This window comes from Aquimarina sp. 433 (genome assembly GCF_054054605.1).
Genome location: NZ_JBSWZK010000008.1, coordinates 1 through 57,671 on the forward strand (window position 1 = coordinate 1; position 57,671 = coordinate 57,671).

Annotated in this window: 53 protein-coding genes (1 of these 53 running past the window's edge); 21 read left to right on the forward strand and 32 right to left on the reverse strand. The window is 30.8% G+C overall.

What is annotated here, in order from left to right:
* Positions 1-202: 202 nt before the first annotated feature.
* The gene (locus tag ACWNT5_RS16095) at positions 203-553 is read right to left on the reverse strand and encodes a hypothetical protein (protein WP_299601596.1); all 351 of its coding nucleotides are present in this window, start codon (positions 551-553) and stop codon (positions 203-205) included.
* Between the two features lie 130 nt (positions 554-683).
* On the opposite strand from ACWNT5_RS16095, the gene ACWNT5_RS16100 reads away from it, so the two are divergent.
* Both ACWNT5_RS16100 and ACWNT5_RS16105 read left to right on the forward strand, forming a co-directional pair.
* Positions 684-878 carry a hypothetical protein gene (locus ACWNT5_RS16100; RefSeq protein WP_299601598.1) on the forward strand — a complete coding sequence of 65 codons (195 nt, stop codon included), beginning with the start codon at positions 684-686 and terminating at the stop codon, positions 876-878.
* Between the two features lie 164 nt (positions 879-1,042).
* Positions 1,043-1,465, forward strand: a complete 423-nt coding sequence (locus ACWNT5_RS16105; RefSeq protein WP_299601600.1) for a DUF2147 domain-containing protein — start codon at positions 1,043-1,045, stop codon at positions 1,463-1,465.
* A gap of 297 nt (positions 1,466-1,762) precedes the next feature.
* Here ACWNT5_RS16105 and ACWNT5_RS16110 read toward each other — a convergent pair whose 3' ends face one another.
* Positions 1,763-2,371 carry a matrixin family metalloprotease gene (locus tag ACWNT5_RS16110; protein WP_299601602.1) on the reverse strand — a complete coding sequence of 203 codons (609 nt, stop codon included), beginning with the start codon at positions 2,369-2,371 and terminating at the stop codon, positions 1,763-1,765.
* Between the two features lie 745 nt (positions 2,372-3,116).
* On the opposite strand from ACWNT5_RS16110, the gene rlmF reads away from it, so the two are divergent.
* Positions 3,117-3,977 carry a 23S rRNA (adenine(1618)-N(6))-methyltransferase RlmF gene (rlmF, locus tag ACWNT5_RS16115; protein ID WP_299601605.1) on the forward strand — a complete coding sequence of 287 codons (861 nt, stop codon included), beginning with the start codon at positions 3,117-3,119 and terminating at the stop codon, positions 3,975-3,977.
* Positions 3,978-3,984: 7 nt separating this feature from the next.
* Here rlmF and ACWNT5_RS16120 read toward each other — a convergent pair whose 3' ends face one another.
* A complete protein-coding gene (locus ACWNT5_RS16120) occupies positions 3,985-5,535 on the reverse strand; it encodes a DEAD/DEAH box helicase (RefSeq protein WP_456517917.1) in 1,551 nt (516 codons plus the stop codon).
* Positions 5,536-5,663: 128 nt separating this feature from the next.
* Positions 5,664-6,656, reverse strand: coding sequence for a YceI family protein (locus ACWNT5_RS16125; RefSeq protein ID WP_456517918.1), 993 nt, complete (start codon positions 6,654-6,656; stop codon positions 5,664-5,666).
* 127 nt (positions 6,657-6,783) lie between these two features.
* Between ACWNT5_RS16125 and ACWNT5_RS16130 the strand changes: the two genes are divergently transcribed.
* Positions 6,784-7,668: a winged helix-turn-helix domain-containing protein gene (locus ACWNT5_RS16130; RefSeq protein WP_456517919.1), complete on the forward strand. Its 885-nt coding sequence runs from the start codon at positions 6,784-6,786 to the stop codon at positions 7,666-7,668.
* Positions 7,669-7,766: 98 nt separating this feature from the next.
* Here the strand turns inward: ACWNT5_RS16130 and ACWNT5_RS16135 are convergent, their stop codons facing one another.
* Positions 7,767-9,944 carry a TonB-dependent receptor gene (locus ACWNT5_RS16135; RefSeq protein WP_299601623.1) on the reverse strand — a complete coding sequence of 726 codons (2,178 nt, stop codon included), beginning with the start codon at positions 9,942-9,944 and terminating at the stop codon, positions 7,767-7,769.
* Between the two features lie 66 nt (positions 9,945-10,010).
* The gene (locus tag ACWNT5_RS16140) at positions 10,011-10,328 is read right to left on the reverse strand and encodes a DUF6660 family protein (protein WP_299601626.1); all 318 of its coding nucleotides are present in this window, start codon (positions 10,326-10,328) and stop codon (positions 10,011-10,013) included.
* Between the two features lie 189 nt (positions 10,329-10,517).
* Between ACWNT5_RS16140 and ACWNT5_RS16145 the strand changes: the two genes are divergently transcribed.
* The 3 genes from ACWNT5_RS16145 (at position 10,518) to ACWNT5_RS16155 (ending at position 12,796) form a co-directional block, all read left to right on the forward strand.
* Positions 10,518-11,900: a glycoside hydrolase family 113 gene (locus ACWNT5_RS16145; RefSeq protein ID WP_299601631.1), complete on the forward strand. Its 1,383-nt coding sequence runs from the start codon at positions 10,518-10,520 to the stop codon at positions 11,898-11,900.
* A gap of 154 nt (positions 11,901-12,054) precedes the next feature.
* Positions 12,055-12,483, forward strand: coding sequence for an SRPBCC family protein (locus tag ACWNT5_RS16150; RefSeq protein WP_299601636.1), 429 nt, complete (start codon positions 12,055-12,057; stop codon positions 12,481-12,483).
* Positions 12,473-12,796 (forward strand): ArsR/SmtB family transcription factor, encoded by a 324-nt coding sequence (locus tag ACWNT5_RS16155; RefSeq protein ID WP_299601640.1) that lies wholly within the window; start codon positions 12,473-12,475, stop codon positions 12,794-12,796. Before ACWNT5_RS16150 ends, ACWNT5_RS16155 begins: the two co-directional genes overlap by 11 nt.
* Positions 12,797-12,807: 11 nt before the next feature.
* Here ACWNT5_RS16155 and ACWNT5_RS16160 read toward each other — a convergent pair whose 3' ends face one another.
* Positions 12,808-13,230 (reverse strand): Dabb family protein, encoded by a 423-nt coding sequence (locus tag ACWNT5_RS16160; protein ID WP_299601644.1) that lies wholly within the window; start codon positions 13,228-13,230, stop codon positions 12,808-12,810.
* Positions 13,231-13,393: 163 nt separating this feature from the next.
* On the opposite strand from ACWNT5_RS16160, the gene ACWNT5_RS16165 reads away from it, so the two are divergent.
* Entirely contained in the window at positions 13,394-13,822 is a 429-nt protein-coding gene (locus tag ACWNT5_RS16165; RefSeq protein WP_299601647.1) for a hypothetical protein, read from the forward strand.
* Between the two features lie 75 nt (positions 13,823-13,897).
* Here the strand turns inward: ACWNT5_RS16165 and ACWNT5_RS16170 are convergent, their stop codons facing one another.
* The 3 genes from ACWNT5_RS16170 to ACWNT5_RS16180 form a co-directional block, all read right to left on the reverse strand.
* Positions 13,898-14,503 (reverse strand): hypothetical protein, encoded by a 606-nt coding sequence (locus ACWNT5_RS16170; RefSeq protein ID WP_456517920.1) that lies wholly within the window; start codon positions 14,501-14,503, stop codon positions 13,898-13,900.
* A 6-nt stretch (positions 14,504-14,509) separates the two neighbouring features.
* Positions 14,510-14,998, reverse strand: coding sequence for an RNA polymerase sigma factor (locus tag ACWNT5_RS16175; protein WP_299601652.1), 489 nt, complete (start codon positions 14,996-14,998; stop codon positions 14,510-14,512).
* A 152-nt stretch (positions 14,999-15,150) separates the two neighbouring features.
* A complete protein-coding gene (locus ACWNT5_RS16180) occupies positions 15,151-15,801 on the reverse strand; it encodes a hypothetical protein (RefSeq protein WP_299601655.1) in 651 nt (216 codons plus the stop codon).
* A gap of 191 nt (positions 15,802-15,992) precedes the next feature.
* Here ACWNT5_RS16180 and ACWNT5_RS16185 point away from each other — a divergent pair, with 191 nt between their 5' ends.
* Positions 15,993-17,228, forward strand: a complete 1,236-nt coding sequence (locus ACWNT5_RS16185; RefSeq protein WP_299601658.1) for a response regulator — start codon at positions 15,993-15,995, stop codon at positions 17,226-17,228.
* Here ACWNT5_RS16185 and ACWNT5_RS16190 read toward each other — a convergent pair.
* Positions 17,225-18,202, reverse strand: coding sequence for a M23 family metallopeptidase (locus ACWNT5_RS16190; RefSeq protein WP_299601660.1), 978 nt, complete (start codon positions 18,200-18,202; stop codon positions 17,225-17,227). The two genes, ACWNT5_RS16185 and ACWNT5_RS16190, sit on opposite strands and share 4 nt — an antisense overlap.
* Before the next feature lie 337 nt (positions 18,203-18,539).
* On the opposite strand from ACWNT5_RS16190, the gene ACWNT5_RS16195 reads away from it, so the two are divergent.
* Positions 18,540-19,373, forward strand: coding sequence for an OmpA/MotB family protein (locus tag ACWNT5_RS16195; RefSeq protein WP_456517921.1), 834 nt, complete (start codon positions 18,540-18,542; stop codon positions 19,371-19,373).
* Between the two features lie 366 nt (positions 19,374-19,739).
* On the opposite strand, the gene ACWNT5_RS16200 is transcribed toward ACWNT5_RS16195, so the two are convergent.
* Both ACWNT5_RS16200 and ACWNT5_RS16205 read right to left on the reverse strand, forming a co-directional pair.
* Complete coding sequence (locus ACWNT5_RS16200) at positions 19,740-20,600, reverse strand: M57 family metalloprotease (RefSeq protein WP_299601666.1); 861 nt, start codon at positions 20,598-20,600, stop codon at positions 19,740-19,742.
* Between the two features lie 625 nt (positions 20,601-21,225).
* On the reverse strand, positions 21,226-21,414 hold the full coding sequence (locus ACWNT5_RS16205) for a hypothetical protein (RefSeq protein WP_299601668.1): 189 nt from the start codon (positions 21,412-21,414) through the stop codon (positions 21,226-21,228).
* 232 nt (positions 21,415-21,646) lie between these two features.
* Here ACWNT5_RS16205 and ACWNT5_RS16210 point away from each other — a divergent pair, with 232 nt between their 5' ends.
* The 3 genes from ACWNT5_RS16210 (at position 21,647) to ACWNT5_RS16220 (ending at position 23,694) form a co-directional block, all read left to right on the forward strand.
* Positions 21,647-22,093, forward strand: coding sequence for a hypothetical protein (locus tag ACWNT5_RS16210; protein ID WP_299601670.1), 447 nt, complete (start codon positions 21,647-21,649; stop codon positions 22,091-22,093).
* A gap of 241 nt (positions 22,094-22,334) precedes the next feature.
* Positions 22,335-23,171, forward strand: coding sequence for a M57 family metalloprotease (locus ACWNT5_RS16215; RefSeq protein ID WP_299601673.1), 837 nt, complete (start codon positions 22,335-22,337; stop codon positions 23,169-23,171).
* Between the two features lie 115 nt (positions 23,172-23,286).
* Entirely contained in the window at positions 23,287-23,694 is a 408-nt protein-coding gene (locus ACWNT5_RS16220; protein WP_456517922.1) for a DUF2541 family protein, read from the forward strand.
* 58 nt (positions 23,695-23,752) lie between these two features.
* Here ACWNT5_RS16220 and ACWNT5_RS16225 read toward each other — a convergent pair whose 3' ends face one another.
* Positions 23,753-24,967, reverse strand: coding sequence for a class I SAM-dependent rRNA methyltransferase (locus tag ACWNT5_RS16225; RefSeq protein ID WP_456517923.1), 1,215 nt, complete (start codon positions 24,965-24,967; stop codon positions 23,753-23,755).
* A 729-nt stretch (positions 24,968-25,696) separates the two neighbouring features.
* Positions 25,697-28,147, reverse strand: coding sequence for an endopeptidase La (gene lon / locus ACWNT5_RS16230; protein ID WP_299896414.1), 2,451 nt, complete (start codon positions 28,145-28,147; stop codon positions 25,697-25,699).
* Positions 28,148-28,367: 220 nt separating this feature from the next.
* Here lon and ACWNT5_RS16235 point away from each other — a divergent pair, with 220 nt between their 5' ends.
* From ACWNT5_RS16235 to ACWNT5_RS16255, 5 genes are all read left to right on the forward strand, one after another.
* Entirely contained in the window at positions 28,368-28,919 is a 552-nt protein-coding gene (locus ACWNT5_RS16235) for an RNA polymerase sigma factor (RefSeq protein ID WP_299601684.1), read from the forward strand.
* Entirely contained in the window at positions 28,916-29,479 is a 564-nt protein-coding gene (locus ACWNT5_RS16240; protein WP_299896408.1) for a hypothetical protein, read from the forward strand. The genes ACWNT5_RS16235 and ACWNT5_RS16240 overlap by 4 nt, the downstream gene beginning before the upstream one ends.
* Positions 29,460-30,554 carry a DUF4097 family beta strand repeat-containing protein gene (locus ACWNT5_RS16245; protein WP_456517924.1) on the forward strand — a complete coding sequence of 365 codons (1,095 nt, stop codon included), beginning with the start codon at positions 29,460-29,462 and terminating at the stop codon, positions 30,552-30,554. The genes ACWNT5_RS16240 and ACWNT5_RS16245 overlap by 20 nt, the downstream gene beginning before the upstream one ends.
* A gap of 22 nt (positions 30,555-30,576) precedes the next feature.
* Positions 30,577-31,311 (forward strand): head GIN domain-containing protein, encoded by a 735-nt coding sequence (locus tag ACWNT5_RS16250; RefSeq protein ID WP_456517925.1) that lies wholly within the window; start codon positions 30,577-30,579, stop codon positions 31,309-31,311.
* A gap of 173 nt (positions 31,312-31,484) precedes the next feature.
* Positions 31,485-32,222: a tyrosine-protein phosphatase gene (locus ACWNT5_RS16255; RefSeq protein ID WP_299601694.1), complete on the forward strand. Its 738-nt coding sequence runs from the start codon at positions 31,485-31,487 to the stop codon at positions 32,220-32,222.
* On the opposite strand, the gene ACWNT5_RS16260 is transcribed toward ACWNT5_RS16255, so the two are convergent.
* From ACWNT5_RS16260 to ACWNT5_RS16275, 4 genes are all read right to left on the reverse strand, one after another.
* Entirely contained in the window at positions 32,219-34,579 is a 2,361-nt protein-coding gene (locus ACWNT5_RS16260) for a GumC family protein (protein WP_456517926.1), read from the reverse strand. The two genes, ACWNT5_RS16255 and ACWNT5_RS16260, sit on opposite strands and share 4 nt — an antisense overlap.
* A 5-nt stretch (positions 34,580-34,584) precedes the next feature.
* Complete coding sequence (locus ACWNT5_RS16265) at positions 34,585-35,373, reverse strand: polysaccharide biosynthesis/export family protein (protein WP_456517927.1); 789 nt, start codon at positions 35,371-35,373, stop codon at positions 34,585-34,587.
* Between the two features lie 87 nt (positions 35,374-35,460).
* Complete coding sequence (locus ACWNT5_RS16270; protein WP_299601703.1) at positions 35,461-37,389, reverse strand: polysaccharide biosynthesis protein; 1,929 nt, start codon at positions 37,387-37,389, stop codon at positions 35,461-35,463.
* Positions 37,386-38,519 (reverse strand): DegT/DnrJ/EryC1/StrS family aminotransferase, encoded by a 1,134-nt coding sequence (locus ACWNT5_RS16275; RefSeq protein ID WP_456517928.1) that lies wholly within the window; start codon positions 38,517-38,519, stop codon positions 37,386-37,388. Before ACWNT5_RS16275 ends, ACWNT5_RS16270 begins: the two co-directional genes overlap by 4 nt.
* An 818-nt stretch (positions 38,520-39,337) precedes the next feature.
* Between ACWNT5_RS16275 and ACWNT5_RS16280 the strand changes: the two genes are divergently transcribed.
* Together ACWNT5_RS16280 and ACWNT5_RS16285 are read left to right on the forward strand one after the other, a co-directional pair.
* The gene (locus ACWNT5_RS16280; protein ID WP_456517929.1) at positions 39,338-40,660 is read left to right on the forward strand and encodes an MBOAT family O-acyltransferase; all 1,323 of its coding nucleotides are present in this window, start codon (positions 39,338-39,340) and stop codon (positions 40,658-40,660) included.
* Between the two features lie 26 nt (positions 40,661-40,686).
* Entirely contained in the window at positions 40,687-41,655 is a 969-nt protein-coding gene (locus ACWNT5_RS16285) for a hypothetical protein (protein WP_456517930.1), read from the forward strand.
* A gap of 1 nt (position 41,656) precedes the next feature.
* On the opposite strand, the gene ACWNT5_RS16290 is transcribed toward ACWNT5_RS16285, so the two are convergent.
* From ACWNT5_RS16290 to ACWNT5_RS16340, 11 genes are all read right to left on the reverse strand, one after another.
* Positions 41,657-42,814, reverse strand: a complete 1,158-nt coding sequence (locus ACWNT5_RS16290; protein WP_456517931.1) for a GNAT family N-acetyltransferase — start codon at positions 42,812-42,814, stop codon at positions 41,657-41,659.
* Positions 42,815-42,840: 26 nt separating this feature from the next.
* Complete coding sequence (locus ACWNT5_RS16295) at positions 42,841-43,929, reverse strand: GNAT family N-acetyltransferase (RefSeq protein WP_456517932.1); 1,089 nt, start codon at positions 43,927-43,929, stop codon at positions 42,841-42,843.
* Between the two features lie 85 nt (positions 43,930-44,014).
* The gene (locus tag ACWNT5_RS16300) at positions 44,015-45,589 is read right to left on the reverse strand and encodes an FAD/NAD(P)-binding protein (RefSeq protein ID WP_456517933.1); all 1,575 of its coding nucleotides are present in this window, start codon (positions 45,587-45,589) and stop codon (positions 44,015-44,017) included.
* 3 nt (positions 45,590-45,592) lie between these two features.
* The gene (locus tag ACWNT5_RS16305) at positions 45,593-46,237 is read right to left on the reverse strand and encodes a NeuD/PglB/VioB family sugar acetyltransferase (protein WP_299601720.1); all 645 of its coding nucleotides are present in this window, start codon (positions 46,235-46,237) and stop codon (positions 45,593-45,595) included.
* Between the two features lie 41 nt (positions 46,238-46,278).
* Positions 46,279-46,884 (reverse strand): sugar transferase, encoded by a 606-nt coding sequence (locus ACWNT5_RS16310; protein ID WP_299601722.1) that lies wholly within the window; start codon positions 46,882-46,884, stop codon positions 46,279-46,281.
* A gap of 5 nt (positions 46,885-46,889) precedes the next feature.
* Positions 46,890-47,135 (reverse strand): acyl carrier protein, encoded by a 246-nt coding sequence (locus ACWNT5_RS16315; protein WP_299601724.1) that lies wholly within the window; start codon positions 47,133-47,135, stop codon positions 46,890-46,892.
* Positions 47,136-47,159: 24 nt separating this feature from the next.
* Complete coding sequence (locus tag ACWNT5_RS16320) at positions 47,160-48,656, reverse strand: AMP-binding protein (RefSeq protein WP_456517934.1); 1,497 nt, start codon at positions 48,654-48,656, stop codon at positions 47,160-47,162.
* A gap of 26 nt (positions 48,657-48,682) precedes the next feature.
* Positions 48,683-49,780, reverse strand: coding sequence for a hypothetical protein (locus ACWNT5_RS16325; RefSeq protein WP_456517935.1), 1,098 nt, complete (start codon positions 49,778-49,780; stop codon positions 48,683-48,685).
* A 24-nt stretch (positions 49,781-49,804) separates the two neighbouring features.
* Positions 49,805-50,410: a sugar transferase gene (locus ACWNT5_RS16330; protein ID WP_299896365.1), complete on the reverse strand. Its 606-nt coding sequence runs from the start codon at positions 50,408-50,410 to the stop codon at positions 49,805-49,807.
* Positions 50,411-50,669: 259 nt separating this feature from the next.
* The gene (locus tag ACWNT5_RS16335) at positions 50,670-51,977 is read right to left on the reverse strand and encodes a CoF synthetase (protein ID WP_456517936.1); all 1,308 of its coding nucleotides are present in this window, start codon (positions 51,975-51,977) and stop codon (positions 50,670-50,672) included.
* Between the two features lie 192 nt (positions 51,978-52,169).
* Positions 52,170-53,324 (reverse strand): glycosyltransferase family 4 protein, encoded by a 1,155-nt coding sequence (locus ACWNT5_RS16340; protein ID WP_456517937.1) that lies wholly within the window; start codon positions 53,322-53,324, stop codon positions 52,170-52,172.
* A gap of 613 nt (positions 53,325-53,937) precedes the next feature.
* Between ACWNT5_RS16340 and ACWNT5_RS16345 the strand changes: the two genes are divergently transcribed.
* A complete protein-coding gene (locus tag ACWNT5_RS16345) occupies positions 53,938-55,923 on the forward strand; it encodes a right-handed parallel beta-helix repeat-containing protein (protein ID WP_299601737.1) in 1,986 nt (661 codons plus the stop codon).
* 131 nt (positions 55,924-56,054) lie between these two features.
* On the opposite strand, the gene ACWNT5_RS16350 is transcribed toward ACWNT5_RS16345, so the two are convergent.
* A complete protein-coding gene (locus ACWNT5_RS16350) occupies positions 56,055-56,924 on the reverse strand; it encodes an SGNH/GDSL hydrolase family protein (protein WP_456517938.1) in 870 nt (289 codons plus the stop codon).
* Between the two features lie 64 nt (positions 56,925-56,988).
* Positions 56,989-57,671, reverse strand: partial view of an MBOAT family O-acyltransferase gene (locus ACWNT5_RS16355; RefSeq protein WP_366141416.1) — the 3' portion only. Its footprint extends 643 nt past the window's final position; the window shows 683 of its 1,326 coding nt (coding positions 644-1,326); its start codon lies beyond the right edge, outside the window — the gene reads right to left on this strand; it ends in the stop codon at positions 56,989-56,991.

The window sequence follows — 57,671 nt, forward strand, 5'->3', positions numbered from 1 at the left end:
ATGATATAACAACAGGGAAACATTGTGACTTTTATGAATATGGATGCTTGAGCTCACGCTCAAGATTACTATTTTTTTTCATGCGAGGCAAGCCTCGGGGTATTAAACCCTCCCAGAATAAAAAAGACAGCTAAAAAAGCTGTCTCTTCATAAGTAGGTAATGTAATCTCCGTAGTAGTTTTGAGGCTACTAATATTGTAATTTATTTTCCTCCTGCTAATAACACGAAGTTATTTTTAGATACTGGTGATACGTTATAACTCTTAACATTTTTCAGTGTCTTCATATATTTCTCAGCTTCCTGAAAAGCATTTTCCAAAGGACTTCTTGATATATCATTATTCAAAGTAATGGTCTTAGAAATTACAGCTCCATTCACATATTCGATGGTAATCTTCCATTTTTTAACAGAGTGAAAGTTCTTAGAACTTACAGACTTTTCTTCTTTTTTAGACTCTTTCCCCTTTTTGTTTTTATCATTTTCATTTATGGGATTCGTTGCAGAATATCCCAAGGAAACAATTAAAAGTGCAGCAATAAATGAGCGTTTCATAGGTGATGATTTTTGGTTTAGCTTGGAGCTAATATACATATATATATTTATTAATCAAATATATTTTTAATAAAATTTTATTTGTATATTAAAAATTCCCTTGTATATTTGAATTATGGTAAATAAGAATTTGAAAAGACTCCTTAAGAAAAGTAAAGGAGCCAAAACGGTATACGGTATTTCTAAGACATTAGGAGTTAGCCCGCAGGCAGGAGATTATGTAGTAAAGCGTAAAAACCTTGCTAAAGATTTTGAAAGACTACAAAAGATAGCTGACTATATGGAGGTAGAAATAAAGGATATTTTAGATTTAGATAAGAAATAATCAAAGACACTTTCATTAAAAGTTTGACGTCCATTCTATATTTTTAATAGGAAAATAAAGTATTTCCTAGATTTTGTTATATACCTATTTCACCTCTTTAAAAATAGGATTCAGGAATTATACTTATATTAGAAAAATAAATTGACTAGTTATATTTTTCTTTAATGAGGTTTTTGTTCTGTTTACTTATTGCTTGTTTACCCACCCAGCCTATCATTACACCTGACGCTTATATCGATATGTGGCAAATAGAAGGGGGCTCAATTATCGAAATTTATAAGGATGGGAACACTTTTTTTGGGAAAATAAAAACAAGAGCAAAAAACCCTATATCTAATTTTAATGGATTAGATAACAAAAATCCTAACCCTTCTTTAAGGAAGCGCCAACTTATTGGAATGGATATTCTAAATAATCTCACATATAATGAAGGCGAATTAACTGGAGGGACCATTTATAATGCTGATAGTGGAAAAACGTATGATGTAAAAGTTTGGATAGACCCCGATAATAAAGACATCTGTTTTATAAGAGCTTATAAGGGTATATTATTCAAGACGTTTGAAGCGAAACGAGTTCGAGATTAGAACTTTTGAAATGGAAATGCCAAAAATAAAAAATACCCATGTAGGGTATTTTTAATAATTGAATAAATATGGTACTTCTACCGGTAAACACAGACTTTTTATAGTATTTAACTTTTTTTACTAAAAAATCAAACGAACTGAATTTTTCATACAATTCGTTTGATTTGCTCTGAACAAACTTACTTGATAATTGTCGTAAAATTGTTCTGAATGGTGCACATTCACTAAAGGGTTAGTTCGAAAGAATTGGGGCCTTGATTGGGGCTTGTTGTTGTTTAAGATTTAATATAAATTCTTTTATTCTGATATTTTATCTAATGTTTCTTTCAAAGTATTCACTTGCGCATTTGTGAAATCCTTTCTCAAATATGGTCTAATTTGACTCATAATATTTCCTTCCTCTGGATAATGATGTAACCCAAGTGCATGTCCTATTTCATGTGGAGCTGTAGATGTGTATAAAAACTCATCTGTTATTAAAGCTCTCTTATCTTTTCCTATACCTGCAATTGCAACTGTATTGGATCTTTTCATAACATATATATTCATTCTATTGGTATTATAAAAGTCCTGAGTTTCTCTTAAAAACACTCTAGATTCCTCACCTCTATTGTCTTTTAAGTCATATAACTCATCGTTATATAGTGTTTTTACTTCTCCCATCTCTAACCCAATTCCATATCTATGAAAAAAGCTTCCATTTAAATTAGTAATAAAATGATTTTCATTTAGACCATAAGAAACTTTACTGGATTTGTTTGATGGTTGTACATATATAATATCTACTTTAATTACTTTATCTAGATTTTCAGAAAACACTTGTTCTATTTCATATGGTACATAATCATCTTCTGTAGCACAAGATGCAAAAATCGATAACACTAATAATACTCTTAAAAATTTCATGGCCTTCGTTGTTGTTGTTGTTGATTGATACTAAATTCATAAGAACAGAAGGAAAAAACCTACTTATTCTTTCTGGTTTTAATTAAGGAATATGATCCCTATTTAAATAAGCCTTCGTTAAGATTATTTCAGTTATTAAAAAGAACTTTTAAAATCTGATATTGATTTGTGTAATAATGATTGTGTCGATCGATCAATCCAAAGGTAGAAAATTATACAAACACAAAATAGGGTATTTTCCCCTATACGAAGTTTTAATAACATTGACTTTCAAACTGTTAATTACTTTTTTAACAAATATCATGTGTTAATGAAAAATGTTAATACTTGCTTAGTATTTTTTGATTAAGCCTTTTAAATATCATAGATCCGATGCTTTAACACTAAAATGTTAAAATTTTACCATTACGGTTAGACCGTAAATAAGCTACAGTTTAAATAAATCGTATTGAAATTGGTTGAAAACACAATTTTAACACAATAAAACAGTAATTTTAACAAAATTAACACGGTATTTCAACGATATTAAATTGTATTTCAACGAATTTTTTATGTTTTTCACCTAACAATTGTATTAAAATTCCTCTAAAAAGTTTAAAACAAACCAAATTATACTTCATAATGATGTTTGGTTTAACGTCTTTCTTTATTCCATCTGTTGATTTAAAAACGATAATAACTTTATTTATCGTTATTATTGTAACGTATATAAATATTTTAGCTTTGAAAAAGCTTTAGTCAAATTATGCACTCAAATAACATTCATAATTCACCTTATAACTTTGATAAACTCTGTATAGCTAATAACGGACTGACAAAATATGTTATTTTTAACCCTAAAGGTTCTCGGACTATCGATTTTTCAGATCCAAAATCTGTAAAAGAATTAAATAGAGCTATATTAATTCATCATTATAATCTGAAAGATTGGGATATCCCAGAAGGGTATCTATGTCCTCCAATACCAGGTCGAGCTGAGTATATTCATCATATTGCTGATTTAATCGAATATAAAAATATCAACACTCCTATTAAAGGTTTAGACATAGGAGTTGGAGCTAACTGTATTTATCCAATTCTGGGATCTCAAATATATAATTGGAAAATGGTAGGTTCAGATATTAATCCTACTGCGATATCAAGTGCTAGAAATAATATTAAACTTACACCTAATCTGGATAAAAAGATTGAAATTAGACATCAAACGAGTAATGCTTTTATTTTTGAAAATATCATAAAAGCAAAGGAGTACTATCATTTTACGATGTGCAATCCCCCATTTCATTCTTCAGAGCAAGAAGCTACCAAAGGCACTCTTAGGAAACTTAAAAATCTAAAGATCAAAGAGCCTAATCTTAATTTCGCCGGACAAGCCAATGAATTATGGTGCAATGGTGGCGAAGCACTCTTTATAAAACGAATGATTAAACAAAGCGTATCCTATAGAAATCAAGTAGGATGGTTCACCTCATTGGTTTCGAAAAAAGAAAACCTAACAAAAGTGTATAAACAACTCGATAAATTAAAGGCAATACACAAAACTGTTGATATGCCTATTGGAAATAAAATAAGTCGGTTTATCGCCTGGAAATTCCCAGAAATTTAAACCATCCTTATTCCGGTGGTCTTCCGTGTATTTCTTCAAATTTTTCATCAAAGTTTTCACGTAAGTAAGCATTCAGTTTTTTTCTATAATCATCTTTTAACCAAGATAAAAAATTATGGGTGCTTCTACTTATACATTTTGCATAACTCTGAATTCTGTGATCTATATCATCACCTAACATTTTTGCAAGTGCAATAGCATCATAGACATCTTCGCTATTCTCTATGCATATTTTGGCATGCTGAGCAATAGATCTTTCCAGTACAACCTTTGATGACTCTCCGTTTCGTACAGAATCTTTATAAGTTTCTTTAATATCAAAATATACTTCCTTAGAGTTTGCAAATTCTGCTCTTAACTCTTCTGGCATTTCATGTTTAAACTTACTCTCAATTTCCTCATCATTAAGAAGTTTATCCATATAATAATCAGGAGAATTAAATATTTTTTGCCAATCTAAATCTGCACCCCAAGGTCCAAACCTATGATAGTTATTTCCTAAATCAATTACATTAAATGTTGATTTATTTTTGAGTATACGTGATCCTCTTCCAATCATTTGATAATACAAGGTCAAGGATTTCGTCGCACGATTTAAAATAATAGTATCTACTGTAGGCTCATCAAAACCTGTAGTAAGAATACTTACTGAGGTAAGAATAGCATCTGGAGTTTCTTTAAACCATTGTAATATTTGTTTACGCTGTTTTTTTGTTGCTGTATTATCTAAATGAGCAATTGCATATCCAGCAGATCTAAACGTATCATATACATGCAATGATGTATTAATACCATTATTGAAGATCAAGGTCTTTTTACCCTTAGAATGTTTTTCATATGCTTGTAATAATTGACCAAGCATAGAACTATTGGTATATAAATCTTCAGAAGACTTCACAGTATAATCTCCATTGGATCCAACCTCTAAAGAGGTAAGCCCCATATTATAAGCAAATACTTCTGCTCTAGCCAAAAATTCATTTTCTATAAGAGATTCTATCGTTTCACCAACAATTAATTCATCATAATTATCTTTCATTGGTAGTTTTACATTAGAACTCAATGGAGTTGCTGTTACTCCTAAGATGAAAGATCTTTCAAAAAACTTAAATAATTTGGTAAATGAATTATAATGTGCCTCATCAATAATCACTAATCCTATATCAGAAATATCTAATTTGTCTTCATTCAACCTATTATTTAAGGTTTCCACCATTGCTACAAAGCAGCTATAATTAGCTTGATCATCTAAATTCGCTTTACTATCAACTACTTTATTCACCACTCCAAAACCAGTAAGCATACTAGAGGTTTGTTTACATAGTTCTATACGGTGTGTCATCACCAATACCTTCTTATTATGATGTTTAAGATATTGCCTAACAATCTCGGAAAAAATAACTGTTTTTCCTCCACCTGTAGGTAATTGGTACAACAAATGATAATCCTCTCTAGCATCTTCAAAACACTTAAAAATTTTATTTATAGCACCTTTTTGATAACTATATAAATCCTTACCAGTCTTTTTTTCCTGTAATTCCGTAGTTGAATCCGACATATTTTCTTATTTCTAGGGCTGCAAAACTAACTCCTTTTATGGATTTATGCAGATTATTTATCATAAAATATGTCAGGATTTTTTTATGGTTTGTCAATTACACAGAATCTATTTGATTTTTGGAGATTTTATTCTGTTAAAATTACGACGTCAAATTGTACTTCATCAGATAAAAGATTATCAGCTACACCACCGAAAATACTTCCTGAAGCATGCGTTATACCCCATTTTGTTCTATCAATTGCAAACTTTGTTTGAAACTTTACTCTACTATCATTTTCATCGATATTGGCATCAAATGATATCGTATTATTGATGTCTTTTATCATTAAATCTGCTTGTATTGTTACTTCAGAATTAGTCTTGTACAGTACTTCTCTAATATAAAGCCTAGCGATTGGATATTTCTCTGTATCAAAGAAGTCTTCATTTTTTAAATGATCTACTAATCCCTCATTATAACCACCATCTATATTTACAATAGTATTCATGTCTACAATAAACTCTCCTCCTACAATTTTATCGTCCTTTTTATAAAATTCGCCACTTGAAAATTTTACAGTACCATAATGACCACCTGTATGTAGTTTATTAAACCCTTCCCATCTTAGTGAGCTACTATCAACTGATATTTTCATTACAGTGATCGAATCTAATAATGATGTTGGATTTTGACCTATAATATCTATTAATTCAATATCATAATGTAATGTAGAGTCTGGATGCGGAAATGTTATATTACCTGTTCTTTTGCTTAAAGATGGAGGAACAATTAATTCTTTAATTTCACCTTTTTGCATTCCAAGCAAACCTTCTTCTACTCCTTTAATCACCTGATTTCCTCCCACTAGAATTTTCAATGGATTTTGTCTATTTCTAGAAGTATATACTAGAGAATCATTCATATATCTTGTTGTCTCGTGGATTAGTACTTCCTGACCAGCAATTACTTTAGGCCCATTACCCGCTTTTATAATTTTATACTTCAATCCTGAGTCTGTTGTTATATAATCATTTGATTCTGAACAAGCATATAGCGATGTAATGGTAATTATGGATAAATAGATTTTAACAAATAAATCACTCCATTTATTAGCTCGAATTCTTACTTTAGTCTTCATAGATATTATTTTTTGATTACTTGAAGCTAAAGTAGTTTTGGTATAGGATTACCTATATAAATGAGTTGTAAAAAAGTGTATCACAATTGTAAATAATATGTAAATAATAGAATAATAAGCCATATTCATGAAAAAAAAGGTAAAAGTAGTCGCTATTCTTATTGTTGTATTAATTGGATATATATCTATTTATAGTTTCTCTGCAAAACCTATATCTTTTTATCCTGAAAAAGTAAAAGTAGCTTTGAGATCAGTAGGAAACCAGTTGTTACTAAAAAATAATGACACTACCTCCTTAGTATTACCTATAAAAAGAATCTCCGATAAAACATATGAAATATCTTTTCAAAAGGAAATTGCCATTAATCCTGAAGAGTTGGTAGAGATTATAGATGTAGAATTGAAAAAAACGAAACTTCCACAAAATTACATTACAGAACTAATAGATTGTACTACTAAAGAAGTGTCTTACAGCTATGAAGTATTAGGCCCCATTGAAGAAAATAGTATTTCTTGTATCGGTAGAAATCTTCCAGAAAGCTGCTATACCATCAAAGTAATGATGCTAGATGATACCGATCACTCTTTATATGGTAGTGTAGGTAATGTATATACTTTTTCTCTATTAGTTTTACTTTTGATTGCAATGTCTAGCTTGACATTTTTCAAAAGAAAAGAACAAAATAACACTACAGAAGTGAACTCTAATCACAGGATTATTGGAGAATTTCTATTTTTTCCGGACCAACAAAAGCTAGTTAAAGATGAAACCGAAATTAGTTTAACAACTAAAGAAAGTGAAATTTTAAACTTACTTGCACGTCAACCGAATCAGATTATAAAAAGAGAACAACTTATCAAAGAAGTTTGGGAAGATAATGGAGTTATCGTTGGTAGAAGTTTAGATATGTTCATTTCCAAATTACGTAAAAAATTAACTAACAATGCTGAAGTTAAGATTGTAAACATTCATGGTGTTGGGTATAAGTTAGAAGTAACTACTAAAAACTAGACTACTTTATCTCATTAGGATTAAAAAAACAAGTGAATACTTAAAAACATAGAACATCTCACTAAACTACAAGTAAGATGTTCTATGTTCTAGATATATTAATGATGATGTTTTTGACCAAAGGGTTTAATAATAATGCCAACACTTAGGATAAAACCATCGGTTGGCGCATAAATTTCTGCAAAAGTTGGATTATCATTTGGTCCTGAAACTAATGGAGAAAATCTACTCTGTCTTCGATCCGTGAAATTTTCAAAATTCACAAAAACGGTGGCCCAATTAAAATTACGCATTCCTAAAAGCCCCATTTTAATAAAATCGGTAGTTTCAGTTCCATCGGATAATAATTGTCTTCCTATATAATACGATTCAAAACCTAATCTCCATTTTTCATTTTCATACATGATAACACTACCCGCATTATGTCTTGCAGTCAAAGGCTTTTGAGGATTACCATCTAGATAATTTAACCTAGTATCAATAAATGCATAGTTAAGAAACCACCTAAAGTCCTTATAACTAAATTTAATATTAGTTTCGGCTCCCCTACTAACAATATTATCATCAGCATTTTCATATTGAAAAAATCCAGTACCTGTATTTGTAAGTAACAATCCCTTCTGAATAGCGGTAATATAGAACAGTTGATTTACCGAAAAATTTATCTCATCAGTTAAATAGGTTTCGTAGTTAAAATCAAGATTTACGCCATAAGATCTTTCAGCCTCTAAATTATCCTTATCAATACCTAGTATGTTATTAAAATTGATAAATTCTGCTTCTTCGGTAAAAATATCAGGGATTTTATACCCTAGTCCTCCACCTATTCTACTAGAGAATGACTGATTAGCCTTGTATAGTAATGAAACTTTTGGTAATGGAAAAAACCCCCAATCCTTAGTATAATCTGCTCTAAAACCTGTTTCTAATATCCAATTATCAGTAAAATCATAGATATTATTTACAAATATTCCTGCAGTAAGATCACTTTGATCACGTTGTAAACCTATTGACTCTTCGTCAAAATCAGTAATATACAAATTAGCTCCAAAAACCCAGTCTGTTCTTTCTCCTATATTCTTATAAACAGCCTCTGTAAATGAGTTTAACTGGTTTCCTTTAAAATTAATGGTAGGTACTGTTAAATCCCTATCGAAATAGGAAAAACTATTTTTGATATAAAATGATTTTTCAGCATCAATGTTACTTTTGTATAAGGTTTGTGTACTTAAACGTCTTGAAATATTTTCTTCAGCATATAGATTATCTGCATTATTTTCTATAGCATCTAAATTACCTCCCAACCTATCATCATAGGTGGCATTAACTCCGAACCAAAAGGTTGTTTTATCCGATGGATAATAAAAAAACTTTGGGTTAATAGCAATTGATTTTGTTTCAGGAAGATTACTAAACTCATCATCATCTGGATCGAAAGCCTTTTGGTAATGACCAGATCCGTATAAAGTGACTCCAAACTTTTCATTCCTTTTACTATAAAACACATTTCCTGTAGTTCCTAAAGCATGAGTCTGTGTTAACATAATATCCATATCTGGCTCTTCTTCTGGTGTTTTAGAAATTAAATTTACTAAACCAGCGATCGCACCACCACCATAAAGTGTAGAAGAACTTCCTTTAATAATCTCAAACTGCTTTAAATCCAAAGGAGGAATATGTAGAATACTTAAACCACTAGAAAAACCAGAATACAAAGGAAAACCATCTCTTAGAAGTTGTGTATATCTTCCATCAAGACCTTGAATTCTTATATTAGCATTTCCACTACTTAATGAAGTTTGTTGCATTTGTATTCCTGTACTTTCTCTCAATACCATAGAAATATTGGTAGCATTCATTGCATTCTTTTCGCTTAACTCTTCTCCTCCAATAAATTCAATTCTAGTAGGAATTCTTTTAAAAGTTCTTGTGCTACGATTAGATTCCAAAATTACTTCTTCTAGCGCTTCTCCATCCTCATGAAGATAAACTGTTAAGATCTCTGGATAAGGTATTTCAATCGTGTTTTCAATAGATTTAAAACCCAAAAAAGACACTTTATACACGTATGTTCCTTTTGGAATATCATTTATTACGGCAATACCATCTAAGTCAGTGATACTACCTTTATCTATATCTTTTAAATAAACTGTTGCACCAATTAGTGGTTCATTTGTATCTTCTGATAATACTTTTATCGTAATACTATGTGTTTGCCCATTTACATATGCAAATGAGAAAATAAGGAGCACAACACTCCATATTGTATTTTTCATTATGAAATAAAAATTAAAATTAGTTTATGTATCTATAAATAGAATTCGAATGAATTCAATTAAAAATTAGGACATAAACCGTGGCGGCTGCCATATATCAGAAAGAAAGTGATATATATATTGTGGTTGAATTGTGAAATCATCTTTAGAAATAATTTCAGGTTTTATTTCTAAAACATATTGTTTTTGTAATTCATAGGTAATGGTTACCCCACAACATAGACATATGCAAAGTTCCGAACAAGAATCTTCCTCATCATGAGAATGATCATGATCTCCATAAAATGAAAATTTACCCTCTTCATTTATCTCAAAAGCATCTTCGCATGGTTTTATTGTTAAACCAAGTATGAAAATGGATAAAAGGACACAAAAAAATCTCATATCTTTTGCAAAGATAAATGAAAAGAAAATTGAGACGATTAAAGTTGATGAATTTTTATGGGAAAATACTTTTACATTATGAACTGTAACAATTTATGATCTAAAGCTTCTTATAAAATATAATACAGAGAACTATATCCTATATTAATCATAAAAACAAATAATTATTAGCTGGTTGCATTTAAATAAATGAAGAAAATAAATACTATAAAAAAAGAAATTTTTCCTGCATTATTGGTATATATATTCACTTGGTTTCTTAGCATAACACTTGTTATAATTGGCGCTATGAATCAAGGGCTTACATTTTCAGAATCTTTCGAAATATTTGGAAATGCTTTGGTTAAAACAAGGTTTGCCATTGTAATACACATTTTCTTTGTGATATTATTTCTAATCTATTTAGTCTTAAGATATTTTATAAGAGTTTACAAAAAAAGAGGTTTCAAAATAATGTCTAAACAATTTTCAGTACGACTTCTGATGCCTTTAGTTTTAATTTTTGGAATTTATAAACTCTTAATCTTTAAAAACAGTTTTGAGAATTTTGATTACAATTGGATACAAACGGTTGAAAACAATACAGGAATCTCTAAAGATTTGTATCAAAAGGATGGAAAACATCGTGGTATGAGTGTTTTTGGTTGGTTTAATGAAGATTTTGATGCAATTGATGATCTTATTAAAACGAACATAGAATGGGTAGCAGTAGTCCCATTTTTAGATCAAGAAAACGAAGAATCTATGGAAATGCGGATTCCTAAAGAAATTGGTAAATGGTCAAAAAGAGATAGTCTTCATCTAAGAACCATAGCAGCACTTCGAGAGAACAACATACATGTCATGCTAAAACCACACCTGTGGTTAGGTACTGGTTGGAGATCCAATATAAACCATGCTAAGAAAGAGAACTGGGATATTTGGTTTGAGTCTTATCGTAAAAATATGCTGCATTACGCTAAAATGGCAGCAGATACAAATGTTGAATTATTTTGTATTGGCACAGAATTGCGAAGTTCATTGGAAAATCAACCAAAAAAATGGATCGAATTAGTTAAAGAAATTAAAAATGTATATCAAGGTAAGCTAACGTATGCAGCGAATTGGGATGGTGAGTTTGAGAATGTTGAATTTTGGGATGAATTAGATTATATTGGTATCCAGGCGTATTTCCCTTTAACTGAAGTCTCATCGCCCGATCTAGATGTAATCAAAAAGGGTTGGGAAAGATATACAAAAACGCTATCAAGTTTATCCAAAAAACATGATAAACCAATCTTGTTTACTGAAGTAGGTTATAAAAGCGAAGTTTCTGCTACCATTAAACCATGGGAATGGGGATCAGCATTTAGTATCTTATCTAAGCAAAAGTCTGACAAAACACAACAACTCGCCTACCAAGCGCTTTTTGAAGAATTTTGGGACAAAGAATGGTTTGCAGGATCATATATTTGGCAATGGAACATACAATCTAAAAAAGAAAATGCGCCTACCAATTTAGATTTTTCTCCAAGATTTAAACCAGCGGAAAATACTATTGCTAAATGGTATGGAACAACTGGTAAAGAGTAACTACAGAGATATAAAGCTAACTTACACCCTACTCATATAGATAGTATTTGATCAATATTTAAAAAATGCAACCAAAATGTTGCGTATTAAATAATTTTGATTAAATTAGCAACCGTAAAGTTGCATAATATTAATCATTTAAAAAACGAACATCATGAAAGATCGAATTATCAAAGAACGTATTCTTAAACATCCAATTGACAAAATATGGAATGCTATTACCAAACAAGAAGAAATATCCAATTGGTTTCTACCTGCTGATTTCAATGCTGAAGTAGGTTACCATTATACCTTTAACTCACCTGATAAAGAAAATTGCGAACCTATTATTGGCATTATTAAACAAGCAACACCTTACACCCTAATCTATACTTGGAAGATTGAAGGTACCGACGTAGATACCATAGTGAAATGGGAACTTACTGAAACTTCTGAAGGCACTAAATTGGTATTAGAACATTCAGGGATTTCTAATTATGCTGGTACAACAGCTATTGAAATGTATACCAGTTTTAATGGTGGATGGGATAACTGCTTAACTGGTCTTTTAAATTATTTAATTCAAGAAGTTCATGCAGGATAAAATCACTCGTATATTGAAGGCTATTGCAGATCCCACAAGACGCGAAATTTTTCACGCTCTTGTTGTTACAGCAACCGCGCTTCCTATCACTCAGGTATCTAGTCAATTCGACATTAGTAGACAGGGTGTTACTAAACATTTAAAAACGCTTGAAGATGCTGGTCTGATTACTATAAGTACAAGAGGAAGAGAACGCTTTTGTAGTGCAGATACCAAACCACTTATAGAAGTTAGCAAATGGTTAAAATTCTATGAAAAATTCTGGGATGACTCCCTAGACAATTTAGGATCTTATTTAGATCAAAGTTCTTAATAGCATAAGATCTAATTCAAGCCAATAGCATCATATATTTGTACCTTATTCCAAAGAAAAGAAGCTTCTTCAATAAATAAAAGATGAGCATCTTCTTTTTGGTATAAATCCTGTTCTTCTTTAGAAGAAAAAGTTACAACAATATTATAGGTATAGGTATTATCTACTACTTCCCTATCTGTTCCTGCGGGAGTTCCCACAAAATTGGTTTTTGCGTATTTAGAGGTTTTTAAAAATTTATCTAACGCAACTTCAAATTTCTTTCTATCGTCTGGATTATTTGGATTTTTAAGCCAAATATATACTGAATGAACAAAATGCTTGTCAAATACCTCTTCTCTATTATTGCAAGACGATACTGATAAAATCATTACACTAATCAATAATAAACAGCATACACGATATACTTTGTTCCATTGCCTTAAGAGATTCATATTATAAAAATTAGTTAGTTTTTAAATTTACAAAAACTAACTGTTGTTTACATAAAATAAAAGATTAAACGAGTAATAATTCTATAGACGTAATACATAATTTTGGTATTACAATGTTTATAACTACATTGTTTTTACAAAACAACTTAATAACCAATCAATTATGAATACAAATATCAAAATCCCCATCTGGTTCTGGATTATAAGCGTTATTGCATTATTATGGAATCTTATGGGAGTGATGGCCTATTTGGCACAGGCATACATGACTGATGAGATCTTAAAAACGATGCCAGAAGCAGATCAAAACTTTTATAACAATATTCCCGCGTGGGTAACTGCCGTTTTTGCAATAGCTGTGTTTTCTGGAACTCTTGGATCTATTGCATTACTAATAAAGAAAAAATGGGCTATCATATTGTTTATCATTTCCTTAGTAACTGTACTTGCCCAACAATTTTATAATTTCTTTATTCAGGATTTTGTAGCATTAACTGGTCAACGAATTTATATGCCTATTTGTATTGTGGTATTTGGAGCATTCCTAATTTGGTTCTCTAAATATGCAAACAATAAAGGATGGATTTCATAAAACCTATAATTCCTTTTAAACAAAAGCAGTATTTAAATTAATACTGCTTTTGTTTTGTATAAAGCTATCTACATCTTATTCCTCTAGATCTTTAAGGATATTCTCTGCTGCTTCCATGTTTTTACCATATATCTTTTTTACCCACTTTGCGAAGAATATGAAAAAGATAATCCCAAAAGGTATAAAAAATGCTATTGACCAAAGTTTATCTACATCATCAAACAAGTCCTTCCCTCCTATTATTTTTGAGGTAACCGGAAGAATTAAAAATATCAATAAAAAACTCAAATAATATGAAGCTTTTTGAAGTGATTGGAATTGTTTTTTGTGTTTTGTATAGGTAATTAATGTATCCTTATATGTATTTTCATAAAAATTAATACTACTCATTTTATTAATGGATCGCAATGACAAAACTGGCAGTACTAATAATATAATGGCACAGCTAATTCCAAATACTGCATTATACCAAGTATCAAGGGTGTTTAACTTTACAATTATTAAAATAGCCATTGCATAACAAATAATAGTTCCTAAAATCTCTGGATAGGCAATTTTGTTCCATTTTTTTCTGTATCGCTCCTGTGTCATCATAATAATCATTTTATCGGTTAATTTTTTTTGTTTTTCTAATTGGTCACTTATATCAGACCATACTGTTTGCATTTCCTCTAATTCCATCCCCATTTATTTTTTAATTATTTGCGTCTTCAATTTTTGCTTTATTCTAGAAATACGTGTTCCAACATTCGTAGCACTTAATCCAGTAATTGTGGCTATCTCTTCATACTTTTTTCCCTCTAATAGTAATAAAATCAAACCTTTTTCGAGATCATTAAGCATTTTTATATGAGCATATACAACCTTTAATTTCTCTTCGAATTCCGTATCGTAATTCTCTGTCTGTTTCAATACTACCTGATCAATCCCGACTTTGCTTCCTTTTCTTTTTTCCTTTCTTAATCTAGTTATTGCAGTATTTAAGGCAACTCTATACATCCAGGTACTAATTTTGGCGTCGCCTCTAAAACTATCATAGGCTTTCCATAATTGATACACTATTTCCTGATACAAATCCTGTTGGTCTTCAGATTGATCTGTATACACGGTTGTTATTTTGAAAATAACACCTTCATTTTGTTTTATAATGCGAGTAAATTCTTCTTCCTTACTCATTTTTAGATTCCATTTTCTATATAAGTATACCTTATGATTAAAAAATCACATTATTTCTAAAAAAAATTGTAAAAACTTTTATATGAAGTTATAAAAAGTAGTGGAAACCACTTAAAAAACGGTAGATCATCGAATAAAAATGGATGAAAAAATTATTCCTTTACTACTATTAAAGTAGCTTTTACACCTGTTGTAAGGTTCCATTCATTAGCGGTAATGATATTACCCTGGTCATCATGAAGTTGGAATTCTGCGGTATTTGGACCAGAAGTACCTTGATTTAAAGCTTGAATATCGATTTTATTAAAACCTTTTATAAGATCAATTTTAAAACCCTGAAAAACAGCATCTAAATAAACACTAGAACGGATAACATCATCGTTCAAAAAGATTCGTACTAAATCTCCGTCTACTGATTCATGGTCCCTATAAATAAGATAAACAAACTCTGAATTACTTTTAAAATCACCCAAGTACTGGTCTGATTTATATTCTTCCTTTATTTCTTTATCTTTTTGAAACCATTTAGGAACTGACTTAAAATTTGGTTTTAAAAGTCCATTATTACCTGTCATATCAAAAGGTTTCTGCGTTCTATTAAATCGAATAGAATCTTCTAAGCTGGTATATAAAGAAAAGTTGTTTTTAGGTTTTGTTAAACCCGGAGTAAGTTTATAAGTACTGGTTTTTAAATCACTGTTTTTGTCTATTTGTAAAGATGAAATAGGTTTTTCTATTTGTGCCTGTAGCGTAGCTACAAACCACAAAAAAAATATCGATATAACAGTTGATTTCGTCTTCATTCTTCCTTTATGCCATATAGTCGTTAAAGATAACTAATCCCTTACTTTTTTCTGTTAATTACTTTCAAAAACTCTACCAAACTACGAATAAACCGTACAAAACATCAAAAATCACATATTAACAAAAAAAACACCCGTTGATACTTGTAAGATAAATCCGATATTTATTATTTTGTTATAAAAAACAACCCATGTATATTTTCCCTATAATAATTGTTCTTTTAGCAGTAGTCATTTTTTTAGGTTTTCGATATATCAGTTTAGCATCTAAACTTAAACGGAAAAATGATGAATTAAGTACTTTAATTAGTTCTACAGAAAAAAAAGAACAAAAAAATCAAGAGTTTATTTCTTCTTTGAGTCAAGAATTAAGAACTCCGTTATACGGAATTATGGGATTAACCAATATTTTGGTAAATGAACACCCAGAATTGTCGGATAATAAAAATCTTAAATCCCTAAAGTTTTCTGGAGATTATCTATTAACGCTCATCAATAATGTATTACAGGTTAATGTGCTGGAAACTGAAAAAATAGAGGTTGATAAGCAGCAGATTGATCTTAGAGAACTAACTCAAAATGTGGTTAATTCTTTTAGTTACGCTACCGAAAATAGTGGTAATACACTAAATTTAGAGTTCGATGATGAAATTCCAGAAAAGCTTATTGGAAATTCTTCTATCCTTTCACAAATTTTAATGAACTTGATTAGTAACGCCTTACGCTTTACTAAAAATGGAAATATTGTTTTTTCTGTCAATTTAATTACCAAAAAAGGAAGTATGAATAATATTTCTTTTAAAATTAAGCATGATGGAAACGAGATTACAAAAGAAGATGAAAGATCTATATACCAAGAGTTTATTGATATTGATAAGGTGAAAAAATCGTATTTAGGAAGTGGACTTAATTCATTAATCGTAAGAGGATTGGCTAAATCTATTGAAGGAGAAATTATCGTACAAAATAATTCTCATGCAGGATCTGAATATGCGTTTGTAGTAGACTTAGAAACTGTGAACGAAAATGCGAGCACAAATAATGAGTCTACAGGGAATGAAAAACAAAAAGCACTAATAGTTGATGACAATAAACTAAATTTATTAGTAGCTAATAAAATTTTATCCAAAGAAAATTTTGAATGCACAACAATAGATAACGGGTTTGATGCTATTGAACTTGCCAAAGATAATTCTTACGACATTATTTTAATGGATATAAACATGCCTAAACTTAATGGTATAGGAACCACAAAAAGAATACGAGAATTTGATCATAAAACACCTATTATTGCACTAACTGCTGTAGATGTGACTCAGTTAAATAGACAGATTATGCAAGCGGGTTTAAACGACTATATATTAAAACCTTATGATAAGAATATCTTATTAGAAATGATCCATAAACATATACCGAATAGTTTTTAGTAAATAACTATTTCTTGTCCGATATTTAGTACTGAATTATATCTTATTTCATTAATCTTACAGATTTCCGAAACTTCAATGTCATGTTTCCTAGCGATACCATGCAATGTATCTCCTTTCTGAACAACATAAACACTTCTAGTAGTTGGCTCTTCAATTATTTTCTCTATCGTTTGTTGAACTACTATTTTACTTTTTCTTGTAGAACGATGTGATCTAGGCGTCATCCACTTTTTGGTAACCGCAATTTGTTCAGACCTTACTTTGGTATTTTCAGAGAAATCAAAAAGATATTCAGGATGTATGCTTTTACCATGGTAGCGCACTTCCAAATGTAAATGACTTCCTCTAGCATTCCCAGATACTCCACCTTTACCGATAACTTGTCCTTTTTCTACAAGATCATTTTCTTTTACCATATATTTAGAAAGATGAGCATAAACGGTTTCTAAACCATTTTCATGTCTTATAACTACCGTTTTTCCATGACCAGAATGTCGTCTTGCATATCTAACTTTCCCACCAAGTAAAGCTTTTACATTATCGCCTGTCTGAAGATCAATATCTATACCTTGATGTGCTCTTCCTCTTCTCCAACCATACCTAGAGGTAACCACCATTTTATGATCAACAGGTGAAGAGAATACAGAATCCTTAAAATGAAGCAAAAAAGGACGTTTATCGAATTTCTTTTTCAAAAAAGTATTGAAAACCTTGGTATTCCAATTTTCATCATATACGCTTGTGATGATTTCCTTATTTATAACTCCTTCTTCTTCGTTATTCTGAGTAATAATATATTGCCGATTAACCTTGTAGATAGGCAAATATGTCTTCTTACCATCTAAGACCAATTCTTTGTAATCCAATAAAACTTTAGCCTTAGTATTATCGGAATATTGTGCAAACAAAGATGAAGTAGCTATACCGACTAGAGTTAATAAGAACGTGAGTTTCCCTTTATTCAAAAACATGAATGTCAAAAATTTTAAATCCTAAGTAATTTTTATTCAAAGCACTTTTATTTTTAAGTAAGACGATATTTTGTTTAAGGCGTTACAATAATATTAATTATTCATTTAATAACAATATTTCTTTTTTAAAAGCAGTTAAACAAACAAATGGTTAAAAATCAAAATATTACGCAAAAAGCCTTGATATATTTACCGTAAAAACAATACGGGATATGTTTTTTACGTAAACTTTTTAACATATTTTAAGAATTTAATGTGAAAAGTTTAGTAGGTAAAATTATAATAAAATGCTCCACAATCAGTTTTAGGTAGCATATAAAAGATTAATTAAATAACCATGAAAAAAGTATTCACACTAATCGCATTATCTGGAGCCTTGATGACTACCTCTTGTGTATCAAAGAAGAAGTATTTGGCTCTTGAGCAAGATCTAAACAATACGCGTAGTACATTACAGAAGACTACCGTAGAGAAAGAAGAGCTTGAGTCTAAATTTGCAAAAATTGAAGCAAGAGTTGCTGATTATAACGCAAAGATTAACTCTTTAAGAGACTCTAATAATGAAAAAATGGTGATGGTGGATGACCTAGCTGTAATCTCTAACAACACCAAAAAGAAAATGAATGAAACCCTTGCTCAGGTTAGTCCTGAAAAATTACAAGGTGCTAGAACATTACAAGACTCAATGAATCTTGCAGTTTCTCATAATTTGAAGAGTTCATTAGATGACAGCTTAAAAGAAGATGAAGACATTTCTATCGATATTGATCAAACGGTAGTAATGATCTCTATTTCGGACAAGATGTTATTTAATAGTGGAAGCTACAGAGTAAGTAATAAGGCAAATGATATCCTTGAAAAACTTGCTCAAGTAATTAACTCAGAGCCAAGTCTTGATGTAATGATTGAGGGACACACAGATCCTAGAACTATCAGTACTCCTGCATTAGAAGATAACTGGGATTTAAGTGTTAAAAGAGCAACTTCTATTACTAGATTATTACAAAATAAGTATAATGTAGATCCTGCTAAATTAATCGCTTCTGGAAGAAGCAGTTACCAGCCATTAGTTGAAAATGACACGGAAGAAAATATGGCAATCAACAGACGTACAAGAATTGTATTATTACCAAATCTTGACAAATTCTTTGCAATGTTATCTTCTAACTAAGAAGAAAGAATTTATAATATCAAAAAAGGCCGCCATTAGGTGGTCTTTTTTTTGTTTACAATTGGTTTGTTAGATTCAAATATCAGCACTATGAATCAATACAAAACGTAAATATTGTAATACCATTTTGTCTTTAATTAAACCCACATAAGCTATCTATCCTTGGATTTGAACTAATTATAAAGTATTTACTTTAAATTACCGCACAAATCAATAGCTATGTTTAGTTATTTAATAGTGTTTAAACGTATATAAAAACACAGAAGATAACATCATAAATAAACAAAAGAGCCATCTCAACAATGAGATGGCTCTTAGTCTGTATAAGGTATATCTTTATTTAATTATTTCACTTTTGCTTATTTCTTAGTACAAGAACTCTAATGCTACAACATCAAAATTAGAGAACTCTCCTTGTGTACTGTTATCATAACAAGAAATCATGATAGAACCGGAATCCAATCCAGCAGCACCCCATCTGTTTTCTGTTGGTGTACCAGGAATGTGAATTGCTCCAAAACCGCTTGGTGGATTTTCCTCGTTATTATTTCCACATCTTCTTCTCGCATAATCTGTATGTCTTAAACCTACAGCATGACCTATTTCATGGGTGATTACGTGCTCATTGATGTTATTATTACTATTTGCTAACCCTCCATCAATTCTAATTAATTGACCAGGTCTTCCACCACTTGGAAAATCGGCACGACCACCAACTCCGGTTCCTCCTTGATTGAATACAATCATATCAGCACCATTTGTATTAGATCCAAATGTTAATCTAAAATTTAGATTTGTGTTTAATCTATTAAAGTTATTTACAGCCCACTGTAATCCAGTACGCATATTTGTTGTTAAAGCACAACAAGACCCTGTAAATCCTAAAATATCTATAGTAGTATTTGCACCACTGATCAAATTAGTTGTTCTATACTGTTTAGTGCTGTTTTCACCTTCTAACATAGCGTAGTCACCATTTAAAAGTTTTTTACGCTCTAGAGCAATATCGCCAGAAATAACATACATGGTGGCATTACCATCTAAATCTGTCATCATTTCTTTTACAGCACCATTAGGATTTACAGCTGCCTTGGTTAAAGCTTCTATTTCTTCAATTGATAAGTCTGATGCTAAATCAGGTTGAGCTTCATTAACATCATTTTTCTGACAAGAGATTACTAATCCTGCCACTACAGCGCTAAGCGCTAATAATTTGATTTTTTTCATTTCTAAGTTGAGTTTGTTTTACTACTAATAAAAGAATGTAGTTAGCATTCACATAGTAGCAAAATGTTTATAAAAGATACACCTTATGCAGACAGCAAAAGATATTGTGTTTATTTAAATTAATAATTTTCGAAAAGGATAAGGATTTTAAAAAATCTAAAACATAGAAATTTTTAATAGTATAGAATAGTATAAAAATATCTAAAAGCGTATGGTTAAATAAAAACCTTAGAAAGTCCTATTGATGAAGTATATCAAAATAAGTCCTATATTTTTTTCTGAAGGATTTGGTGGGCAAAAGATTGACCAAACCAAGTGGTTTAATTTTATTCGTCTTCATTTTAAGTAGTTGAGTTTGTATAATATATTAAGAACCATAGTTACTTAGTTCTACACTAATTTTTTTCCGAGGAAAATTTCACTATTAATGCGACGGCAAGATATATGTTTTTTTTAAAGAAAAAAGTTAAATACTAAATATTTTTTTAAAAATACGGCAAAACCGTAAATAAAATTCAACAAAAAGACGATAACTATTAAAAAAATGGGAAAAACATAAAATACATTATAGAGGTAGTTTTTTACCAAAATAAAACCTTTCCACTATTATAAAATACGGATAACATTATTCTATATAAGTATTTACACTAGTAGTAAGTTTACATGAGCTATGAAGCATTTTCTTGAATTTTAATGCTAAATGTTCATCATTGAATTTCATCGCCTCACTTATACTATTAGACAAAACCAATTCTCCAATTAGATACTCTACAAAATAAGTTTGATCATCGGTAAGCAATACATATTCGGTCATAAACTATTTATTTCTTAATAATAATTACCCTGCCAATAATTAACGAGTAATATATCATAATTCTAATTGTTCAAATTTACTTTTTAACAAGCCTACTTTTCACTACTGTTTTATGATGTTATCAAATTCTTATTCACAATCATATATATTTCAATTATAAAGGAAGTTTTAAGTTTAAAAATTCATGTTTTTTTCGTAACTTATTGATGGTCAAACATTAAATCATTCCATCATGAAACTCTTCCTTTTAATTACCTGTAGCTTATTCTCAATTAACACCTTCGATAATCATAATTTTAGTAGCACTATGGACTTATATAACCTTGAAGGTGTGTGGGACTTAAAACATCAGTTTTTATATGATCATAATGAAATTTCGGACACTATCTATAATATCAATGGTTATCGCCAAGTAAAAATGTATAGCAAGGGAAAAGTGATGTGGACACGTTTCGATCCGTCAGATAACAATGAATGGTTCGGTTATGGCACATATACCATAAAAGGAACCATTTTAGAAGAGCGATTAGAATATGCTTCTGGTCCAATGATGAAAATTGTAGACACTACCCAAGTATTTAAATTTGAACTAGTCATGAATAAAAATTCTTATCAGCAAATTGCAATCGATGAAAACGGACAGTATTCAAGATCAGAAAATTATATAAAAGTGGAATAAACTTCATATTTTGTTAGATTTTAAAATTATCAAAGGGATTTTAACCCGTAAATATGGGTTCTAATCCCCTTTTTTTATGAACCGTTTCGTTATACTTTTGTTTCAAGTTAAAAGTAATAACACACTATAATTTATCCCAGTTACAATCTTACTCTTTTTCAGGTCTGAGAAATGGTAATAAGCTTCCCCATTAGAATCCCTATTTAGATAAAAATTAACTAATCAAACTAAATACATTTCTATGAAAGCACTTAGATTTTCAACATTACTAGCCATTTTTATTTTTACCTTTTATTCCTGCAAGAAAAAGGAGATTTCCGAAGAAACACAAGAATTTATTCAAGAACCAACAAAAGAGCAGCTCGATAAATTATTTAATATGGGTATCAATATAGATAATGTCTCTATTGAAGAAATCACTACTCCAGATAAAAAAACAAATACATATTTTATCTCAGGTGATATTATGGTACCTGTATCCGATTTAGATTCTTATGCAGCGTTAGAACCTTTAGAAAATGGAAATAAGCAATATCGTGATATCAATATTGTATCTCCAGCTAATAGAAACATCAATATTCTTGGGTTTACAGGAGGAAGTGCCGGTCTTACATCAAGAATGCAAACAGCTTTACGATGGGCAGTTAACAATTATAATGCATTACCAAATAGTCTTAATTTCAATCTTACGTTTGGCGCAAATATTGGAGCAGCCGACATCGTAGTATTCCAAGTTAATAACCCAAATGGAGGCGGAAGTGCTGGATTTCCTGATTTATTAGGTAAACCTTATCCTTGGGTTAGAATTAACTCTGGAACCCAGGCTTTTAGTACTAATGTTAATGAACATGTAATCACCCATGAAATTGGACATTGTCTCGGTTTAAGACATCAGGATTGGATTAACCGACAAAGCTGTGGAAACACTGGAGGCATACAAGTAGAACCACCAGCGATTTGGATACCTGGAACACCAACTTCTCCAGATGCAGATTCGATTATGTTGGCTTGCTTTGGTAGTGATGAAGATGGAGAATTTACGGATACAGATAGAACAGCATTGAATATACTTTATTAACCATATCACATATCTTAAAACCTTTTAAAGCCATATAATTTTTTATATGGCTTTTGTATTCATTAAACCTTTTTCTTTTGAACTAGTCTTATTAGCGAACATAAAATTTAATACTATGAAAACTATAAGAACTCTAAAAATAGCATTACCATTATTAGTCGTAATCTTTTTAATAGGAAGTAGTTTTACCATTGCACCTTTAAAATGGGAACATTTGGGAACCAGAACGGTGAATTACAAATTAGATAGAGATGTTATTAAAGTAACAGCAAAAGATGGAAGATTTAAAAAACTAAAACTAAAGGTAACTAATGGTTCTCTAAATATGCACAGAGTGGTTGTTCAATACGGAAATGGTGAAAAACAAGTAATCGCTATCAAAAAGAATTTTGCTAAAGGCGGAACAACTAGACTTATCGATTTAAAAGGAAATAAAAGAATTATAAGAGATATTACATTCTTTTATGATACAAAAAATTTATCTAGGAAACGTGCTAAAGTACATGTTTTTGGCAAGCACTAGTGGTAAATATTTGATATAAAAATGTTGAAGTATTTTATAGTTTATAGAATACTTCAACTTAATTTAATAAATAATACCCGCATTTTAAATATGCTCCTTCTTTAAAAGCAATTGGATGATCAACATCATGAAATGTTTTTTCCAATACCGTAAAACTTCTACCAGCATTGATAATATGTTCTTCACATATGCTAAAAAAAACATCTGATTGTACTCTAGAAGAGCAAGATGCTAACACTAAAATCCCTTTATTCACTACTAAACGTGCACCAAGTCTTGCTAACCTCGCGTAGCTATTTTTTGCTCCATCTATTTCACTTTCTCTTTTAGCAAATGAAGGAGGATCGATTACCACAATATCGAATCGTTGCTTATCATCGATTAATTGTTGTAAACCTTCAAAAGCATCTGCAACCATAATATTATGAGTTCCTGAATGCGTATTAAGCTGAGCATTCTCTTTTGCCATTTCCAAAGCATGCTTACTGATATCGAGGCTTGTAACCTCTTTTGCGCTTCCTGCTAATGCGTGAATAGAAAAACCTCCTGCATACGAAAAAACATCTAGTACAGTTTTATTATTTGCTAATTCCCCTACTCTTTTTCTATTATGTCTATGATCTAAGAAATACCCAGTCTTATGACCTTTGATAACATTCGCAGAAAACAATACACCATGCTCTCTAAAAATTACAACTTCATCTTTTAATGCTCCATAAATAACATCACCATCAGATACACCAAAGGTATTTCCAGTAGTTTGCAAAGATCTACTTAATCGTAAAACTACCGTATTACAATTAGAGACTTCTATTAAATGAGGAACGATCCAATTTAAATATGGAAACCAAATATGAGAATATAATTTTATTACTAATACTTCGTCATATACATCGGCGATAAAACCTGGCATTCTATCATTCTCTCCAAAAAGTAATCGATAACTATTGGTGTCCGTTTCTAATAAAGGTTTTCTTAGTTGATAAGCTTCCTGAATCCTCGTGGCAAACCAATCATTGTTTATCTGAGCTGCTTTTTTAAATTGAATTAATTTTATCCGAATTGGAGAATAAGGATCGTATAATCCTATAGCCAGTATCTTATTCTTTTTATTATCATAAATAATTGCTAAGTCCCCTGCATTGCCTTTGTTACTCTGTTTCGCAATACTGTTTTCAAAAATCCATGGATGCTCCTTTCTAACCATTTTTTCGGCAGAAGGTTTTAGTTTTATCGCTAGTCGTTGAATTGTGATATCTGGAATAAGATTCATATTCTGCAAGAATAATAATATTTTTTAGTTTATGAGAATTATTACAAATAAAAACGGGATTGTATGTGCAAGACAACCCCGTTTTAACCAAAACTTTTTAAAGTGTAACCTATATCGGAAAAGTCAGATTAGACATATGATAGGTGTGACATCTTACATTGAGATTTAAGAGTATTTCGCGTGTAATATATTTGTTGGTTAATTATAACACGAATGTTAATAAAAGTCTGGTTTCTTATTATAAAAGTAAAACAATTATATCATTTTCTATTGCGTCTTAACCTCAAAAAAAGTGGAAGAAAATAGTTGGAATTTTAACAAAAAAAGAAAGCGCCCATCCCAAGAAGTATCAGGATAAACGCCCAAAAAAAGTATTGTTCGAACTTGTAAATATCAAGTAAAGTAAATCTCGCTTTTTGATTGTTAATCGAATCGATTCTTATCTTTAAAAAGCATACATCCCAAGAAGTATCAGGATCTACCCTCTTTTAGTATTCAATTCAACTTTTGTTTATCTAGTAATAGATCTTTTTGATTTCTCTACTGTTTACATCTATATGACGCACATGATGTAATATTGTTACACTTTATTTTATTTTTTTTTGAATAAAAACAACAAAACCTATCAAATCCCAGTAAAATCAACAGGTTTCAGGTCAAAAAAAAAAATCATTTTTCTTAGATAGAAAAATGATTTTTATAAATTTAAATGCTTTTTATTGTTCTGAATTATAGCTTTTTAGCATTCTTTACTTTAGTTTTTGTCAAAGCTAATTCCAAAACTTCACTCATTTCTTTTACATAATGAAATTTTAATCCTTTTAGATATTCTTGCTTTATTTCATCAATATCTCTCTTATTATCTTCGCAAAGCAGAATTTCTTTTATATGAGCTCTTTTTGCTGCAAGTATCTTTTCTTTAATACCTCCTACTGGTAACACTTTTCCTCTTAATGTTATTTCTCCAGTCATTGCAATACTCTTCTTTACTTTTCTTTGAGTAAATAAAGAGACTAATGAAGTAAGCATTGTAATTCCAGCACTAGGTCCATCTTTTGGTGTTGCTCCTTCTGGAACATGAATATGCACATTATAGTTACTAAATATTTCCTGATTAATTCCAAGAACATCTGCATTGGCCTTAATATATTCCATGGCTATGGTAGCAGATTCCTTCATCACTTTACCAAGATTACCTGTAATGGTAAGACTTCCTTTTCCTTTTGATAAGATGGATTCGATAAATAAAATATCGCCACCAACACTGGTCCAAGCCAATCCAGTAACTACTCCTGCTACCTCATTGCTTTCATATTTATCGCGTTCTAATCGAGGAATTCCAAGAACTTCTACCACATCATCATTACTCACCTTTACATTATAGGATTCTTCCATAGCAATATTCTTGGCAGCATAACGAACCATTTTTGCTATCTGTTTTTCTAATCCTCTAACTCCTGATTCTCTAGTATATCCTTCGACAATTTTCTCTAATTGAGCCTTTCCTATTTTAAGATGAGATTTATCCAACCCATGCTCTACCAATTGCTTTGGAAGTAAGTGTTGTTTTGCAATTTCTACTTTTTCCTCTATTGTATAACCTGTAACATTTATAATTTCCATACGATCACGCAAGGCAGGCTGAATTGTATTTAAACTATTAGAGGTAGCAATGAACATAACTTTAGAAAGATCGAATCCCATTTCTAAAAAGTTATCATGAAACTCCGAATTTTGCTCAGGATCTAATACTTCTAACAAAGCTGATGAAGGGTCCCCTTGATTTCCAACTGAAAGTTTATCTATTTCATCCAAAACAAACACTGGATTACTAGTCCCCGCTTTTTTAAGACTTTGGATAATTCTACCAGGCATTGCCCCAATATAGGTTTTTCTATGTCCTCTTATCTCTGCTTCATCTCGTAATCCACCAAGTGAAATACGCACATATTCTCTACCCAGTGCTTCAGCAACAGACTTCCCTAAAGAAGTTTTACCTACTCCAGGAGGACCATAAAGACATAATATAGGAGATTTCATATCATTACGAAGTTTTAGCACCGCTAAATATTCGATAATACGTTTCTTTACATCATCTAATCCATAATGATCTCTATCTAAAATCTTTTTTGCTCTTTTTAAATCGAACTGATCCTTACTAAATTCATTCCAAGGAAGATCCAAGAATAAATCCAAGTAATTACGTTGGATAGAATACTCGGCAACCTGAGGATTCATACGACGCATTTTGGATAATTCTTTATCAAAATGCTTCTGCACTTTCTCATCCCATTTCTTGTCCTTACTACGTGCTTGCATTTCCTCTATTTCATCCTCATGAGAAACCCCACCCAGTTCTTCCTGAATGGTTTTCATCTGCTGATGAAGAAAGTACTCTCTTTGTTGTTGGCTCATATCATGCTGAACCTTATTTTGAATATCGTTCCTAAGTTCTAACTTTTGGAACTCTAAATTCATGTATTTTAATGTAGCAAGGGCTCTATCCTTAATACTATCAATTTCCAGTATCTTTTGTTTTTCTTCTACTGGCAAGTTAAGATTCGAAGAAACAAAATTGATCAGAAAAGAATTACTCTCTATGTTTTTGATAGCAAAAGAAGCCTCAGAAGGAATATTAGGGCTTTCCTTAATAATCTCCAATGCTAAATCTTTAATTGAATCAATAATCGTATTAAACTCTTGATTTTCTTTAGCAGGTCTTATTTCTGGAACTTCGATTACCTTTGCCTTGATATAAGGATCTTCTTCAATAATCTGATCTATCTTAAATCTCTTTTTCCCCTGTAAAATAACTGTAGTATTCCCATCAGGCATTTTAAGCACTCTTAAGATTCTAGCTACTACTCCTATAGTATTAATATCTTTAGAACCTGGGTTTTCTACATCTTCTTCCTTTTGAGAAACGACCCCTATAGTTTTATTCCCGTTATTGGCTTCATTTAAAAGCTTAATAGATTTATCTCTACCAGCAGTAATCGGAATTACAACACCTGGAAACAAAACTGTATTTCTTAGAGGTAAAATAGAGAGTACCTCTGGTAAATCTTCTTTATCAATTTCCTCTTCATCCTCTGGTGTCATTAAAGGAATTAATTCAGCATCTTCATTGATCCCTTGAAATGACAAACTGTCAAGAGTTGTTAATTTGGATTTTGTCATAAGTATATATCAAAGTCATTTTGTCATTTGAACAAAATAACATTATTGTAAAAATTAATTTAATCTAACTTTAGAATCGGAAACACCTATAAAATAAGGATATTAACGATATTTCTACTTAACTAATTCAATTGTTATGCCATAAACTTGAAAAAAAATATTTCAAAACTGTAACAAAATACAACTAGCTGTATCTTTATACTAAAACAAATTATTTTTTTTGACACTAACCGAACTAAATACAGAGCAGCTCATAGAAAGATGCCGCAAGCAAGATCAAGGAGCGCAGATGGAAATTTATAATCGCTATTACAAAGCAATGTACAACACTGCTTTTAGAATTATAAAAGATTCTGCAGAAGCCGAAGATGTTATGCAAGAAGCCTTTCTAACAGCTTTTACAAAATTATCTATGTTAGAGGATAGTAAACTATTTGGTTCGTGGTTAAAAAAAATAGTAGTTAATTCCAGTCTTACAATATCTCGTAAGCGTACTACCTATGGTGAGGTCCCTTTAGAAGCCGTATCGTATGCCCTTACAGATGAAACAGAAGGGGTTGTAAGAGAAGATTTAACTAGTGTAAAAGCAAATGCAGTATTACAAACGCTAAAAGAATTAAAGGAAAGCTATAGTACAGCATTGTCATTACACTTAATTGAAGGGTATGATTACGAGGAAATTTGCGAAATATTGAATATATCTTATTCTAACTGTCGCACCCTAATTTCTCGAGCAAAAGAAAGTCTACGTAAAAAATTAGTAGTTGCATGAAAACCGAAGATGAAATAGACAAATTATTTGAACGCATGGAAAATCAACTTGATGTATTTGAACCATCAGCTGATCATAAACTTCGCTTCTTAGAAAAATTGCAAGCACAAAATCAAGTAATTGCTTTACAACCTAAGAAACGAAATTGGATAAAACCATTAGCGATTGCTGCATCAATAGCAGTATTAATAGGTATGATTTCGATCGCTCCTATTTTTCAGACCAATGAAAAAGCTGAATTAGCTAGTGTTTCTCCTCAGATGGAAGAAACTCAGAATTTCTTTACCGTTGCTATTCAAAATCAACTAGAAGAAATAAGCAAAAATTCATCTGAAGAGACTAATGCACTTGTAGATGATGCTATGAAACAATTAGAAAAATTAGAGACTAGCTACGAAATTTTAAAAAAGGATTTAGTAGAAAGTAGCAATGACAAAAGAGTTATTAGTGCCATGATAAAGAATTTTCAACAACGCGCTTCTCTTCTAGAAAATGTATTAGAAAAAATTAACGATATCAACAAATTAAAATTATCTGAAAATGAAACCAACATACTATAAAATCTTATGCTTTTTGTTTCTTATTCCGACTTTGGTGTTAGCCAACAACGGAATGAAAGGAAAGTATACAAAAGAAAAATCTTTGAAAAAGGAATTTTCTGTAAACAGTAATGCTTTACTAAAAATTAGTAATGATTATGGAAATCTAGATATTACATCTTGGGACCAAAACAAAGTAGTAATGGAAATCACCATTAAAGTTAATGGGAATGATGAAGAAAAAGTGATCAAAAAATTGGAAAGTATTGATGTTGATTTTGAATCTAGTGCTTCATTAGTAGATGCTAAAACTACCTTTAATAAAGAAGGAAAATCCTGGTGGTCCAAGTTTTCTGATGGATGGAACGGAAGTAACATTAAAATGGAGATTAATTATAATGTAAAAGTACCCATAACTAACAATGTTCAATTAAGCAACGATTATGGTAGTATTACACTAGACAAAATTACTGGTAATGCAAAATTAAGCTGTGATTATGGACAAATTATTGTTGGCGAATTATTGGGTAATGAAAATTATATAAGCTTTGATTATACTCATAATAGCACAATAAAATATATGAAAGCTGGAAAAATTAGTGCTGATTACTCCGATTTTACCTTAGAAAATGGAGAAAACATCCTTCTTAATGCAGATTATACCAAATCCAGAATAAAAGCTATTAAAGAATTAAATTATAACTGTGATTATGGTAGTTTAAAAGTTGAAAACGTTGGTGTTTTCAAAGGAAACGGAGACTACTTAGATACAAATATTGGTAATGTTAGCACAAGCGTAAACATTAATTCTGATTATGGATCGATAGCCATTGATAATCTGGAAGCTACCACAAAAAATGTGACTATTCGAACAGATTATACAGGTGTTGGTATTGGGTATAATTCCAATCTAAACTTCGATTTTAGTATTAGAACTTCTTATGGCGGAATTAGCCTTGACGATGATATCAATATCATGAAAAAAAACAGAGAAAACACTGATAAAGATTATAGCGGTTATAATGGAGAGAAAAATAGTGGTAATACTATTGATATTTCTACCAGCTATGGCAGTGTTAAATTAAGAAAAAATTAATCATTCAAATATTCAATCAATTATGAGAACAGTAACAATCATTTTAAGTTTAGCCATTTGTAGTATCACAACAGTAAATGCACAATGGTGGGGAAATAGCAAGAAAATTGAAGGAGATGGTAATGTAATTACCAAGACGAGAAATCTATCTGAATATGATCAGGTAAAAGTAAAAGGTAGCCTCGATGTATCTTTAGTATCTGGTACTGAAGGAAGCATTAAAATTGAGGGTGAAAGCAATCTCATTCCTTACGTAGTAACCGAAATTGATGGTGATGCTTTAAAAATTTATGTAAAAAAAGGATATTATTTAAAGGTAAGCAGAAACAAAGAACTTATCATAACGGTACCCTTTAAAGATTTGAGCAAAGTAAGTCTTACTGGATCAGGCGATGTATATAGCGATGATGTTATTAAGGCATCTGACTTTAAAACCAGCGTTTCTGGTTCTGGAGATGTTCGATTAGCAGTAGAAGCAAATAATATCCAAAGTTCGGTTTCTGGAAGTGGAGACCTAGTACTAAAAGGTACAGCCGATAATCTAGAATGTACGGTAACAGGTTCTGGAGATCTAAAAGCATACGACTTAAAAGCTAAAGATGTAGTAGCATCAGTGACAGGATCTGGAGATATTAAAGTAACTTCTACATCTTATATAAAAGCAAGAGTTACAGGTTCAGGTGATATCGATTACCAAGGAAATCCTGAAAGAGAAGACAAAAAAGTATCTGGTTCTGGAGATATTACCAGACACTAAAAGAAGCATATTTCAATAATCCGAAAACTGCTTAAAGAAGTTTTACTTCTTAGGCAGTTTTTTTTACGTCTAATAATTTCTACTTTTGTAATTATCTTGATGTAAGTTAATAAGGGAACTAACATCAAATTAAAGTATACTACTTTAATAACCCCAAAACAAGAACGAACACGTTGCATTTTTTATCGAAAAAAGAAATTCCTCTTCATGATATCCTCCCAAAAGGGTATGTGGATATTCATTCCCATTTATTACCTGGTATAGATGATGGAGTACAAACAGTTTACCAATCTGCATACATCATTGAGCAATTCAAAAACCTAGGACTCACAAAAATTATTACTACTCCTCACATTATGAATGAAGTATGGCCAAATACTTCTAAAATTATACAGGAGAAACATAATGAAATGCAAAAAGCACTAGTTACTTTGGAGATCGACGTCAATTTAAAAGCAAGTGCCGAATATATGCTAGATGATTTATTTTTAAAGAGAATTCAAAATGAAGATATTCTTCCTTTGCATAAAAACTATATACTGGTCGAGATGTCCACTTTTAACCCTCCAATAAATCTAAATGAATTACTTTTTGAAATCAAATTAAAAGGGTACTCTCCTATTCTTGCTCATCCAGAAAGATATTCTTATTATCAGGATAGTCTTAATAAATATAGAGAATTGAAAGAGTCCGGTTTTTTATTTCAGCTAAATTTACTTTCGATTTCTGGATATTATGGCGAATTGGTCAAAAAAACGGCTTATAAAATGTTAAACGAAGATCTTTTTGACTTTGTTGGATCCGATGTACACAATTATCAGCAGTTTGAAACACTTGAAAAGGGCTTTTTACCAAAGTATATTGATAAAATTTCAAAACTTATGGAAAATAATATGATAGTTTTTAGTTAACCTTTAACTCCATATCCGTAGCCATAGCCATATCCAACCTTATCACCTGCGGCATTCAATAACACAGCCATATTTGGTAAACGTTTTTCTCTGTAGAAATTCTCAGGAACCTGAAGTATTCTTTTATCGGAATAATTTTCTCTTACTATATAAATACTTAAATCAGCAAAATGACCAATTAGCAAAGTATCGGTTACTAAACTTACTGGTGCCGTATCTACAACAATATAGTCATAATTGTTACCTAGATATTCAAACATTTCTTTCACCCTATCATTCATCAACAACTCTGCTGGGTTTGGTGGAATTACACCAGAAGGCACTACAAATAATGGGTCTTGCTCTCCTTGTTCGTAAATGACATCCTCAGGTTTTAATTCCAAATTCATAATGAAATTGGTAAATCCAGGCGTATCTTTCCCCTTAGGTAATTCAAAGAAATTATGAAACTTAGGATCTCTAAAATCCGTTCCTAAATACGCAATTTTCTTTCCAGATATTGCTAATGTTTTTGCAAGGTTAGATGAAACTAAAGTCTTTCCTTCTCCTGATATAGTAGAGGTAACAAAAATAACTTTTCCAGTTTCTTTATGATTACCTGCCATTAAGAAACCTAAATTCGTTCTTAGAATTCTAAATGCTTCGGCTACTGAAGATCTACTGTTTCTAGAAACAACAATTTTACTTTTCTTACTTTTTGTTTTAGGGATAGCTCCTAAAATTGGCATAGAAAGAGATCTTTCTAGGTCTTCTCGAGAATTTACTTTCGTATTAAATAAATCTAATAAATAGATCGTTAAAAATGGAAGCGCCAATCCAAGGAAAATGGCTCCAAAATAAATCATTTTCTTATTTGGAGATACTGGATAAGAACCAAGAGTTGAGGCTTTATCGATAACACGAGCATTCGATAATGTGATATGACTCGTAATTTCAGCTTCTTCTCTTTTTTGTAATAAGTACAGGTACAACTGTTCTTTAATTCCTTGCTCTCTTCCAATTGCAGTAAGTTCTTTCTGTCGAAGTGGAGCGTTATATAATTGTCCACTAAAATATTTATCCTGCGTTCTAAGACTATTTAAACTTATATTAATAGAGTTTTTAGCACCGTTTAAACTCGCTATTAATCCTTGTCTTAACGAATTAATTTGTTCTACAATATTAACAACCACAGGATTCTGTTCGCTAGAAGATTTTAGTAATCTTTTCCTCTGGCTTATTAATTGGTTATATCGCGCTACCGTAGAAGTAATGGAAGGATCCTCGAAACCTAATGTAGATGGTAGGATATCATATTTACCATCTTGGCTTAACACAAATCTTCTAGTAGACTCTATTTTTCTAAGCTGAGTTTCTAACCTATTTATCTCTTGAAGGTTTCTGGAATCTATATCTGCCACTCTTTGCGTTTGAGCAGATACATCGTTTGTTAATCCAAATTTAGACTTGTATCCAGCTGCTTCGTCATCTACCGCGGATAAATCACCAGAAATGAGCTCTAATCTTTCGTTAATAAAACCAGCAGTTCTAGCTGAGGTAATCTTCTTGTTCTCAATGGTAGATTTATTATATTCTTCTACCAAATTATTAATGATATCCTTAGCTTTTTCCTTAACTGGATCATTAAGAGACAGTTTAACAATAGATGACCCTTTACCAATAGTAATTATAGCTAATTTATTTCTATATTTTTGGGCTACAATATTTACTGGAGTGACCTTAATATGGATAATCTTTCCTTTATTAGTTTGAATATCCTCGATACTAGGTGTTATAACAATGTCGCCAATACTTGTGTTGATAGTTTTTCCAAAAGAATGATCACTTAATTTCTGCCCTTCTTTATCAACAAAAGAAAAGTCAGTTTCAGAATTAATAAGAACTCTGAAATCCATAGCCTTGGTATGCACTATGGAATCAGCAGAAAGAAAATTAATCTCTACTACTGATTTAGGATAGTTTTCTGTTTCTAATACTCTTCCTTTGGTAAAGTATTGCACATTAAGTTTCAGATTATTCACTACGTTAGTTAGTAGCGTTCTTGATTTCATAATCTGAATCTCATTTTCTATTTTATTTTGAGAATCATCTAATAGTCCCAAATCTTTAAAAGCTGCTAATTCTGATTCGCTAACACTTTCCTCTTGAGATATTAGTATAGTTCCCGAGACATTGTATTCAGGAATTGTATAGCGTACATGAAGATAAGCTAGTGTTCCAAAAATGATTACACTAAGTAAAAACCAATACCATTTTTTTACATATTTTAGGATTTCATCTCTAAAATTGAAACTAGACTTTGGTGCAGTGTTATTAACAAACGTATCGTTGTTTTCCGTATTATTATTTGTAATCATACCAACTATCTTAAGATAAGTGCTAAAGCCGCTAGACCAACACTTATAACACTTAACACAACTCCAATGGTTTTATCATTACCTTTAGAGTTTTTCACTCTTGCCTCATTTGGCTCTACATATAATACATCATTTTGGGCTAAGTAATATACTGGAGAATCAAAAATGGACTTAGAAGTAAGATCCACTCGATGATAGGTATTAACTCCATCATTCTCACGGATAACCATTACATTCCCTCTTTTTCCCATTATTGTTAAATCTCCAGCTAATCCAATAGCTTCAATAATAGTTATTCTTTCATTCGGAATGGTGAATGATCCAGGTTGCCCAACTTCACCAATTACTGTAATCTTAAAGTTTTTCAGTCTCACATTAACTATAGGATCTTTAATATAAACTTTAAGTTTTTCCTTCAACATATCCTTTATCTGAATACGTGTAAGACCAGATATTTTTAATTTTCCTAATACAGGAAAATCAATATTTCCTTCTTCATCAATTAAATAAGTTGGTTCGCTTGCCCCATTGGCAGAAGCACCGCCACTCTCTGCACCAGTCGCAGGTAAACTAGCTCCTTGCATTAAATTAAAAGGCCTTGCAGCATCCATATCCGTAGCAGAAACTGTAATACTCACTACATCATCCACTTTAAAAACTGGAGTGAACGAATTGGCTGATTTAATTTTTTCCAAATCTTTAGACTCTTGGAAATACACAACATCCGTTGGTGTTTTACAGGAAAATGTAAATACAGCTAATAATAATATAATAATAAGGTTATATGAACGCATATGTATAAGTTCTTTTCTTTAGGGCTTTTCAATATCAAACAAAAATAGAATAATATTCTTGTTTATAATAACAATTTTAAAAGAAGACTAAACTAAAACTTTAGGGTTTTTATTGTTAGTCTCTTGATTTTTTACATCAATACTTTCAAAGGCAGAATTCTTAGAAATAAACTCTGGAACTATTTCCTTAAGTTTTCCTACAATTTTATGGTCTTGATTAAATAAATTCATGATGCATAGGTCATCTATTTTATCCATAATAAGTGGACAATCTTCATCATCATGCTTACTTATCATAATTTTCTTATGATACGTAGGTAATGTGTTCTCCGTATCAGCCAATAGCTCTTCATATAGCTTTTCTCCAGGTCTTAATCCTGTGATTTCAATATCTATATCATTAGGATAATTTAAACCGGATAGTCTGATCATCTTTTTAGCTAAATCAAATATTTTCACGGACTCTCCCATATCAAATATAAAAATCTCACCTCCATTACCCATAGTTCCGGCTTCAATTACCAATTGAGAAGCCTCAGGTATCGTCATAAAGAATCTCGTTACATCTTTATGAGTAACTGTAAGTGGTCCTCCTTTATCTATTTGTTTTTTAAATAAAGGTATAACAGAACCATTAGATCCAAGAACATTTCCGAATCTAGTAGTGATGAACTTAGTCTTGCTTGTTTTATGAAGACACTTGATATACATCTCGGCTACTCTTTTTGTAGCTCCCATCACATTGGTAGGATTAACCGCTTTATCAGTAGATACGAAAACGAATTTATCTACTCCAAATTCCGAAGATAAATCAGCCAACTTTCTTGTTCCTAAAACATTAATTTTAATAGCCTCGCATGGGTTATTTTCCATTAGAGGAACATGTTTATACGCCGCAGCATGAAAAACCATATTAGGCTTAAATCTCTCGAATATAGTTTGTATACGCTGATGATCTCTTATATCAGCAACTATTGGTGTAAAATTAACAACACCTTTACTAAGTAATTCTTGTTGCAGATCATATAAAGGAGATTCTGCTTGATCCACTAAAACCAAATGCTTATAACTATAAAATGAAGCTTGTCTTACGATTTCACTACCGATAGATCCAGCGGCACCAGTAATCATAATTACCTTCTCGTGTAATTCTTTCTTGATGTTCTGATTTTCTAAAGCAATTGGAGCTCTATCTAATAAGTCTTCAATCTGAATCTGTTTAATTTGAGAAACATTTAATTTCCCGTCTATCCAATCATTAATAGCAGGAATTATCTTAACCTTTACAGATAACTTCAATAAATTATCTGAAATTTGAGAAAGACGTTGTTTATCGATATGCGGAATCGAAACAATAATCTCGGTGATGTTATTTTTTGTAATATATGTTTGATCAATTGACTGAGATCTATAAACCTTAATACCGTTTATTGTTTTTCCTATTTTTTGTGGATTATCATCAATGAATCCAACAACGGTTACTGATTTATGAGAATCATTTGTAATAGCTGCTAAAGTTATTAAACCAGAATCTCCTGCACCATAAATCATAACTCTAGAAGAGTCTCCCAGTTTAGATTTTATATATAAATAACAGTATTTAAAGATCAAACGACTAGTAGTGAGTGTAATGATATTCAATAAATAATGTACACATATTATTGAAACTGGAATATTTAGTAATTCAGGAATTAATGACAATCTACTCGATACCATTAATGCTCCACTTAGGGCTATCAGAACAGTTACTGCTAAAAACAAATTATAAGCATCTCTCATTCCTGTATGCCTAACTACTCCTTTATACGAACCTATTAATAAGAAGCTAATGGCCGCTAACGCGGTCATAACCGGTATCTGATATACAAAATTGGTAAGGTCGAAATCAAAAGTAATACCGAATCTAACTACATATGCTAAAAAGAAATTAAAAATAGTAATAGCAATATCAATAGACAACACAAGCCATTTAGAAGCATGCTTATGTGAATTATTAATTATGTAATCCTTTATCATCTCAACTCGTTTTTAATTACCGATACAATTCTAAATAAATCTTCTTCTTCAAGATTGGACCCGCTAGGTAAGCAAAGTCCACGATCAAATAGGTCATTAGAAATTCCATTGAGGTACGCATCACAATCCTTAAATACAGGTTGAAGATGCATGGGTTTCCATAGTGGTCTTGATTCTATGTTTTCTTTAGCTAATGCTAATCGTAATTTTTCTCTTAATTCAAAAGAGGTTGTTTCTATGCACGTTAACCATCTATTTGAATAAGAACCTTCAGGTTCTTGCAAAAACTTTATATCTGTAGAATCACTTAAATGTTTACAATAATATTCAAAATTATTACGTCTATAACCAACGTGTTTATTCAATACTTCCATCTGTCCGCGACCTATACCCGCTATGATATTACTCATTCGGTAGTTGTACCCGATTTCGCTATGCTGGTAATGTGGTGCATTATCTCTAGCTTGTGTAGATAGAAAAATTGCTTTTCTTTTAAGCTCTTCATCTTTTGCTACTAAGGCTCCACCGCCAGAGGTAGTAATAATTTTGTTTCCATTAAAAGATAATATAGCAATATCCCCAAAAGTTCCGCACTTAACTCCATGATAAGAACTTCCAAGAGACTCTGCACTATCTTCTAAAACTGGAATTTGATATTCGGTAGCTATTCTATGGATTGCTTCAGCATTATACGGCATTCCATATAAATGCACAGCGATAATAGCTTTTGGCTTTTTACCTTTAGCGATTCTATCTTTAATCGCTAATTCTAATTGTTCAGGACAGATATTCCAAGTTTCTTTCTCACTATCAACAAATATAGGTTTAGCTCCAAGATACATTATAGGATTAGCAGAAGCTGCAAATGTCATACTTTGACACAACACTTCATCTCCTTGTGTTACTCCTAACAATATTAAACCTAAATGTAACGCTGCTGTACCAGAAGCCAGTGCCGCAACATGGCTATCGTTTTCTAGATAGTTTTCTATATCATTTTCAAAACCATCAACGTTTGGTCCTAACGGTGCAACCCAATTTGTATCAAAAGCTTGCTTAACAAAACTTTGCTCTGTTCCCCCCATATGTGGTGAAGAAAGCCATATCTTTTTGGATTCTACTGCATTCATAATTTTTCCCCATTAATTATTGAACAATAATTTATCCTCAACAATTGCTCCAAAAGTGGAACAAATGCTAGATTCTTTTTCATGACAATCTAATAAAATGTAAGGAAGAAGGGGGTAGTACTTCCAATATGTATTTTACTCTTACTTGCTTTAACCAACGCTAAAATAGTTCAGTTAGATTTAATATCACTGGAAAAATTAATTTTTTAGATAGAATACTTAAAAAAAGCGTTTAACAGCATAACTATTTCGAAATAGTTTGTAAAACAAGGGAATTACCGTAAGAAATTTACTATATATTCTTACACAAAAACCAAGTATTTACCTACATCGCTAGTAGTTTCTATTCATATATTAAGTCATAAAACCATATTTTAACGTTTTATAACCAAATTTAATTTAAAATTCACCCCTTACATTCTTACGTAATCATTCCCTTAAAGAATACTGCAATAATATTAGTTATTTTAACATCAGAATTAAGGAATTTAGCTGTTTTTTAGGAGGGGTTTTGCCCCTTGAATCAATTCGTAAAATGTACCAAATAGAGGATTAGAAAATAGTTTCTAAAAAAAATTAAATAATACTTGATTAATTAAATAAATTGCCTAAAATTTACTCGCTTCAAAAAAACAACTGATTTACATTTTTCTATTAACGATCCCCGAATTTTATATTAATGATTATTCATGTTATTTAATTCCTTAGATTTCTTCATCTTTCTACCAATAGTTTTTATTGTCTATTGGACCCTTTTTAAAAAGAATATAAAACTTCAGAATATTTTTATTCTGATTGCTAGTTATTTTTTTTACGCAATGTGGGACTGGCGCTTTTTGTTCTTAATCCTTGCTAGTACCATTGTAGATTTTATCATTGGACCACTGATACATAATAGCGATTCTAGCAAAATTCGGAAAAGATGGTTATGGGTAAGTGTTATTTTTAATATTGGTCTCCTTGGTTTTTTTAAATACTACAATTTCTTTGTTGACTCTTGGATCGACATGATGAATACAATAGGATACAAAGCAGATAATTCATGGACTTTACAAATTATATTACCCGTAGGAATATCATTTTATACATTTCAAACGATGTCCTATTCTCTTGATATTTATTACAAGAGACTAACTCCTAATAAAGATTTTATATCCTTTGCTACTTTTGTAAGTTTTTTTCCGCAGCTAGTTGCAGGACCTATCGAGAGAGCTTCCAATTTACTCTCACAAATAACAACTAAAAAAACCTTTAACTATATACAATGTAAAGAAGGTATTAAACTTATTCTTTGGGGTTTATTCAAAAAAGTAGTAATCGCGGATTCTATAGCTCCGATAGTAGATGATATCTTTGCTAATTACGAAACCTACTCTGCCTCTACTCTAGTTTTGGGAGTTTCGTTATTTAGTTTTCAGGTATATGGTGATTTTAGCGGATATTCTGATATTGCGATTGGGACTTCGAAGCTCTTCGGTATAGAATTAATGTCTAATTTTAAGTTTCCTAATTTTTCAAGAAATGTTGCAGAATATTGGCAAAGATGGCATGTTTCATTATCCACATGGTTTCGCCATTATGTATACATTCCACTTGGAGGTAGTAGAGTAAGCAAACTAAAATCCGTTAGAAACATTGTTATCATATTTCTAGTAAGTGGCTTTTGGCATGGTGCTAACTGGACCTTTGTAATTTGGGGAGCTATTCATGCACTTCTTTACATTCCTGTATTTCTAATGGGTCGCAATCGTATTTATATGAATAATGTAGTAGCAGAAAACAGATGGTTTCCATCTATTAAAGAGATATTTCAAATTTTGTTGACATTTTCTTTAGTAACTTTTTCAAGAGTGTTCTTTAGATCGGAATCTATTACGGATGCTTTTGGTTTTTTAAAACAATTATATTCTAATTTCAAATTTGAAACTTATGCGCATCCTTTGGGATACAGAATGATAGATTATTTTATTCTTTTAGCATTGTTTGTGCTTTATGAGTATTTAATTAGAAGAGATGAAAGATCTCCATTTAAATTCAAATCCAAAATTGTACGATTTACTTTATATACTCTGGTAATACTAGCGATGCTATTATTTTTTGACGATAATATAGATCGATCTTTTATCTATTTCCAATTTTAAAATGACTATCTAATCCACTATACAGTATGAAAAAACTTATTCTTAAAAGTGCTTTATATTTTTTTCTGATACTCATTTCTTTGGAAGTATTGGTTCGTGTTTTTCATTTGGGAAAAGATACTCCCACAAGAATATTAGATGAAAATAACGTTGAAAAATGGTTACCAAACCAACAGGGGTTTTCGGTTACAGGAAATAGAAGACAAAATTTTTCAGAATTTTATATTAACAATTCAGGATACAATTCGTACAGAGAATTTATACCTACAATGGATAAAGTTGAAGTTGCATTGGTAGGAGATTCATTTATTGAAGGTTTTCATCAAAATTATTACAATTCGATTGGTAAAAAAATCGAAAAATCTATTCCTGAAATTGAAGTTTATGAATATGGATATGCAGGATATGACTTTGCTGATCAACTACATTTAGTAAACGCTTACCAAGAGCAATTTAACGCGATTGATCATGTTATTTTGGGAATAAAATTTTCAAATGATTTAACCAGAGGAACCTACAAAGTAGTACAAGGAAGATTAGCTTTAGAGTCGCCAATGAATCGATTGCTCAAAAAAAGTAAACTACTAGTTTATTGTAAAAGCATTGGTATCCTAGACCCTCCTCAAATGTTACTTTATAGACTAAAAAGTCTTCTGAAACCACCTACTCCAACAAATGAAATTTCTGACAAAGAAAAACAAGAAGCATTACAGAAAAAAGAAGAACAGTATTTAACTAACTTCAAAAGCTTAGTTAATACCTATGGTTTTGACAAGACTCGCTATACACTATTGTTAGATTCTAAGATCACTAGTGACTATTTTATCGCATACCTTGATAGAGAAGGCTTTAATTACATCGATTTTGCAGATTATTTTGCAAAAAGCAAAAAGCCAACAACATTAATTTATGATAGACATTGGAACGATCATGGTAGAGAGTTAATAGCAAAATCAATTTCGGATTACCTGAAAAAGATACCTATCATTGAATAAACTATTGTTTTTGTACGATTTTTTGCATTTTGGAAGAACCTAAAATCAAAAATGATTTTTCTTGTTCTGATAAAACTACTACACGGACATCAGAAACCTTATCTATGCTGGTATACAAAAAGTCAAAAACCTTACTACGAATGGATCTATACTGGTCTGAATTATAATCTATCTCGGGAAGATTTTCATCGTAATTTAGATCTTCTATTTTAGAAACTTCATAAGTCTCCGAAGTTATTCCTAGCGATTGTTTACGTTTCGCTTTATAATTTTTATAACGTACATATGCAATTTTGAATACAAACTCTTTAAACAATACTTTTGTATACTCTATGTTTCCTTTTATAATACCTAATAAAGATCTTTTGGGATATATGACCTGATGTTCAAAATTATAAATATGATTGCACCACTCCCTTTTATAACTCAAATCTCCCATACCCATTTCGTAAGATTTATGGTCATTAGCTATCAACCAATCTACCTTTTTATAAATCTCAACACTGCCTAAACTAAACTTAGAATAATCAATATCATATGAAGAAATTGCACTAAATAATCGATCCTGAAAATGATGATTTAAGGAAACAATAATTGGCTGATCCCCATCAAAAGCGACAAACATAGAAGCTTTTTTCTCATTAATTAAGTTGAAATACAGTTTCTTATAATAATCCCATCTTAAGAGACTCTGACTAACATCGTTACGTTGCTCAAATCGTCTGATTAGCATTTTTTCAAGACTATCCATATAAGCATCGTAGGTGTCCTTTTCTATGCTACCATAATATGTTTTATAAGTAATATCAAAACAAGTCTCTAATCGCTTAATTCTCCTTCTTATACCTTTGGCATTACTTCTAAAACGATGCTTGATATATGCATCTGCATTAGAAAAACCATCTAAAAAAATAGCATATCCTTTAAAAAACTGATCCACCTTTTTGACAGTAAAGTTTGTATCATCTAGACTTGGTTCTAAATAGTCTGGAATAAAAAAAACAGAATATATTTCATTCGGTTCATTTACGAGTGTACTGTCATGATTTTTATTTTCAATAACTTCGGTGGAACTTTCGGATTTCACACCGGAAAATACTTTAGGAATTGAGGATTTTTCGAAAAGCTCGAAGAAATAATCTATACTGTTTTTTTTCACCCGATTGAATTTCTGGATAATTAATATTATCTGTTGTTTAGTCTATAATATGGAAAGAAGTAATTATTAAGATCCTCTTTATCTAGCTGTGCGTATGTATCGCAAGATGATAAACACAACTCATCATAGACTTTCTCATTAATTACCTTTCTACCTGTATAAAATGTAGCATCTTCATCTTTTGGGAAAAGCGATTTTTTATTCTTATACAATCCATCTCCATCCTTCATTCCTCCTCCTAAAACATAATATTTCTTTCCATTACTAATTGCCCACTCGATTACTTTAACGCGTAAAAAATCATTAGGACGATAGCTAAAGTACTCAGCATTCGTTCCTCCTAAAAAGGCAAATATGGTATCCTTATAATTAATAATTAACTCAACAGAAATTGGTATTTCTTGATAGTAAACAACAATGATGGAAAAATTATCAAGATTAGATAAAATTAGATCTTCGAAATAGGTGTTAGAAAAAAAATAAATTTTATCAGCATTATTTCTAGTCATTGTATCTTCATATATACTATGAAATATTTTAATGATGTCCTTTGTAATTTCTTGTTTATGAAATACCTTAAAATCCAAATCATAATTTATCGCCTTCCTGTAATTATTACGAACCTTTGGTAAAAAGGCATTCCATTGTTCTTGGAAATCATTAATCAACATTCCTTTTACATTAGAGAGTGTCTTAATCAACGAACCAGAATAATTCTGATGATTTGAATTTAAACTAAAACGAATAAACTCTGTTATTACATTATTTTCCTTATACCAAACATCAACTAAACGCCAAAACTCGGATAAATCTGCTGCTGTTATATCTTCATTAAACAAGGGTCCACTATACCCATATGGACTAATAGCATCGTAATAAGGAACATCATCATTATTTATCTTGATTTTTCTTAAAACAAAAGGCATTAAAACTATAGGAACATCATCTTTCTCTAACAAAAAACATCTTAGATGATCTCCTTCTTTCTCAAAATAACGCATATGTTCTATAGAATAATACACATTATTTCCCCATCTTTTTGTAAGCAGATCTCTGTAATTCTGTATATCTACAGAATCATTGAGCTCTTTAATTTGTATTTTATAGTTGTTCAATGCAAAAATGTTTGGTATGGATATTTCGGTTTAATAGTACTCTTAATCTAGGGGGATAGATTTTTTTTTATTTCTTTAAATTATTTCATTTTTTGGGTTCTAAAAGTTTATAATATTGATGTATACTCTTAGATAACACTCCTGAAAGCCAGATAATTCTTCCACAATGTTCTACATGCCAGACCGCTTTACCATCAAAAATGTTTCCGGCCAAAAGTGGCCCCATAACATGTAAATTCTTAGATGACTCTAAGGATTCGTTAACATCAAAACCAATATTAGATTCATTAGGAACACATAGTTCTTTTTGAATCAAATTCTTTAACAATTCAGGAACGTCTGATGCTTTTAAATTTGTACCTCCGATACAATTAAAAACAACATCAACAGTATCTTTACTTATCTTATTCGTTTTAGATGCAGTATCTAAATATTCGAAAAAATATGCCTGATCAGATTCTTTTTTAATATCAACAAATCTTCCCGCAATATGTTCAAAACGATTTTCCTCTTTTAAAGCATCGATAGTTTTAGAATAATGGTATCCTGCACAACGTTGTCTACGTCCAATATCATTACCATACAAGCATGCAAACTTTCTTAATTCTTCCCGATTTAATTTTTTAAGTAATGCTCCGAAAGCACCAGATATTATATCGACTGTAGAAGCTGCTCCTAATTTAACATCATCAGCTACATCTAAATCTTTATACGTTGCTTCGGCAATTTGGCTAGCAGTCAAGTCTTCCTTGTCCTTAAGAGCTAATAAATTTTTAGGAGTATATTTCTTCTTTCCTTCTTCATCTATAATAGAATCTGGAGAAAGTCCTTGTGTAGATAACATTGTAAACTTATCAATCTTGGATCCAATAGCATCCAAATCATTCAGTTTATACAACATCTCTAATCCACTCGCATTTGCTCCAACAATTAAAGCATTTACTTCTTTAGCGTTCTTGCCTTTTAAAAACAACTCTAATTGTCCTAAAACTTCACCCAAATTTGGTTTATAAGGGTTATTGATAAACATTAGATTATCCTGCTCAATTAAATCCTCATTCTTCCATAATTTTAGTGTAGGAAGTGAACCTACCGAAAGAATAACTTTTTCTGATGATATTTTTTTATGATCACATAATGATAAGGTATAAGAGTCATTGTTCTTATCAATATCTGTTACTTCGGAGTTGATGTAATCTACCGTTACCCTTTTCTCATTTATGGCTTTTTCAAGAGTACTTTTTACTTTTTGATCAATATAAGAGCCAAAAAAGCGACGTGGAATAAACAGATCTTCCCATTCATTATTTTTAAGCCTTTCTTTGTGCGTGGCTAACCATTCTAGAGATAATTGTCCACCCTCTGTTCTAAATTCATCTAATAGCCATTCTTTATTTAGATTAAGCCATTTAATGAATTTACTCAATTCTGGTTCTGGCAAAAAATTCTTCAACGAAGTAATTAATAAAACCGAGTAACCAGATCTAACACCGTATGGAATACCAGTATAAAACTCTGGATATCGATCAATAATTGTAAGTGAAATTTTCTTGTCAATTGGTTCTTTTTCTAAAAGATCAAGAAAATGTAATATAGAGAATGAGGATGAAATTCCTGATCCAATAAAAGTGATATCTGTGTGGTTAATTTCAAAATCCATAAACTATGGTTGTTTTGTTTTGATTACACGCGCTGGATTTCCAACTACGGTAGTATATTCGGGAACATCTTTAATAATAACTGTACCGGCTCCTATCAATGTTTCTTTTCCTATTTCTTTTACTCCAGTCATAGCAGTAACTCCCATACCTATATAAGCATTCTTTCTAACATTAATGAGCGCTCCAATATTTACCCCAGAAGACATAAAAACTCCATCTTCCAATGTTACATGATGCGCTATGGTACTATCCATATTGATCATAATATAATTTCCTATGTTAGTATGCGGCATTACAATGTTACCTGCTAGCATATACACTGCTTCTCCAATGGTAACATCCGGAGCGATTGAGACAGTATGATGTAAAAAACCGGGAATACCATATCCTTCTTTTTTTAAAGTTGATAAATACTCAACTCTAACAGCATTAACACCAATTGGGCAATACACATCTTGTATTTTATTTTTAAATTCATCCAAAAACAAGTCTTTATACATACCAATAACAGGTATCCCTATAACGTCCTTACCTATTAGCTCTGGATTATCATCTATAAAACCGATGATATTAATTCCAGCCTCTTTTAGGTAAGAAGCATATACTTGACCTTGCGTTCCAGCGCCAATGATTACAGCATTTTTCACTTCTTTATAATATAGTTTTTAGTTGTTTTAATTTAGTATGGTTAATTATTACCTGTAAAGGTAGGCATATTTACATTTTCGCCACTATTGATATCTTCTTTAAAGAGAACTTTCTTTATGGTTTTAATTATAATTTTTATGTCGAGTTTAAAACTAATATTTTCTGTATACCAAACATCTAATTTAAACTTCTCATCCCAAGAAATTGCATTTCTACCATTGACTTGTGCCCACCCAGTAATTCCAGGTTTAACATCGTGTCGTTTTTTCTGAACATCATTGTACAAAGGCAAATATTTAACTAATAGTGGTCTTGGACCAATCAAACTCATATCCCCTTTTACAACATTAAATAACTGTGGGATTTCATCTAATGAGTATTTTCTTATAAACTTACCTGTTTTAGTAATTCTTTGATCAAAAGGAAGCAATTCTCCATTTTCATCTTTCTTGTCATTCATACTCTTAAACTTAATTATTTTAAAAATCCTTTCATTTTTACCAGGTCTAGACTGAAAAAAGAAAGGTTTTCCGCCATTTGCTATTGCTAATAGTACAATTAATATTAAGATAATTGGCGACAAAAAGAGAATGCCAATAAAGCTTAAAGTAAAATCGATAATACGTTTTATAAACGACTGGTACATATAATTTATGCTTGTAATTCTGATTCTATACAATTAAGTAAATCTCCAACATTATTCATGTTCATGAGATCCATTAATTTAAACTTGATATTAAATGTTTTTTCAACTTCTGTAATAATCATCATATGGGTAATAGACTCCCATCCATCAACATCATTTGCAGTTGTTTCATCAGAAAGTTCAAAATTTTCATGCTCTAACACAGCGATGAACGCTGTTCTTACTTTAGATAAAATATCTTCTCTACTCATCGATTGTTTTTATTTTTTAGGTATTTATGTTAAGTCAAAATGTTTTTTTAGTTCTCGTCTATCAATTTTACCATTGATACTATGAGGAAATTCTTTTACAAATCTCACATGCATTGGAATCATATATGATGGCATCACTGATTTCATATGGTCAAAAATAATTTCTGTATCAAATTCCTCAGATTCAATAGCTAATCCAAGCTCAGCGTTTCCTAGATCATTTGTAATATCTAACGCTACCATATTCACTTTTTTTTCAGATTTAGATTTAGCATGAAACTCTATTTCAGCTAATTCCACACGATATCCTCTAATCTTTACTTGAAAATCTGCTCTACCTACGTATAAAAAATCTCCATCTTCATCTTTTAAACAAAGATCTCCTGTTTTATAATAACGAATGCTTTTCCCATTTTCTTCTCTTTCGAAAAAGCTTTTAGCATTTCGTTCTTCATTTTTCCAATAACCTGGAGTAATTTGTGGCCCTCCTAAACACAATTCTCCTGTCTCTCCTATTGGAACTTCTTCATTATTATCATTAACCACTAAATATAAAGTATCTTTTTGTGGTGTTCCGATAGCAATTATCCCATTGTGGGCTTTTGTTGCCGTTTCTTTATGATACGGATAAAAACCACTATATACCGTAAATTCAGTTGGGCCGTAGTAGTTAAATATTTTACAATTTGGTAAACAATCACTCCATTCCTTCGCTATATCACTATGAAGGGCTCCTCCTCCAAAACTACAATATCGTACATCTGGTGCATTTATTTCTCCAAAATAAGGTCTTAGATAATTGATGATGGACGGAACCATAGTTAGCACAGTTAACTTTTCCTCATTTATTAACTTGAAAATATAAAAATACTTAATTGCTCCTTTCGGAATCGTATACATGCAGGAACCTGCTAATAAAGGAAATAAATAAGCAACTACAGAAAAATCAAAGGTAAGTTCGAACATCTGTAAGCATCTATCTTCCGGAACCAGATTAAAAGTTGGTTCAGCATCTATAGCTCCAACTAAAGCTTGCACATTATCAAATGTAATCGGAACTCCTTTTGGTAATCCTGTAGTTCCTGAAGTAAATAGAATATAAGCTAAATCGTCTCCTTTAATTTTTCTTGGTACCAAATTAATGTTAGTATCCGACAACTCTTTTGACGCAATTACTTCATAATCATCATAAATTGAATTTTCTGAAGAGTCTATTACATACTTCGTTTCAGTTTGTTCAAAAACTTTACTATTTCTTTCAAAAGGAACTTCTGGATTGACTGGTACATACGCCTTACCTTCTAACCAAAGTGCTAAAATACTAGCATAGGTTTGTAAATCATCATTAGTAACCAAACCTATTAGCTTTTCCGAATCGTCAATTTTATTTATAACAGCAGCCCTTATATTTGATATTTGCTGTGCAAAATCTTTATACGTATAACATGTTCCATTTATGCATAATACGTTTAGTTTAGCATGCTGTTCTATTGATTTTTGAAGTCTATTTACAAATTCCATTTTGGTCTGGTTGATTATGCAATTAGTTAATAAAAATGTCCATCTCGATTTAACATTTCGCAATGCTCCGTATCCACGTTGGTTTCATTATGAGCTAAACCTTTCTTAGTTACTTTATGCGTAAATATTGTTTTAAACCTTTTGGTTATGTTATCTGACAACTTAGTATCATCAGTAAACATAAAAGTTGTCTTTTGTCTTATAAAATTTTCTAACAAGGCATCAACACAAATATCATAGTTTTCTTCTTTGTCAACTATAAAATATTTTACATTCAATTCATTATAGTTAATAACATAAGATATAAAACCTACTATTTCTTCACCTTTTGAAATTTTAAGATTGTGCAAATAAATATTGTTACTAATTCCTGTTTGCAAAGACTTATGCGGATGTCTTTCTGGCACAGGAGTCTGTAGGTACTGACTTGCATCTAATTGCCAATTGACATATTCTTTTGTTTTATAAATTAAATCGTTTTTACAGGAAGGTTTTATAAATTCCCAAGTATCATCATCTAATTGATTTACATATTCATACGAAAGTGACTTTACTCTATTTTTTAATTTTGAAGTATTTAGATATCTTATGATACCGCCAACAAAACCATCCACTCGATCTAATATAAATTTAAAGGATTTTAAAAATTTAAACCTCCCTATTATCATAGAGGCATCTAAACTAAAAAATATGGTGTGTCTTAATCTCGATGCTATCACAGTAAAAGGCTGCTTTTCATAAAAAGCAGTTACATTTTCAGCATATGACTTTATCAGTACTTGTTTTCCTGTTAGATTAATTGCTTCATTATATATATAAGTCCCTAAAACAGTATCCTTATAGGACTTATGAACCCACCAAGATATCATCCAATATACCTTTTGGGGCTCTACATTACCAGCGTTTAACAAATCAGGAAACATAAAAATAAAAGAAATCATTTTGTCTCCTTCATATCCTAAAACACCACAATAATCATTCTCTTCAATTCTGTTATTATTTACCAACCATATAGCTTTACTTTTAGGCAAAGGAGCAAGATCATTCTTCCAATACGTATTTTTATCAATAGCTTCTCTTAACATCTTTTTGGTTAAGCCTATAACTTGTAAATCTTTACTCATTCTATATTTGCTATAAATCTAATATTAGTTAGTACCATTAAACCATTCTGAAGTTAACTCATTGGATAAATTAACATCTTCTTTTTTTAATACCTTTTTTAAGGTAAGACCAATTATTTTGACATCTAGTAAAAAACTACAATTTTCTACATACCATACATCGTACTCAAATTTTTTTGTCCAGGAAATTGAATTTCGACCATTAACTTGAGCCCAACCGGTAATTCCAGGTCTTACATTATGTCTTTTTTTCTGTGTTTCGTTATAAACAGGTAGATATTCTATGATTAGTGGTCTTGGTCCAATCAATGACATATCACCTTTCAAAACATTTACAAGCTGCGGAATTTCATCTAAAGACGTTTTTCTAACAAATGTTCCTACAGAAGTCATTCTATCCTTATCAGGCAGTAAATTTCCATCAGAATCCTTTAAATCATTCATCGTTTTAAACTTAATGATACTAAAGATCTTCTCATTCTTTCCTGGTCGCCTTTGAACAAAGAAAGGTTTACCATTATTTGCAATAGCTAAAAAAACAATTAGTATAAAAAACAAAGGAGAAATACATAACAACACCACAAATGCAATGCTAAAATCTAATACTCTTTTAAAAATTTGTTTATACACTCTACTCCTTATTTTAAAAATAAATAACAATCTAAAGCACAAGAAAACATCTGGCTTATACCTTTACTATAAAAATACGGGGGAAACGAGATAGATAAATGACAAATATCTGACAAGGGGAACGCAGTGATCATCATATCTATAATTCTGTATTTAGAATCGGTGGCAAATATACAATCTATATTTTACTTTCTTAACTAAAATTAACTTCTTTTTAAACAAAAATAACACTTGTCGTACCTACCTATTTTAAAGTTATTTAAGCAACGAATTCATTCACGATTGCTCTTTGTTTTCCAGAATTTAATAATGGAATCTCAGACACATATTCTATTCTAATATTTGCATCCTCACCTAAATATCCTCTAAACTCTTCAATAAACTCTGTTTCTTGCTCAAAAATATTTTGTTCTATTTTTAATTTAAAGAGATATTCTTTTTCTGCTTTTTGGATAATCTGTCGTTGTTTTACTTGTTTGTATTTGTTAATGATCAAAAGAATACTAGTAGATAATATCTCTCCTGAGGTATTACGAATCATATCCATTTTTCTACCTTCTACTTTAGTAAGCACAAGTTCAGAAGCGTTGTGATCCTTTTCATAATTCATAATACCAATATCTCCTGTGTCGTATCGAATCATCGGAGTATCGTAATTAAATAGATCTGTAATCACAATTCTTCCGATAGTTCCAGGAGCTACCCTTTCGTCATTATTGAAATTGAGAATTTCTATATAATAACTAGCCCAATTAATTTTAAAGAACTCTTTTTTTATTGGTTGTTGAGCTAACATACCATTCTCGGCATTAGAATATCTGGATACCATATCAACATTAAAGTATTTTTTCATCTGTTGTTTGGTATTCGGATCTAAGCGCTCTGACATTCCAATTACTGATCGCAATTTACAATCAATGGGTTTTGAATTAATTGATTCTAAATATTTACATATTTTATCAAAAGATGAGGCATAACCCAACATTCCTTTATTCGAAGAATCTCGTTTTAGAATAGTAATCAACTTTTTAACAGCTTCTTCTGATAGTTCAAAAACATTTATTGGAATGATATTTTGAAAAAAAGAAGCTAGTCCATTTTTCTTTTTAAACATATTCCAAAAACGTAAATAGTATAACCTATATCCTATTGTAAACCCACATAACTCTGAAAAATAAATGATATCAGCTGTATTTCTATTTTTTTTATTGAGATTCTGGTAAACAGTAAAAGAAGCTCCTGTAGACCCACTTGTAGATACTCCTACTTTTTGTTTATTAATATGTATTTGTGATTGTATATCCTTATAAGAAAGTTTGATTATTTCTTTATTAACAACAGGAAAATTTTGAAGACTGTTTGGATTTATATTTTTATAATAATTAGAAGTTTGAGTAGCATGTTCTAGTATATCTTTTAAATACTGCTCTTTTTTACCTAACGATAGTGGATGATTCGGTTTTTCTATAATGTGCTTAACATCTCGATAATGTTTTCTAACCTTACCTCCTCTTAAAAAATCAATAATCCAAAAAGAAAGATTTCTTATCCTTTCGTTAACTCTCATATACCGTCCACTTAACTTTTATCTTAATTCAAAGCATAGCAAACATCAAAGTCACATAATGAGCTTATACGAAAAACTTCGTGCATATTTACGGGATAAAATATGCAACTACTATTATGACGATGTTATTTACTTTTTTTGTTTTTGGTAAAATAAGAAATTGTAAGAAAATATCTAAATAAAAAGTTAAAATTATAACTTTTTATATTCTTCTAAAATTGACTTCCAAACAAACTTCCTTTCGTATCGTTCACAAATCATATCCCTAGCCTTTAACGATAACTGATTGGTATACGAAGGATCAGAAATAAATTTCTTCATCGATTGGTACAAAATTTCAGAACTTTTAGGAGGAATGATTGTACCATTAATACCTTCTGAAACGATCTCATTACAACCATTAATATCGGTAACAATACTTGGTAATCCCATAGAACCAGCTTGCATTACCACATTCGGAAATCCTTCTCGATAACTAGGAAATGCTAAAGCGTTTGATATTGCAAAAAATGGTCTTACGTCATTTTGCCAACCTACAGGAATGATATTAGGGTTTTCATTAATTTCTTTTTCTGTTTCTGGCAATAATGGATCTAGATCTCTTTCATAAGTTCCTACTAGTAACAACTTTGATTTCTTAAATTCACTATTCAATTGTTTAAATGAAGTAATAAGCTCGTTGATACCTTTATCTTTCACGAATCTGCCTACAAAAACAAAAACGAAATCATCTGGTGCTATATCAAGTTCTTGTTTTAATTTGTCATTATCTTCTATTGTATAGCCCGAAGGATCAAAATGAGAAGTATCAATTCCATTAGAACTTCCATTTGCTATTACTTTTAATTTTTTAGCAGAAGTGTATTTGTTCTCTAAAATAATATCATTTAACCCAAAAGAATTTGGATAGATCATACTAGCACAAGCATACGTAATTTTTTCTACAGTATCCAACAATAATCTTTTCGCTCCCGTTGCCTCTAATAATGGTAATCCAGCTATTGTATGTAATCTATGCGGAACACCAGCTAATTTTGCAGCTAACATAGATAATGTTCCTGCTTTAGGCGTATGACTATGCACAATATCTGGCTTTTCTTTCTTAAAAAGTTTATATAATTGATATACTGCCTTTAAATCCTGAACTGGCGTGATCTTACGTGTCATTTGGATCGGAACTACAGCGATTCCTTCCTGTTTCGCTACCCTATCTAAGATATTTTCATCTTTACTCGAAACTCCAATTACCTCATAATACTGAGACATAAACTTTAACTGCCCCTGAAGCAATCCCCCAAGAGACCTTGGAACAGTTGTAACACGAATAATTTTCCCCTTTTTTTCCACTTAATAGAAATAATAAATATTGTGGTTGCAAATATATAGATATAAGGAATGATTAAAATTTTATTTCCAATATTTTTAAAAATCATAAACGATCTATGAAAAAAATAGTTTGTAAATTGAAAGGTATGATTCATTTTACGTACAAACGAATACTGAATTTTTACAATACATCAGTGATATAATACAATAGTTTATGATCTTAATACAATAGGGATTAAGAAATTGTAATTATTTATTTTATTTGAAGAAACAAATGCAATAATAACATCAACTTATGTATATTTAGACATTGGAAAAATTTAAGACGTAACAAAAAAGAAAGAAAAAACTTACAATTTCACACAAAAAACACTCCATTTTTTGGGGAATAAATCCATCAAATTTATGACTCACTCACCTTACCCTAGTATTTACAGTAGATTTTATCAAAGTAGTTTTCATTTTGGTTTTAATTTCGACTCGCATTACGGTAAAGCCGTAAGGGTTTAATTGTTTAATTATCAAATGATTATAATTCGTAAACTTTAACATTTTTTTTCGACATAATACACAATAGTATCGATGAAACTCCGTTAAAAATGAAATTAAAAACCTAAAACACCCCCCAACCGAAATGAAAAAGTTACCCTATTTTCTATTATTAGTGTTTGCTATAAGCATTTTTGCTTGTAGTACAGAGAACATCGAAGAAGCAATTTCTGAAGAAGAAGAGGAAGTTATTGAAGATGAAGACGATACTCCTCCAGAGGAAGAAGACGATGGAATTGTTTCTGATACTCCATGCGATTTTGACCTTTCTGGTCTGGCTGCTAACTCTACAGTAACAATAAATTGTCTGTTAGATTTAGAAGGCGCGACCATTACTTTACCTCCTAACACCACTTTTGATTTTGATGGTGGAGATATTTTTAATGGAACTTTAATATTTTCCGGAGGTATAATTGATGGAAGGCTTTTAAACTCTAGTTTAAAAACTGAAGGTAATGTTAGTTTAAAAGATCCTGTATTTAAGTTTAATGCGACTAGATGGGAAAATATTGTTCAAGGGCAAACTAATTCTGATATTGCTTTGAAGAATACTGCTGAATTTGAAGATTTAATGTTTCAGATAAAAGAAATGGGTGGAACTACTTTCGAGACGAATGTTTTTGATGCCTTTTTCGAAACTACGAAAGTAACGAGCACCACAGCTGATCAAAATTTTTATGCTTCTGTAGAAGGAATCAATGTTCCATCTAATTTCCATTTAAAAATGTCTGACAATACCAAGTTAAGACAGTTTCCTGCTGGATCACGAATCGAAAATGGTACAGTTATCGCAGTTAGAGATGCTGACAACGTAACGATTTCTGGTGGAAACATAATTGGAGACAGAAATGATCGTGAATACGCTCCTGACGATGTAGGCCTCTACGGTACTCACCTTATGCATATTCATTCTGGTAGAAATGTTACCGTCGATGGTGTAAATTTTGTAGAAGGATCTAAAGGAGCTTTAACTATTTATTCTATAGGATTTAGATTTGATCCAGATTATATTCCAACATACGGAGTAAAGGTAATCAACTGTTCTTTTACCAATATTAGAAGAATGGGAATTGCTCTTACCGATGGTAACGATATTTTAATTGAAGGTAATACCTTTACCAATGTAGGTCAACCAATGGCTGGATCCGATGGTGGTGAAGTTGGATATGCTATAAATATTGAAGCTTTTAGAAGCAGAGATGCTAATGGGAATCTATTAGAACATGAAAGAGCTTTTGATATTTTAATTACCAGAAATACTGAAATTAATAGTAGAGTTGGTTTTACTGCAGCAACTATTGGACAAGATATTACTGTAGAAAACAATGATATAGAAACTAGATGTATTCTCTCATTAGCTTCTGGAACAAAAATTATAAATAATAGATTCAATGCTTCTGCAGAAGCTGCCGAAAGATTTGCAATTTTTGCAGCAGGTAGTCATAGTGAAACAGTATTTGATAATGAAATATCTGGTAACGATATTACTGGATACAGTATTGGTATAGCAACAGATACCAATGATATCGATGTACATGATAATAATATTACAAATGGTGATATTGGAATTCAATTAAAAGATACGTCTGATTCTAGATTTTACAATAACATGATTAATGTAAATGAAACAGGAATTAGTGCGACCAATACTTTTGTAAATAATACTAGTATCAACGATAATGAGATTACAGCAGGAAGATTTCATTTATTCCTAACAGGGTTTAATAATACTCCTGATACTAACGGATATACCATCTCTGTAGAAAGAAATAAATTCCTTACTTCGAAAAAAGTAACCATAAATAATGCGAATGGTATTGATTTTATGAATAACGAAGTAACTGGTGGTATTGAATTAGGTACCTCTTCTAATATCAATATTTCTTCTAATACTAAAATTGATCCTAACGACAGTGATGGAATCAGATTGTATGGTTCTCATTCGGATGTGTCTATTACTAATAATAACATTTTGGAACCATCTGGAGCAGATAGATTCGACTGTATTAACAATGATTCAGATACGCCAAATGCCATTGTTTTAAGTGGTAATACTTGTGCTAATCGATAAGACACCTTATAATTGTACCTATATTTTATAAGGAAAAGAGACCATCTATATTGATGGTCTCTTTCTATTTATGATATCCTGTATATAGTACTAATTGCACAGTGTACTCATGCCTCATAAACTAGTTAATATTAGAGAGCTAAAATCTCTTTAGCAAGAAGCTTAGTAAAATACTTAGCTCCTTTATCATTTAGATGAGACGGATCATGAAAAAAATCATGATTATTACTAAATCTCGGATCGTTAAAAAAATCTAGTAAAGGAATATTATGTTCTGTAGCTATCTCATTAATTAAGGAAAAAGATCTGTTTTTTCTATAATTACCCTTTATAAACTTCGGTGATGTAACAAAAATGAGTTTAATATTGTTCGACTTTGCATTTAGAATAAACTCTTTTAAGGCATTTACAAGATTACTATCTATTACATTACTTTTTTGTTGTATATCATTTTCATAATTATCAATTTCCTTTTCACTTACGGTCCCATTAAGTGGTCTATACCCTTTATAATCTATTTGTGGAGATACGTAATAACGTGTCATATGTACGATAGTAGAATTAAAAAGATATGATTTAAAAAACATTTTAATATCTACAAACCTATTGTTTACAGCAAAAATAGGTCTTAGCACTTCTTTATGATCTCCATAATAGGGATATAGATCATGAAGTCTATCATAAGCAAAGGTCGAATTAAACAAAAAGTCTTCATCAATATTTAAAATAATAGTTTTAGGGACTACTCGTTTTAAGATCATTTTCTGAAGACCTAAATGATATAATAATTGTTGCCCTTCTGCCCCAACATTATAAGCGGATGTTTGTAGTTCTTTTTCTAAAACTTCTGGAACATAGTGTCTATGCGCATGTGAGCTGCCAAAAACTAATGTCTCTGCATTTGTTTGATCAATGGCATATGTACTGCGAGCATATTTACCCGTCTTTTGTGTATAGAAAAGTTTTTCCGCTGCAATACCTAAAACCGTATCAACTATCACTATGATAATTAATAGTTTAATAAGCTTAAAAATTATTACCCTATGTTTGTTCATACGATCTTACTCAAAATTGAAAATATATAAACTGGCTATCCCCAAAAACTCCTAAATATAAAATCAAGAAAATTAATAGACTATATCCTAACATTCTGGAAATCTCGGTTTTTTCGGTAATCTGCTTTACAGAACCTATATACTCTCTCCAAATTTCAAAACCAATCAGCACTATAATTGCCAACACAGCATAAAAAGGTGCGGCGATATCATCTCCCATTCCAATATAAAGTTTACCAGGTTGAAGAACTATTTTCTTTATAATATAAAAAGCTTCAGAAACAGTATTAGCTCTAAAAAATATCCAGGAAAAACAGATAAGAATAAATGTGCTTATGATATTTAGAATACCTTTTCTGTTTTTAGCACTAAGCAATACTTCTATAATAAGATAAGCTCCATTAATTGCTCCCCACAATACGAATGTCCAATTTGCTCCGTGCCATAATCCACTTATTAAAAAGGTAATAAAAAGATTAAAGAACCATCTAAATTTACCAACACGATTTCCGCCTAACGGGATATACAGATAATCTCTAAACCAGGTCGACAATGAAATATGCCATCGATTCCAAAATTCATGAATAGATGCAGCAAAATAAGGTCTTCTAAAGTTTGTCATTAAATCAAATCCAAAAAACTTTGCCGTACCAATTGCGATTAAAGAATATCCCGCAAAATCTCCATAAATCT

Bases quoted from the DNA above. Each gene is read 5' to 3' on its own strand.
- ACWNT5_RS16095 (WP_299601596.1), bottom strand. From the start codon at position 553: ATGAAACGCTCATTTATTGCTGCACTTTTAATTGTTTCCTTGGGATAT.
- ACWNT5_RS16105 (WP_299601600.1), top strand. From the start codon at position 1,043: ATGAGGTTTTTGTTCTGTTTACTTATTGCTTGTTTACCCACCCAGCCT.
- ACWNT5_RS16110 (WP_299601602.1), bottom strand. From the start codon at position 2,371: ATGAAATTTTTAAGAGTATTATTAGTGTTATCGATTTTTGCATCTTGT.
- rlmF (WP_299601605.1), top strand. From the start codon at position 3,117: ATGCACTCAAATAACATTCATAATTCACCTTATAACTTTGATAAACTC.
- ACWNT5_RS16120 (WP_456517917.1), bottom strand. From the start codon at position 5,535: ATGTCGGATTCAACTACGGAATTACAGGAAAAAAAGACTGGTAAGGAT.
- ACWNT5_RS16125 (WP_456517918.1), bottom strand. From the start codon at position 6,656: ATGAAGACTAAAGTAAGAATTCGAGCTAATAAATGGAGTGATTTATTT.
- ACWNT5_RS16130 (WP_456517919.1), top strand. From the start codon at position 6,784: ATGAAAAAAAAGGTAAAAGTAGTCGCTATTCTTATTGTTGTATTAATT.
- ACWNT5_RS16135 (WP_299601623.1), bottom strand. From the start codon at position 9,944: ATGAAAAATACAATATGGAGTGTTGTGCTCCTTATTTTCTCATTTGCA.
- ACWNT5_RS16140 (WP_299601626.1), bottom strand. From the start codon at position 10,328: ATGAGATTTTTTTGTGTCCTTTTATCCATTTTCATACTTGGTTTAACA.
- ACWNT5_RS16145 (WP_299601631.1), top strand. From the start codon at position 10,518: ATGAAGAAAATAAATACTATAAAAAAAGAAATTTTTCCTGCATTATTG.
- ACWNT5_RS16150 (WP_299601636.1), top strand. From the start codon at position 12,055: ATGAAAGATCGAATTATCAAAGAACGTATTCTTAAACATCCAATTGAC.
- ACWNT5_RS16155 (WP_299601640.1), top strand. From the start codon at position 12,473: ATGCAGGATAAAATCACTCGTATATTGAAGGCTATTGCAGATCCCACA.
- ACWNT5_RS16160 (WP_299601644.1), bottom strand. From the start codon at position 13,230: ATGAATCTCTTAAGGCAATGGAACAAAGTATATCGTGTATGCTGTTTA.
- ACWNT5_RS16165 (WP_299601647.1), top strand. From the start codon at position 13,394: ATGAATACAAATATCAAAATCCCCATCTGGTTCTGGATTATAAGCGTT.
- ACWNT5_RS16170 (WP_456517920.1), bottom strand. From the start codon at position 14,503: ATGGAATTAGAGGAAATGCAAACAGTATGGTCTGATATAAGTGACCAA.
- ACWNT5_RS16175 (WP_299601652.1), bottom strand. From the start codon at position 14,998: ATGAGTAAGGAAGAAGAATTTACTCGCATTATAAAACAAAATGAAGGT.
- ACWNT5_RS16180 (WP_299601655.1), bottom strand. From the start codon at position 15,801: ATGAAGACGAAATCAACTGTTATATCGATATTTTTTTTGTGGTTTGTA.
- ACWNT5_RS16185 (WP_299601658.1), top strand. From the start codon at position 15,993: ATGTATATTTTCCCTATAATAATTGTTCTTTTAGCAGTAGTCATTTTT.
- ACWNT5_RS16190 (WP_299601660.1), bottom strand. From the start codon at position 18,202: ATGTTTTTGAATAAAGGGAAACTCACGTTCTTATTAACTCTAGTCGGT.
- ACWNT5_RS16195 (WP_456517921.1), top strand. From the start codon at position 18,540: ATGAAAAAAGTATTCACACTAATCGCATTATCTGGAGCCTTGATGACT.
- ACWNT5_RS16200 (WP_299601666.1), bottom strand. From the start codon at position 20,600: ATGAAAAAAATCAAATTATTAGCGCTTAGCGCTGTAGTGGCAGGATTA.
- ACWNT5_RS16205 (WP_299601668.1), bottom strand. From the start codon at position 21,414: ATGACCGAATATGTATTGCTTACCGATGATCAAACTTATTTTGTAGAG.
- ACWNT5_RS16210 (WP_299601670.1), top strand. From the start codon at position 21,647: ATGAAACTCTTCCTTTTAATTACCTGTAGCTTATTCTCAATTAACACC.
- ACWNT5_RS16215 (WP_299601673.1), top strand. From the start codon at position 22,335: ATGAAAGCACTTAGATTTTCAACATTACTAGCCATTTTTATTTTTACC.
- ACWNT5_RS16220 (WP_456517922.1), top strand. From the start codon at position 23,287: ATGAAAACTATAAGAACTCTAAAAATAGCATTACCATTATTAGTCGTA.
- ACWNT5_RS16225 (WP_456517923.1), bottom strand. From the start codon at position 24,967: ATGAATCTTATTCCAGATATCACAATTCAACGACTAGCGATAAAACTA.
- lon (WP_299896414.1), bottom strand. From the start codon at position 28,147: ATGACAAAATCCAAATTAACAACTCTTGACAGTTTGTCATTTCAAGGG.
- ACWNT5_RS16240 (WP_299896408.1), top strand. From the start codon at position 28,916: ATGAAAACCGAAGATGAAATAGACAAATTATTTGAACGCATGGAAAAT.
- ACWNT5_RS16245 (WP_456517924.1), top strand. From the start codon at position 29,460: ATGAAACCAACATACTATAAAATCTTATGCTTTTTGTTTCTTATTCCG.
- ACWNT5_RS16250 (WP_456517925.1), top strand. From the start codon at position 30,577: ATGAGAACAGTAACAATCATTTTAAGTTTAGCCATTTGTAGTATCACA.
- ACWNT5_RS16260 (WP_456517926.1), bottom strand. From the start codon at position 34,579: ATGATTACAAATAATAATACGGAAAACAACGATACGTTTGTTAATAAC.
- ACWNT5_RS16265 (WP_456517927.1), bottom strand. From the start codon at position 35,373: ATGCGTTCATATAACCTTATTATTATATTATTATTAGCTGTATTTACA.
- ACWNT5_RS16270 (WP_299601703.1), bottom strand. From the start codon at position 37,389: ATGATAAAGGATTACATAATTAATAATTCACATAAGCATGCTTCTAAA.
- ACWNT5_RS16275 (WP_456517928.1), bottom strand. From the start codon at position 38,519: ATGAATGCAGTAGAATCCAAAAAGATATGGCTTTCTTCACCACATATG.
- ACWNT5_RS16280 (WP_456517929.1), top strand. From the start codon at position 39,338: ATGTGGGACTGGCGCTTTTTGTTCTTAATCCTTGCTAGTACCATTGTA.
- ACWNT5_RS16285 (WP_456517930.1), top strand. From the start codon at position 40,687: ATGAAAAAACTTATTCTTAAAAGTGCTTTATATTTTTTTCTGATACTC.
- ACWNT5_RS16300 (WP_456517933.1), bottom strand. From the start codon at position 45,589: ATGGATTTTGAAATTAACCACACAGATATCACTTTTATTGGATCAGGA.
- ACWNT5_RS16310 (WP_299601722.1), bottom strand. From the start codon at position 46,884: ATGTACCAGTCGTTTATAAAACGTATTATCGATTTTACTTTAAGCTTT.
- ACWNT5_RS16315 (WP_299601724.1), bottom strand. From the start codon at position 47,135: ATGAGTAGAGAAGATATTTTATCTAAAGTAAGAACAGCGTTCATCGCT.
- ACWNT5_RS16320 (WP_456517934.1), bottom strand. From the start codon at position 48,656: ATGGAATTTGTAAATAGACTTCAAAAATCAATAGAACAGCATGCTAAA.
- ACWNT5_RS16325 (WP_456517935.1), bottom strand. From the start codon at position 49,780: ATGAGTAAAGATTTACAAGTTATAGGCTTAACCAAAAAGATGTTAAGA.
- ACWNT5_RS16335 (WP_456517936.1), bottom strand. From the start codon at position 51,977: ATGAGAGTTAACGAAAGGATAAGAAATCTTTCTTTTTGGATTATTGAT.
- ACWNT5_RS16345 (WP_299601737.1), top strand. From the start codon at position 53,938: ATGAAAAAGTTACCCTATTTTCTATTATTAGTGTTTGCTATAAGCATT.